The 57671-nt window shown below is 70.2% G+C and carries 52 protein-coding genes and 1 other annotated feature (1 of these 53 running past the window's edge); of the genes, 19 read left to right on the forward strand and 33 right to left on the reverse strand.

Annotated features, from left to right (window positions below):
- Positions 1-30 precede the first annotated feature (30 nt).
- The 6 genes from CJ226_RS04180 to dnaB form a co-directional block, all read right to left on the reverse strand.
- A protein-coding gene (locus CJ226_RS04180; protein ID WP_257996511.1) for an IS3 family transposase occupies positions 31-1331 on the reverse strand; the annotation gives its coding sequence in 2 pieces (ribosomal slippage) (positions 31-1040 and positions 1040-1331; 1302 coding nt in all).
- Positions 901-1053 (reverse strand) — a sequence feature (AL1L pseudoknot). (Overlaps the previous gene by 153 nt.)
- An 88-nt stretch (positions 1332-1419) precedes the next feature.
- On the reverse strand, positions 1420-1941 hold the full coding sequence (locus tag CJ226_RS04185; protein WP_052323164.1) for a Mov34/MPN/PAD-1 family protein: 522 nt from the start codon (positions 1939-1941) through the stop codon (positions 1420-1422).
- Complete coding sequence (locus CJ226_RS04190; protein ID WP_005054595.1) at positions 1938-3227, reverse strand: ThiF family adenylyltransferase; 1290 nt, start codon at positions 3225-3227, stop codon at positions 1938-1940. The genes CJ226_RS04185 and CJ226_RS04190 overlap by 4 nt, the downstream gene beginning before the upstream one ends.
- Before the next feature lie 13 nt (positions 3228-3240).
- Positions 3241-3747 carry a hypothetical protein gene (locus tag CJ226_RS04195; RefSeq protein WP_005054597.1) on the reverse strand — a complete coding sequence of 169 codons (507 nt, stop codon included), beginning with the start codon at positions 3745-3747 and terminating at the stop codon, positions 3241-3243.
- 2 nt (positions 3748-3749) lie between these two features.
- Positions 3750-4706 carry a hypothetical protein gene (locus CJ226_RS04200; RefSeq protein ID WP_005054599.1) on the reverse strand — a complete coding sequence of 319 codons (957 nt, stop codon included), beginning with the start codon at positions 4704-4706 and terminating at the stop codon, positions 3750-3752.
- Between the two features lie 201 nt (positions 4707-4907).
- Positions 4908-6284, reverse strand: coding sequence for a replicative DNA helicase (dnaB, locus tag CJ226_RS04205; RefSeq protein ID WP_102208426.1), 1377 nt, complete (start codon positions 6282-6284; stop codon positions 4908-4910).
- Between the two features lie 516 nt (positions 6285-6800).
- Here dnaB and CJ226_RS04210 point away from each other — a divergent pair.
- Both CJ226_RS04210 and CJ226_RS18000 read left to right on the forward strand, forming a co-directional pair.
- Positions 6801-7865: a hypothetical protein gene (locus CJ226_RS04210; RefSeq protein ID WP_102208427.1), complete on the forward strand. Its 1065-nt coding sequence runs from the start codon at positions 6801-6803 to the stop codon at positions 7863-7865.
- Between the two features lie 102 nt (positions 7866-7967).
- Complete coding sequence (locus tag CJ226_RS18000) at positions 7968-9812, forward strand: hypothetical protein (RefSeq protein ID WP_180964529.1); 1845 nt, start codon at positions 7968-7970, stop codon at positions 9810-9812.
- A gap of 206 nt (positions 9813-10018) precedes the next feature.
- Here the strand turns inward: CJ226_RS18000 and CJ226_RS04220 are convergent, their stop codons facing one another.
- The 6 genes from CJ226_RS04220 to rpsF form a co-directional block, all read right to left on the reverse strand.
- Positions 10019-10384 (reverse strand): cupin domain-containing protein, encoded by a 366-nt coding sequence (locus tag CJ226_RS04220; protein ID WP_102208428.1) that lies wholly within the window; start codon positions 10382-10384, stop codon positions 10019-10021.
- Positions 10385-10400: 16 nt separating this feature from the next.
- Positions 10401-12536 carry a CapA family protein gene (locus CJ226_RS04225; RefSeq protein ID WP_180964530.1) on the reverse strand — a complete coding sequence of 712 codons (2136 nt, stop codon included), beginning with the start codon at positions 12534-12536 and terminating at the stop codon, positions 10401-10403.
- A 141-nt stretch (positions 12537-12677) separates the two neighbouring features.
- Positions 12678-13130: a 50S ribosomal protein L9 gene (gene rplI / locus CJ226_RS04230; protein ID WP_025102814.1), complete on the reverse strand. Its 453-nt coding sequence runs from the start codon at positions 13128-13130 to the stop codon at positions 12678-12680.
- Positions 13131-13141: 11 nt separating this feature from the next.
- Complete coding sequence (gene rpsR, locus CJ226_RS04235; protein ID WP_017203799.1) at positions 13142-13396, reverse strand: 30S ribosomal protein S18; 255 nt, start codon at positions 13394-13396, stop codon at positions 13142-13144.
- Positions 13397-13467: 71 nt separating this feature from the next.
- A complete protein-coding gene (locus tag CJ226_RS04240; RefSeq protein ID WP_062637790.1) occupies positions 13468-13968 on the reverse strand; it encodes a single-stranded DNA-binding protein in 501 nt (166 codons plus the stop codon).
- Positions 13969-13973: 5 nt separating this feature from the next.
- Positions 13974-14342: a 30S ribosomal protein S6 gene (gene rpsF, locus CJ226_RS04245; RefSeq protein WP_021201450.1), complete on the reverse strand. Its 369-nt coding sequence runs from the start codon at positions 14340-14342 to the stop codon at positions 13974-13976.
- Between the two features lie 224 nt (positions 14343-14566).
- Between rpsF and CJ226_RS04250 the strand changes: the two genes are divergently transcribed.
- Positions 14567-15271, forward strand: a complete 705-nt coding sequence (locus CJ226_RS04250; RefSeq protein ID WP_102208745.1) for a hypothetical protein — start codon at positions 14567-14569, stop codon at positions 15269-15271.
- A gap of 59 nt (positions 15272-15330) precedes the next feature.
- On the opposite strand, the gene CJ226_RS04255 is transcribed toward CJ226_RS04250, so the two are convergent.
- Genes CJ226_RS04255 through CJ226_RS04275 form a run of 5 tightly spaced genes read right to left on the reverse strand, consistent with a single transcriptional unit; the run spans position 15331 to position 20538 of the window.
- Entirely contained in the window at positions 15331-16170 is an 840-nt protein-coding gene (locus CJ226_RS04255) for an ABC transporter ATP-binding protein (protein WP_062637788.1), read from the reverse strand.
- Positions 16163-16978 (reverse strand): ABC transporter ATP-binding protein, encoded by an 816-nt coding sequence (locus tag CJ226_RS04260; RefSeq protein ID WP_102208430.1) that lies wholly within the window; start codon positions 16976-16978, stop codon positions 16163-16165. The genes CJ226_RS04255 and CJ226_RS04260 overlap by 8 nt, the downstream gene beginning before the upstream one ends.
- Entirely contained in the window at positions 16975-17886 is a 912-nt protein-coding gene (locus tag CJ226_RS04265) for an ABC transporter permease (RefSeq protein ID WP_062637785.1), read from the reverse strand. Before CJ226_RS04265 ends, CJ226_RS04260 begins: the two co-directional genes overlap by 4 nt.
- Complete coding sequence (locus CJ226_RS04270; protein WP_058631931.1) at positions 17883-18944, reverse strand: ABC transporter permease; 1062 nt, start codon at positions 18942-18944, stop codon at positions 17883-17885. The genes CJ226_RS04265 and CJ226_RS04270 overlap by 4 nt, the downstream gene beginning before the upstream one ends.
- A gap of 10 nt (positions 18945-18954) precedes the next feature.
- The gene (locus CJ226_RS04275; RefSeq protein WP_102208431.1) at positions 18955-20538 is read right to left on the reverse strand and encodes an ABC transporter substrate-binding protein; all 1584 of its coding nucleotides are present in this window, start codon (positions 20536-20538) and stop codon (positions 18955-18957) included.
- Positions 20539-20689: 151 nt separating this feature from the next.
- On the opposite strand from CJ226_RS04275, the gene CJ226_RS04280 reads away from it, so the two are divergent.
- Positions 20690-21277, forward strand: a complete 588-nt coding sequence (locus tag CJ226_RS04280) for an Lrp/AsnC family transcriptional regulator (protein ID WP_234024180.1) — start codon at positions 20690-20692, stop codon at positions 21275-21277.
- Position 21278: 1 nt separating this feature from the next.
- Here the strand turns inward: CJ226_RS04280 and CJ226_RS04285 are convergent, their stop codons facing one another.
- On the reverse strand, positions 21279-21638 hold the full coding sequence (locus CJ226_RS04285) for a hypothetical protein (protein ID WP_231729533.1): 360 nt from the start codon (positions 21636-21638) through the stop codon (positions 21279-21281).
- A 65-nt stretch (positions 21639-21703) separates the two neighbouring features.
- Between CJ226_RS04285 and CJ226_RS04290 the strand changes: the two genes are divergently transcribed.
- Positions 21704-22609: a hypothetical protein gene (locus tag CJ226_RS04290; RefSeq protein ID WP_102208432.1), complete on the forward strand. Its 906-nt coding sequence runs from the start codon at positions 21704-21706 to the stop codon at positions 22607-22609.
- Entirely contained in the window at positions 22606-23694 is a 1089-nt protein-coding gene (locus CJ226_RS04295; protein WP_102208433.1) for a hypothetical protein, read from the forward strand. Before CJ226_RS04290 ends, CJ226_RS04295 begins: the two co-directional genes overlap by 4 nt.
- Before the next feature lie 224 nt (positions 23695-23918).
- Here the strand turns inward: CJ226_RS04295 and CJ226_RS04300 are convergent, their stop codons facing one another.
- Positions 23919-25232, reverse strand: a complete 1314-nt coding sequence (locus tag CJ226_RS04300; RefSeq protein ID WP_102208434.1) for a glycosyltransferase — start codon at positions 25230-25232, stop codon at positions 23919-23921.
- A 63-nt stretch (positions 25233-25295) separates the two neighbouring features.
- Here CJ226_RS04300 and CJ226_RS04305 point away from each other — a divergent pair, with 63 nt between their 5' ends.
- Entirely contained in the window at positions 25296-25934 is a 639-nt protein-coding gene (locus CJ226_RS04305) for a TetR/AcrR family transcriptional regulator (protein ID WP_102208435.1), read from the forward strand.
- Between the two features lie 4 nt (positions 25935-25938).
- Here CJ226_RS04305 and CJ226_RS04310 read toward each other — a convergent pair whose 3' ends face one another.
- A complete protein-coding gene (locus CJ226_RS04310) occupies positions 25939-26685 on the reverse strand; it encodes a 3-hydroxybutyrate dehydrogenase (protein ID WP_062637774.1) in 747 nt (248 codons plus the stop codon).
- Positions 26682-28067, reverse strand: coding sequence for an MFS transporter (locus CJ226_RS04315; protein ID WP_102208436.1), 1386 nt, complete (start codon positions 28065-28067; stop codon positions 26682-26684). The genes CJ226_RS04310 and CJ226_RS04315 overlap by 4 nt, the downstream gene beginning before the upstream one ends.
- A 103-nt stretch (positions 28068-28170) precedes the next feature.
- Here CJ226_RS04315 and CJ226_RS04320 point away from each other — a divergent pair, with 103 nt between their 5' ends.
- A complete protein-coding gene (locus tag CJ226_RS04320) occupies positions 28171-29082 on the forward strand; it encodes a LysR family transcriptional regulator (protein ID WP_060922063.1) in 912 nt (303 codons plus the stop codon).
- A gap of 7 nt (positions 29083-29089) precedes the next feature.
- Here the strand turns inward: CJ226_RS04320 and CJ226_RS04325 are convergent, their stop codons facing one another.
- Positions 29090-29494, reverse strand: coding sequence for an arsenate reductase ArsC (locus CJ226_RS04325; RefSeq protein WP_102208437.1), 405 nt, complete (start codon positions 29492-29494; stop codon positions 29090-29092).
- Positions 29495-29510: 16 nt separating this feature from the next.
- Entirely contained in the window at positions 29511-30809 is a 1299-nt protein-coding gene (locus CJ226_RS04330) for an FAD-dependent oxidoreductase (protein ID WP_102208438.1), read from the reverse strand.
- Between the two features lie 83 nt (positions 30810-30892).
- Between CJ226_RS04330 and CJ226_RS04335 the strand changes: the two genes are divergently transcribed.
- A complete protein-coding gene (locus CJ226_RS04335) occupies positions 30893-31234 on the forward strand; it encodes a helix-turn-helix transcriptional regulator (RefSeq protein ID WP_231868297.1) in 342 nt (113 codons plus the stop codon).
- Between the two features lie 66 nt (positions 31235-31300).
- On the opposite strand, the gene CJ226_RS04340 is transcribed toward CJ226_RS04335, so the two are convergent.
- The 5 genes from CJ226_RS04340 to CJ226_RS04360 all read right to left on the reverse strand — a co-directional run bounded on the left by CJ226_RS04340 (position 31301) and on the right by CJ226_RS04360 (position 36429).
- Complete coding sequence (locus tag CJ226_RS04340) at positions 31301-31969, reverse strand: hypothetical protein (RefSeq protein WP_102208439.1); 669 nt, start codon at positions 31967-31969, stop codon at positions 31301-31303.
- Between the two features lie 305 nt (positions 31970-32274).
- Entirely contained in the window at positions 32275-32664 is a 390-nt protein-coding gene (locus tag CJ226_RS04345; protein ID WP_062637763.1) for a DUF779 domain-containing protein, read from the reverse strand.
- A 72-nt stretch (positions 32665-32736) separates the two neighbouring features.
- Positions 32737-34287: an aldehyde dehydrogenase family protein gene (locus CJ226_RS04350; RefSeq protein WP_062637761.1), complete on the reverse strand. Its 1551-nt coding sequence runs from the start codon at positions 34285-34287 to the stop codon at positions 32737-32739.
- A 170-nt stretch (positions 34288-34457) separates the two neighbouring features.
- The gene (locus CJ226_RS04355) at positions 34458-35780 is read right to left on the reverse strand and encodes a GAF domain-containing protein (protein WP_102208440.1); all 1323 of its coding nucleotides are present in this window, start codon (positions 35778-35780) and stop codon (positions 34458-34460) included.
- Between the two features lie 82 nt (positions 35781-35862).
- Positions 35863-36429, reverse strand: a complete 567-nt coding sequence (locus tag CJ226_RS04360; protein ID WP_102208441.1) for a TetR/AcrR family transcriptional regulator — start codon at positions 36427-36429, stop codon at positions 35863-35865.
- Between the two features lie 70 nt (positions 36430-36499).
- Here CJ226_RS04360 and CJ226_RS04365 point away from each other — a divergent pair, with 70 nt between their 5' ends.
- From CJ226_RS04365 to treZ, 5 genes are all read left to right on the forward strand, one after another.
- Positions 36500-37069, forward strand: coding sequence for a dihydrofolate reductase family protein (locus tag CJ226_RS04365; protein WP_102208442.1), 570 nt, complete (start codon positions 36500-36502; stop codon positions 37067-37069).
- A gap of 105 nt (positions 37070-37174) precedes the next feature.
- A complete protein-coding gene (locus CJ226_RS04370; protein WP_025102837.1) occupies positions 37175-37459 on the forward strand; it encodes a hypothetical protein in 285 nt (94 codons plus the stop codon).
- Entirely contained in the window at positions 37456-39630 is a 2175-nt protein-coding gene (gene glgX, locus CJ226_RS04375; RefSeq protein ID WP_102208443.1) for a glycogen debranching protein GlgX, read from the forward strand. Before CJ226_RS04370 ends, glgX begins: the two co-directional genes overlap by 4 nt.
- Positions 39627-41975 (forward strand): malto-oligosyltrehalose synthase, encoded by a 2349-nt coding sequence (treY, locus tag CJ226_RS04380; RefSeq protein WP_102208444.1) that lies wholly within the window; start codon positions 39627-39629, stop codon positions 41973-41975. Before glgX ends, treY begins: the two co-directional genes overlap by 4 nt.
- The gene (gene treZ, locus CJ226_RS04385) at positions 41972-43714 is read left to right on the forward strand and encodes a malto-oligosyltrehalose trehalohydrolase (RefSeq protein ID WP_102208445.1); all 1743 of its coding nucleotides are present in this window, start codon (positions 41972-41974) and stop codon (positions 43712-43714) included. Before treY ends, treZ begins: the two co-directional genes overlap by 4 nt.
- An 88-nt stretch (positions 43715-43802) precedes the next feature.
- Here treZ and CJ226_RS04390 read toward each other — a convergent pair whose 3' ends face one another.
- A complete protein-coding gene (locus CJ226_RS04390) occupies positions 43803-45230 on the reverse strand; it encodes a CCA tRNA nucleotidyltransferase (RefSeq protein ID WP_102208446.1) in 1428 nt (475 codons plus the stop codon).
- 244 nt (positions 45231-45474) lie between these two features.
- On the opposite strand from CJ226_RS04390, the gene CJ226_RS04395 reads away from it, so the two are divergent.
- Together CJ226_RS04395 and CJ226_RS04400 are read left to right on the forward strand one after the other, a co-directional pair.
- Positions 45475-48033 carry a metallophosphoesterase family protein gene (locus tag CJ226_RS04395; protein ID WP_102208447.1) on the forward strand — a complete coding sequence of 853 codons (2559 nt, stop codon included), beginning with the start codon at positions 45475-45477 and terminating at the stop codon, positions 48031-48033.
- Between the two features lie 124 nt (positions 48034-48157).
- A complete protein-coding gene (locus tag CJ226_RS04400) occupies positions 48158-48802 on the forward strand; it encodes a hypothetical protein (protein WP_102208448.1) in 645 nt (214 codons plus the stop codon).
- Between the two features lie 126 nt (positions 48803-48928).
- Here CJ226_RS04400 and CJ226_RS04405 read toward each other — a convergent pair whose 3' ends face one another.
- Positions 48929-49738, reverse strand: coding sequence for a PrsW family glutamic-type intramembrane protease (locus CJ226_RS04405; RefSeq protein WP_180964531.1), 810 nt, complete (start codon positions 49736-49738; stop codon positions 48929-48931).
- 122 nt (positions 49739-49860) lie between these two features.
- Here CJ226_RS04405 and CJ226_RS04410 point away from each other — a divergent pair, with 122 nt between their 5' ends.
- Entirely contained in the window at positions 49861-51624 is a 1764-nt protein-coding gene (locus tag CJ226_RS04410; protein WP_102208450.1) for an alkaline phosphatase family protein, read from the forward strand.
- An 82-nt stretch (positions 51625-51706) separates the two neighbouring features.
- Here CJ226_RS04410 and CJ226_RS04415 read toward each other — a convergent pair whose 3' ends face one another.
- From CJ226_RS04415 to CJ226_RS04425, 3 genes are all read right to left on the reverse strand, one after another.
- Positions 51707-52357: a dihydrofolate reductase family protein gene (locus CJ226_RS04415; protein ID WP_102208451.1), complete on the reverse strand. Its 651-nt coding sequence runs from the start codon at positions 52355-52357 to the stop codon at positions 51707-51709.
- Positions 52358-52454: 97 nt separating this feature from the next.
- Positions 52455-53513 (reverse strand): LLM class flavin-dependent oxidoreductase, encoded by a 1059-nt coding sequence (locus tag CJ226_RS04420; RefSeq protein ID WP_102208452.1) that lies wholly within the window; start codon positions 53511-53513, stop codon positions 52455-52457.
- A 28-nt stretch (positions 53514-53541) separates the two neighbouring features.
- A complete protein-coding gene (locus CJ226_RS04425; RefSeq protein WP_180964532.1) occupies positions 53542-55050 on the reverse strand; it encodes a methyltransferase in 1509 nt (502 codons plus the stop codon).
- A gap of 96 nt (positions 55051-55146) precedes the next feature.
- Here CJ226_RS04425 and CJ226_RS04430 point away from each other — a divergent pair, with 96 nt between their 5' ends.
- Both CJ226_RS04430 and murJ read left to right on the forward strand, forming a co-directional pair.
- A complete protein-coding gene (locus CJ226_RS04430) occupies positions 55147-57342 on the forward strand; it encodes a DUF6049 family protein (RefSeq protein ID WP_102208453.1) in 2196 nt (731 codons plus the stop codon).
- A protein-coding gene (murJ, locus tag CJ226_RS04435) for a murein biosynthesis integral membrane protein MurJ (protein WP_102208454.1) crosses the window boundary here: on the forward strand, positions 57335-57671 show its 5' portion. 1280 nt of this gene lie beyond the right edge of the window; 337 of the gene's 1617 nt are visible here — the first part of the coding sequence; its start codon is at positions 57335-57337; its stop codon lies off the right edge, out of view. Before CJ226_RS04430 ends, murJ begins: the two co-directional genes overlap by 8 nt.

Raw genomic sequence — 57671 nt, forward strand, 5'->3', positions numbered from 1 at the left:
TGAAGCGCCCCGGGTTTCGTGGAGGCTCGGTTATCTGGGACCGGCTCCGACGGGAACCTGTTCTCCAACGTAGCTGACGGGCTCGTGGGATGCCCAGTGGGCGGCCTCGAACTCGGCGGGCGGGATGTGTCCGATCTCGCCGTGCAGGCGTCGGTGGTTGTACCAGTCGACGTATTCGGCGACCGCGATCTCGACGTCGCGGATCGACGCCCACCCGCCCTTGGGGCGCATCATCGGGTTGCGGATGCACTCGGCCTTGAACAACGAGTTCAGCGCCTCGGCCATCGCGTTGTCGTAGCTGTCACCGACCGTTCCGACGGACGCGACGGCGTCGGCTTCGGCGAGGCGCTCGGTGTAGCGAATGGCTCGATACTGCACTCCGGCATCGCTGTGATGGATCAGCCCGGTGATGTCCTGCCCCGCTCTGCGGCGCTCCCAGAGACTTATGTCGAGCGCGTCGAGGGCGAGATCGGTGCGCAGCGACGTGGACACCTGCCAGCCGACGACACGGCGAGAGAACACGTCGAGGACGAACGCGGCGTAGGTCCACCCGGCGTGGGTACGGATGTAGGTCAGGTCCGCAACCCAGAGCTGGTTCGGTGCCGTCGCGGTGAACGCGCGCTTCACGAGGTCGGCGGGCCGGTCGGTCTCCGCGCCGTCCCCGAAGGTGGTCTTGCGGGTCTTGTCGCGCCGGATGCCCTGGATGCCCGCGGCGCGCATCAGCCGCTCGACGGTGCAGCGGGCGACCTCGACGCCTTCCCGGTTCAGGGCCGCATGGATCTTCCTGGCGCCGTAGACACCGAGGTTCGCCTTGTGGACCACCCGGATGTCCTCGGTCAGCTCCGCGTCCCTGACAGCCCGGGCAGACGGCGGCCGGCTCTTTGCGGCGTAGTAGGTGCTCGGGGCGATCTGGACGTCCGCGTCACGCAGGACCTGGCAGATCGGCTCGACCCCGAACCGGTCGCGGTGCTCGTCGATGTACTCGACGAGCACCGCGGTCGGCACCTCGGCTACTTCAGCTTGCGGTCGAGCTCCGCCGCGGCGAAAAACGCTGATGCCGTCTTCAGGATCTCGTTCGCCCGCCGCAACTCCCGCACCTCGGCCTCGAGCTCCTTGATCCGCTGCGCCTCCGCGGTCGTCACCCCGGGCACCTGCCCGGCGTCGATCTCGGCCTGCTTCACCCAGCCCCGCAGTGTCTCCGGGTTGATCCCGAGCTGCTCGCCGATGCGCTGGAGCGCACCGGCCTTCCGCGCGGGGTCCTGTCGTGCCTCGACCGCGAGCCGCGTCGCGCGCTCACGCAACTCGTCCGGGTACTTCTTCGGTGCTGCCATGACTCTCATCCTCCGTGAGTTGAGAGCCTCCACCGAACCCGGGGCGCTTCAAGCAATGATGTGGGCAGCGGCCGGTACTGGTGAAACCTCAACTTCGATGTTGGACTTCAGTGGCTTCGCCGGGTGGCATCTGGTTCCGCGAGCCCTGATCGGTTGCTGTGAGTGCGAGCGCGGCACGGTGGAGTTCGATGCCGTCTGGCGATTGCGCGAGCACCCATACGCTCAGGTGCGGGCGGGGATTCGGTGACCCAATAAGCGCGATGAATCGATGGAAGCGAAGTTCCAAGTCGACGAGGTGGGAGATGTAGGTGTTGAGATCCAGCGGGCTGGGTTCTGGCGGACCGTTGGGATGGGTGTGCCATTCTCCGATCCATTGTGAGCGGTCGACCTTGTGGGCGCGGTCCGCGGCGAGTTGGGTGTATTCGAGGTCACGGAGGAAGTAGCCGGGTTGGTGGACGGCGTTCGGACCGGGTGCGGAGGCGGATGTAATGACGAGGGCGTTTTCGTGTCCGAAGAGTGCACCGCCGGTTTCGAGCGTGGGGTCGCTTCTCGCGATGATCGTTCTGATCGATGTGAGCGCACCCTGGGTGATACCGACGGTCCAGCTCACGGGTGGCGATGGCATGCGGGGCAGTCCGGGTAAGGGGGCGTCGCGGAGGACCAGTGCGGGTGGAGTGCTCGTCGCGCATCGAAGGGGGCGGCGTAGCCGGGTGATGGGCGGAGGGCGATGACGAGGTTGTCATCGGTGAGGGTCTGATCGACTTCACCGGCGTTTTGCAAGAGAGTCGCGACGGCGACTTTCGCTGCGATGCTCCCAACGAGGTGAAGGTCTCCACCTATTGCGGTCATCGGGTTGTGTCGGGTGCCGTCCCCGTAGCCTCGGTCCAGGCTCGGTTCGGGATCGATCATTCCGTTGTCGCGCATGTATCGACGCTGACAGTCGAGGCATCCGACCTCGGGCAGTGCACGGATGCGCAGAATCTCTCCGTATCTGCCGTCGGCGAGGACGCAGGCGAACACAATCGGTTTGCCCGCACGGCGTGCAAGGTAGTTTGCGACGCGTCGGGGTTCGACTCCGTCGACGGTGCAGATGATGATGTCGGCGGCGTCAATCAGGGGTCGGGTGATGTTGGCGTTGGCGGTGAGGTCGATGGGCCATGGGCTGATGTTGCTTTCCGGCCACTGCCTGTTCAGGGATGCCTTTAATCCATCCACTTTGGACATTCCAACGCTCGCGGCAGCGAGGACGTGCCGGGGAACGTTGTGGAAGAGGATCTTGTCAGGATCGACCAGGTCGATGTGGCCAACTCCGTAGCTTGCGAGTGCTTCGGCTGCGGCTCCTCCGATGCTGCCGGCGCCTAGCAGGAGCGCCCGCGAGGTCGAGAGGAGGCTGGTTGGCCAGAGGCTTCCAAGGGCGGTCACATGCTGGGTTCCGTCCTGGATGTCCAAAGAAATGGGGCGGACGGTGTCGTTCGAGATCGTCCACGCCGACCAGGCCGGAAGCCGTTCCCCATCGCGGATCTCCGGAGGGTCGGGACAGAAGGTCACGGCGATGTGCCATTGGCCGGGAAGCGGTGCGATCGCCTGCGGGACGAGGGTCTGGAAGGCGTCGAAGGGCATTGTCGCGTGTTGGTGGGTGAGAAGGTACGCGCAAAACGCGGCGTCCGCCGGCACTCGGTACCAGTGGCCGACGCGATTGAAGTCGGCGACCGTGAGGAAGTGGTCGGGATCCTCCGTGAGATGGACGAGGTCCGAGTCTTCGTTCGAGAGGGCGACGACTATGGCGGCCTTGTCCGGTGCGGACAGACGGCAGGTGAGATTGCCCCACGCGTACGACTTGTCGATGACCTCCATCGCTTCGGTGGGCAACAGCACCAGCCAGTTCTCGCCACTCATGCGCTGTGCTCGGTCACGCTGTCTCTTCCGCGGTCGCGGTGATCAAGTGATCGAGTTGCTCGTCGGTGACGATGCCGTTGACTGTCATGTTCGGGATCTTGCCGCGCTGAAACAGGGCGAACTCGATCATCCATCCCGACGCTTTCAGGATCAGATCGCTGGTCCGCGAGAAGAGGTCCCACTGGTCGGCATCACGGAGCAGGCAGAGGCCGCCATTGGGGAGCACGTGGTACTGGGTGAAGCTTCGCAGGGTGACGTCGGGCTGCGGTTCCAAAGGGTAGAGGATTGGTGGGACCGCGGGGAAGCCGTGCCCGTACGCGACCCGCGCGCGCAGCGGCTGGTCGACGAGGTTTGACAGCCCGGCTGGTTCGGGTCGTGTGAATGGCCATACCGGGAGTGCGCCGCTGAAGTGACCGGCACCTTCGGGCGTCCACTCGAGGGCGGGGGCCACCGAACCGATGTCGTCGATCTCCTGCGCGAGACGACCCGGGTCATCCTCCCACCAGCTGCGGAGGATCAAGGTCAGCCCTGCGGGGAATCGCGAACCGGACGCGGCCCAGTCTCTCCCGCTCCACCGGGAGGCAGTACGAGCGGGAACGCAGTCCCGAAGACGGACTGCCAGTGACGTGTCGCGGCCGGCTGATCATTGGAGGCGACGGCCCGAAGCGCCGCGACGGCGTCAGCTGCTGCATCCTCTAGGGACCTGCGCAGACCGGCCACGTCCAGACTCGGCTGGATCAACCCGGAGAGCTCCGCGGGATCTTCAACGCGCAAGGAGTGCGTCGAGGCGTTGACGAAGAAGTTCTTCAACGCCTCGGGTCGGTTGTTGCTCACCGACAGGCAGTCCAACGCGAGAACCTCCATCACGAGCGACTTGACCGTGCCGGTCACATCTTCATGCTGACGCGACCAGTACTTGAGGACCCGGACCAGCGGGCGAAACAACGACCAGTCCTGCTGCCGCCGTGCGACCTCGTTGATGAGGTACTCAGGGTCTGCGAGCGACCAGCGCTCCTCCTTCTTGAACGGGATCAGGATCCCGTCCGGACGTCGCAACGCTGGCATCACATCGACAGTGAACGCGTTGTCCTGCTCCGGCGGATCGACGAAACACTTCGCGGCGCGATTGCGGTCGGCGGTGCGGATCAGGCGCACCAGCTGCGCGCGCGATCCGTGGGACACGGAGAGGAGATCGTTCACCAGATCATGGCAACGCTCGATCGCCTCTTCGGCAGAGCCCCCGTCCTCGCCCCAGTCCGGGTGCTCGTCCTGATCGAACTCGACCACGAGATCCACATCATGCACCGGCTGCAGCTGGGTGCTGCGGGCGAGCGAACCCGACCCCCACACCACCTTCACATCCGGCGCGGTCAGCAACGCGGACGTGAAGGTGTCGCGACGGTCACGGGCAATCTGCACGACCTTCACATCCGCGTCGACAACCGACTGCAGGGTAGCGAAAGACTCGAGAACCGTCATGGAGCACCTCTCCCCAGCGGCCCGGGTGCGGGCGCTGATTCAGCGTACGGCCGACCTCGGACATCTTGCGGAAGAGTCGCCGTCTCTCGTCCCGCATACTCGGCGCCCTCACGTCCGACTACATGCAGCGTTCTCAGGAACATGGCGGATCCGCCATTTGTCCGCCACTTCATCTGAGAATCCGCCATCTTCGCCGAGAACCTACAAGTTGAAGTCGCCGCCCGGTGCCATGTCGGCGAACCGGGAATAGTGCCCCTGGAAGGCGACGGTGATCGTCGCGGTCGGACCGTTACGGTGCTTGGCCACGATGAGGTCGGCTTCGCCGGGACGGACGTCCTTGTCGTAGACCGAGTCGCGGTGCAGCAGGATGACCATGTCGGCGTCCTGCTCGATCGATCCGGACTCTCGCAGGTCGCTGATCGCGGGCTTCTTGTCCTGGCGCTGCTCGGGACCACGGTTCAGCTGCGACAGTGCGATGACCGGCACCTGCAGCTCCTTGGCGATGAGCTTGAGGCTTCGAGAGAACTCCGAGACCTCCTGCTGACGGGACTCGACGCGCTTACCCGACGTCATGAGCTGGAGGTAGTCGATGATGACCATGCGCAGACCGGCACGCTGCTTCAGCCGTCGGCACTTCGCCCGGATCTCGACGAGCGTCATGTTCGGGCTGTCGTCGATGTAGAGCGGGGCGTCGTTGATGCGGCCGCGGGTGGCGGCGACCGTCGTCCAGTCCCGCGGGTCGAGCGTTCCCTTGCGCATGTTCTGCAGCGGGATCGCCCCCTCGGCGCTGAGCAGACGCATCGCGATCTCGCTCTTGCCCATCTCGAGGGAGAAGAAGATCGAGGGGAAGTCGTGCCCGATCGAGGCCGCACGGGCGAAGTCGAGGGCGAGCGTGGACTTTCCCATCGCGGGTCGCGCGGCGACGACGATCATCTGCCCGCCGTGCAGGCCGTTGGTGAGCTCGTCGAGCTCGCGGAAGCCGGTGGGGATGCCGGTCATGGAACCGTCGCGGCCGTTGGCCGCCTCGATCTCCTCGACCGCGGCGTCGACCGCGACCGTGAGCGGCACGTAGTCCTCGGCCGTCTCCGAGCCGGTCACCGAATAGATCTCGGCCTGCGCGTTGTTGACGATGTCGGTCGCGTCGCCCTGGCCGTCGTAGCCGAGCTGGACGATGCGCGTCCCGGCGTCGACGAGGCGGCGGAGGATCGCGCGCTCGGAGACGATGCCGGCGTAGTAGCCGGCGTTGGCCGCGGTCGGGACGATCGACGTGAGCGTGTGCAGGTAGTCGGCGCCGCCGGCCTTGCTGAGCTCCCCCGTCTTGATCAGCTCGTCGGTGACGGCGACGACGTCGGTCGGCTCACCGTGGGAGTAGAGCGAGAGGATCGCCTCGAAGATGAGCTCGTGCTTGGGGATGTAGAAGTCGGCGCCCTTGAGCGTCTCGATCACGTCGGCGACCGCGTCCTTCGACAGGAGCATGCCGCCCAGGGCGCTCTGCTCGGCGAGGAGGTCGTGCGGAGGGGTGCGCTCGGGCGGACGCTGCCCTCCCAGGCGCTCCTCGGAGATGTCGGCGATCGACACTGTGTTCCCTTCGATGCGACGGTTCTGAGGCGGGCCCCGCGCGCGCATCCGCGGATGCCGGTGCGGGGGACCGCGGCCGCGCGGCGGCCATCCCCAGACAAGCAGGTGCCCCCGACATTCGGTCGCTCGACCACGCTATGAGCGGTCTCCACACGGTGCAACACGGCCTGTGGATAACCATGTGGACAGCGTGCGGACAATCTCGGAGTGTCTGTGCAGAACAGGTGTGGATAACCCGGTGGACGGTGTGAACACCGGACTTTTTTCATCGCCCTGAACAGGGTTTTACCGTTTCCCCACCCTGTGGATGAAAACGAGTTTAAATTGCGCGTTGAAGGTTTCCCCTCCGGAGGGGGCATGTGTAGAACCTGGGGAAAGTCAAGCCGGAAATCCGCCGGGCGCGTCACGATCTGACACGAGAAGAATCGGATGTAAACGCCCCTGGACAGACAGAGGGTCCGCGAGTATTCTGCCTCCCATCGACACACCCGTGGACCTTCGGAGGGGGAGGACGACGTGGACGCTCGGACCACCCGACGCGGCGTACCCCACGCCGTCCTCTGGGGTGGAATCGGCGCGCTCGCCTGGGCAGCCCTGACCGTCCTCACCGGCGGCGGCTCCGCGCACGCGGACGAGCAGCCGAAGGGTCCGCTCGACAGCCTCACCTCGGTCGTATCCGAGACCGTCACCGCCGTGACGAAGCCGGTCGTGAACGACGTCGTGGCTCCGGTGGTGAACCAGGTGGCGACTCCGGTGGTCCAGGAGGTCGTCGCGTCCGTGGTGCGCGAGGTCGTGGCTCCGGTCGTGACCCACACCGTCGCTCCCGTGCAGGAGGCCGCTCCCGCCGTCGTCGAGACGGTGACCGAGACGGTGACGCAGGTCCCGGTCGTCGGAGACGCCGCGGCCCCGGTGCTCGAGGCGGTCGCTGAGACCACCGAGACGGTCGTCGAGCCCGTGACCGACGTGCTCGGCTCTGCACCGGTCTCACAGATCACGGCGCCCGTGCTCGACCTCGTCGGCGGCCTTCCGCTGGTCGGCGGCATCGTCGTCGACTCCGGCGCCATCGACCTGGTCGAGAACGTCGTCGGCATCGTGGATGGCACGACCGGCCTGATCGGCGGCGTCGTCGAAGAGACCGTTCCGCCGGTCGTCGAGGTGCTCACGCCACACGAGCCGGCCGCACCGCAGACCCCGGAGGGCTCCGTCCCCGCGGGTGTGACCACGGCGCGCGACGAGATCGCCGCGCTTCCCGAGCCTGCGCCCGCGCCGTCGGCCTCCCCAAGCACGGGCCAGCACTCTGCGCTCCGTACCGTGGCTTCCTTTGCAGGCCCGGTCTCCGCGCCCGACTCCTCGGAAGCCGGCGCCGGTGACGCTGCTCCGGTGCCGCTCGGTGCTCCTCCGGCCGCTCCGGCCGCCCCCGCCTCTTCCTCCGCCACCTCGGCCGGCGGTTCCACCAGCGCCCCCGCTCGCCTCAGCGAGATCGGCGCCACCCCGCTCCGTGCTGGGGAGCGGGCAGCCGGCGCACGGGACGACGCCCTTCCGGGCGCCCCCGTCGCCGACACCGACGTCTCTCCCGACTGACGGACTGTCGCGTCATCCCACCCGGATGACAGATGCCGTGCTGCGCGCGCACTTCCTCGCGTGCATCCCATCAGACAGACCAGTCACGTCAGGAGAACCATCATGCGTACCTACGCGAAGCGCGTCCTCTGGGGCACGCTTATCGCCGGCGGGATCACCCTGCTCGGCGCGACAGCCGCCAATGCGGCCGAGACATCCGGAGACGACGGCTTGCTCTCCGGCACCCAGGCCGTAGCGCCCATCACCGCCCCGATCACGGTCGTCGACAACGCGATCTCCGTGCTCGGCGATGCGGCATCCACGGCGCCTGCTCCGGCACCGGCTCCCGCTCCCGCCCCGGCTCCCGCCCCCGCTCCGCAGACGAGCGGCGCGGAGGGCACGGCATCCGGCACCCAAGCCGTGGTGACGGTGAACCTTCCCGTCACGGTGACGGACAATGCCATCAGTCTCACCGAAGACTCCACGACCAGCACCCCGGCCGCCGCTCCTCCCCAGAGCGCGGCTCCCCAGGCCCCTGACGCGGCCGGGGTGCTTTCCCTCGACACGGACGGCCTGGATGGTGTGCTCTCGGGCACCCAGGCTCTCGTGGCGGTCAACGCCCCGGTGACCGTGTCCGACAACGCCATCTCGCTGCTCGGTGACTCCGAGTCGGCCGCCGAGGGAGAGAGCGCCGCAGCACCGGCGCCTGCCCCCGCGACCGGGTCGAGCACCTCGGGCGAGGACGGCACCGCGAGCGGCACCCAGGTCGTCGCCCCGGTGACGGCCCCGGTCACCGTCGGCGGCAACGCCATCTCGCTCCTCGGCGACAGCGAGGCCTCCGGCACCACCGGCGGCACTGCGACCCCGACCGCACCCGCGACCGGGTCGAGCACCTCGGGCGAGGACGGCACCGCGAGCGGCACCCAGGTCGTCGCCCCGGTGACGGCCCCGGTCACCGTCGGCGGCAACGCCATCTCGGTCCTCGGCGACAGCGAGGCCACCGGCACTACCACCGGCGGCACCGCGGCCCCGACCGCACCCGCGGCCGGAGGCAGCACCACCGGCGGAGACGACAGCACCCTCGGCGGCACCCAGGTGGTCGCACCCGTGACCGCCCCCATCGGCGTCACCGGCAACGCCATCTCCGTCACCGACGACGCCACCGTCACCGGCACCACCGGCGCCACGTCCCCGACCGCACCGGCGGCCGGAGGCAGCACCACCGGCGGCGACGACAGCATCCTCGGCGGCACCCAGGTGGTCGCACCCGTGACCGCCCCCATCGGCGTCACCGGCAACGCCATCTCCGTCACCGACGACGCCACCGTCACCGGCACCACCGGCGGCACGACGTCCCCGACCGCACCGGCGGCCGGCGGCAGCACCACCGGCGGCGACGACAGCACCCTCGGCGGCACCCAGGTGGTCGCACCCGTGACCGCCCCCATCGGCGTCACCGGCAACGCCATCTCCGTCACCGACGACGCCACCGTCACCGGCACCACCGGCGGCACCACGTCCCCGACCGCACCCGCGACCGGAGGCAGCACCACCGACGGCGACGACAGCATCCTCGGCGGGACTCAGCTGGAGCTCCCCGTGACGCTTCCCATCACGATCGGCGGGAACGCGATCTCCGTCGTCGGCGAGAGCACGGTGACCGATCCCGGCACGAACCCCGGAACGGACCCGGGCACGGATCCGGGCACTGATCCCGGAACGGACCCGGTCACCGACCCCGGAACCGACCCGGGCACCGACCCCGGCACCGACCCCGGAGTGAACCCGGGAACGACGCCGAGCACCGGAGCTGGCATCACCAGCATGCCGTGGGCTGCGGGTGCCGCCGCGACGGGTGAGGCCACCGGCCTCGCGATGACCGGTGGCGCCTCGGCCCCGTGGCTGTGGGCCCTCGCCGCTCTCCTGCTGCTGGGAGGTGCGGGCCTGCTGCGCCGTCGCACGGCGTAGGCGCTGAGCCCCGGCGGTGGCGATGTCCTCGGGGGAGGAGACTCGCCCCCGCCGGTGCGCGGCAGCGTCCGCACGTGCGGTGCAGCCCTCGCTGCGCTTCCTCTGCCGAGCGTGACCGCCGCGCAAACGGCGGATGCCCCGTGGTCCCCCCACCGCGGGGCATCCGTGCGCCCGTTCTGCGGACGCACGGGACGCGATGCGGGGGCTTAGCCGAGCTCCTGGAGCTCCGCCGTCATGTCGCCGCCTGCGTCTCCGGTGTTGACCGTGCCCTTCGGCTCGAAGAGGATCGCGTGCACTTCTTCCCCGGCTTTCGGGCAGTGCTCGACGCCCCGGGGCACCACGAACACGTCGTTCGGGTTCAGGATGACGTCGCGGTCGCGGAGCTGGATCGTCAGGCGTCCGCTCACCACGAAGAACAGCTCGTCGGTCTCGGGATGCGTGTGCCAGACGAACTCGCCCTGCAGCTTCACGACCTTGACGTCGTAGTCGTTGACGCTCGTCAGCCGGTGCGGCTGCCAGTGCTCGTGGATGGTGGACAGGGCCTCGTGCACGTTGCGAACGTCGTCCGTCATGGCCAGCAGCCTATCCTCACGGCGGGGCGATCAACCCGTCGGCGTCGACGACAGCGGCACTGCCCGGGAAGTCCCGCTGGCCGCGCTCGTCCATCAGGGCGCCGGCCCGACCGGTCGGATCGGGCTCCGGGGCGCCGCCGTCGGCCCCCAAGCGGATCGAGCGGACCTGTCCGCCGAGAAACGTTCCGTCGGCACGGAGACGGACCGACAGGTAGGCGCCGAAGCGGGTCTCCTCCTCGGCCCCGAAGACGCCCCCGCCCGCGAAGTTGCCCAGGCTGTAGGCGATGAGGCGGCCGCGGTAGAACTCCGCACCCCGGACGACGTGCGGACCGTGCCCGACCACCAGATCGGCGCCGGCGTCGACGGCTGCGTGGGCGAACGCCTGCGGATCACCCCGGTTCTCCCCGAAGCTGTGCTCGGTCCCCCCGGTGACCGCGTCGGCCTCCGGTCCCTCGGCGCCCATGTGCGCGTGGACGACGACGAGGTCGGCCTGCTCCGCCGCCGCACGCACGACCTGACCGACGTGACGGAGGTCGGTGACCCGGTTGAATCCCCCATACGGCGCGAAGCCGACCAGGGCCACGGTGGTCTCCCCCACCCTCGTCACGACGACCTCGTTCCGGTCCCCGACGGCGTCCATGCCCTCCGCGCGCAGAACGGTCCTCGTCTCGTCGACGCCCTCCCGGCCGAAGTCGTGACTGTGGTTGTTCGCCTGATTGAGCACGTCGAAGCCGCGCAGCGCCGCAGCGGCATCCGGCTCGCTGCGGAACGCGAGGCAGTGGTCGCTCCCGCCGCACTTGTCGACGCCGGTGTCCGCCGCGATCACCTGCTCCAGGTTGCCGGTGACGATGTCCTCGGTGAACCAGGGGCGTACCTCGTCGAAGGTCGATCGCCCGCGATCCGCCGGGATTCCGTGCGACGCGTCGTACAGCAGGATGTCCCCGACGGCGCCGATGCTCACCTCTCCCGCGCGGGCTCCGTCCCGGTCGGCGATCGCGGCCGGCCGAGCGGGGATCGCCGCTGCCGCGCTCACGGCGAAGCCGACCCCCAGCAGTGCCAGCACCGCGACCGGGGTCCGCCAGGGGACTCTGCGAGGCGCGCGGTCGACCGCGGCCCGCCGACGAGGCAGATCCCACAGCCAGGTGAGTCCGTCGCGAGCGGTGAGCCGATCGAGGCCGATGCACGCGGCGACGAGACCCGCCGTGAGCACGATCGGGAGCAGGAGGGCCGCGATCAGCTGCACCGCCTGCCCCGCGTCGGAGAGCACGCCCACGAGCGCGGCGTCGGCGAGCGCGAGCAGCGGCATGTGCAGGAGGTAGATCGGCAGGGTCCGGACGCCGAGCGCCTGCAGGCCCCGCCCGACCAGAGGGAGGCCCGCGAGGATCGGGGCGACCGCGAGTCCCATCGCCACCCCGAGGACGGACACGGCCGGCCACACCCCGGGAACGGTCTCCGTGCCCGTCACGCGCATGACGGCGTAGGCGGCGAGGTATCCGAGGATCAGGGCCCCGGCGAGTGCGGGTCGCGGCCGAGCGGTGAAGCGACGGATGCGCGGCGCGAGGTACGCGCCTCCGAGGAAGAAGAAGAGGTTGTAGAGGAGCGATCCGCGGTTGCTCACCACGTCGACCAGTCCGGCGGCCACCGCCACCGAGAGCATGCCGGAGCCCACCAGCAGGACGCCGCGCGGCAGCCGGTGCAGGCCCTTCGCGACGACGAAGTACAACGCGAGCGCGTAGAGGTACCAGGTGTTCGGCGGGCTGATCGTCACCCCCTCCACGAACGCGGAGACGCTCCGCGGCACGAACGTCGGGAAGTCCGGGAATGCCCACATCGCGGCGGCGTGGATGAGGCTCCACAGCAGGTACAGGTAGAGGAAGCGGACGACGCGGGGACGGAACACGACGGCCCACGGTCGGGCCAGCGCCGCGGAGGCGAAGTACCCGGACAGGAACAGGAACAACGGCATGAGGAACGGCCAGATGAGGTCGCTCGCGAGACCCCAGGCTCCAGGGAGGGGGATACCGAGCCGCCAGTCGACCTGCAGGTAGGTCTTCAGCACGACGTGCCAGAACACCACGAGGACGATCAGCAGCCCCTTCGCGGCATCGCCCCAGGGCGCTCTGGATGTCGGGAAGGGGGGTGGTGTCACCATGGAATCGAGCCAACAGCACAGCATGTTGCGTCGGCGTATGAGAAATGTCGCCTGATCCTCACCTCGTCCCGATGCAGAACGCCCCCTGTCCCGGAGGACAGGGGGCGTTCCGTTCGACAGGCGTGCGCCCGTCGGGTGCCTTTACTTGGCGGCGACGACCTGCAGCGTGATGACGGCAGTGACGTCCTCGTGCAGACGCACGGTCGCCTCGTGCTCACCGGTCGCCTTGATGGGCGAGGGGATGTGCACCTTGCGCTTGTCGATCGAGCCGAGGCCCGCAGCCGTGACGGCCTCTGCGACGTCGGCGGTCTTCACCGAGCCGAACAGACGGCCTTCCTTGCCGGCCTTCACCGCGAGACGCACCTTGGTGCCCTCGAGGGTGTTCTTCAGGGCCACAGCCTCGTCGCGGTCGTGGATCGCGCGTGCCTGACGCGCGGCCTGGATCGACGCGACCTGCTTTTCGCCACCACGGGTCCACGCCGTAGCGAAGCCCTGGGGGATGAGGTAGTTGCGGGCGTACCCGTTCTTGACCTCGACCACGTCACCGGCGCTACCCAGCCCGGCGACCTCGTTCGTGAGAATCAGCTTTGCCATCTCAGTACCCCTTACCGGCCGGCGCCAGCGTAGGGCAGGAGCGCCATCTCGCGCGCGTTCTTGATCGCGGTGGCGATCAGACGCTGCTCCTGCACCGACACACCGGTGATGCGACGGGCGCGGATCTTGCCGCGCTCCGAGACGAACTTGCGGAGGGTGGCGACATCCTTGTAATCGATGACGCCGACCCGGATGGACTTCGCGGGAGCGGCGTTCTTCGCGCCCTTCCGCGGCTTGCGGCGGTCGCCGCTCGACTTTCCAGCCATTGCTTTTCCTTAGTGATGAGCGGGGTGCGGCCCTTCGACAAGCTCAGGGACCCACCCGTGAAGAAGTGTTTTCAGAAGGGGGTGTCGTCGCCGAAGCTGCCCGGAGTGCTCCAAGCGTCGGCGCTGGTCGACGAGCCGGGCGTGGACCACGGCTCCTCCGACACCTGCTGCTGCGCGGGACGGGACTGTCCTCCGCCGCCACCGCCCGAGGCCGCACGGGTGACCTGCGCGGTCGCGTACCGGAGCGAGGGGCCGATCTCGTCGACCTCCAGCTCGATCGCGGTGCGCTGGTTGCCCTCGCGGTCCTGGTAGGAACGCTGGCGCAGACGACCCTGCGCGATCACGCGCATGCCCTTGGTGAGCGAGCCCGCCACGTGCTCGGCGAACTCACGCCACACCGAGGCGCGGAGGAACAGCGCTTCGCCGTCCTTCCACTCGTTCGCGGCACGGTCGAAGTTGCGAGGCGTCGATGCGATGGTGAAGTTCGCCACCGGCAGCCCGTTCTGCGTGTAGCGCAGCTCGGGGTCGGCGGTGAGGTTGCCCACCACGGTGATGACGGTTTCGCCGGCCATGAGACTTAGGCCTTCGCAGCCTTGGCGGCCTTGCGGGCAGCCTTCTCTTCGGAGCGCTTGGCCTCGGAAGCGATCATCGCCTGAGCCTCTTCGGCGCGGAGCACCTTGGTGCGCATGATCTGCTCGTTCAGCTTGAGCTGACGGTCGAGCTCCTGCGTGGCGGCGCTGGTCGCGGTGAAGTTGACGACGGCGTAGATGCCCTCGGTCTTCTTCTGGATCTCGTAGGCGAGACGGCGCTTGCCCCAGATGTCGACGTTCTCGATAGAGCCACCATCGTTGGTGATGACCTTCAGGAACTTGTCGAGCGTCGGGGCGACCTGGCGCTCGTCGATCTCGGGGGTCAGAATGACCATGAGTTCGTACTGGTGCGTCACTTACCCACCTCCTTCGGACTAGAACGGCTCTCGGGACTTTCCCGGGAGCAGGAGGGTGTGTGCACGTGCCCACCTCAAGCGACCGAGTGGACGCCGGAAGGCAGACAACCTCAACAGTCTAGCGGAGTTTCCTCGGAGCTGCCTCCCGCGGATCCGCCCGGTCCTTGGCATGCTGGAGGGCGTGCCTGGTGACGGTCATCGGCACGGACCTGGAGGGGGGCGCCATGCGCGTCAACAAGTGGGGGGTCGGCGTCGTGCTCGCCGCCGCCGTCATGCTCACCGGATGCTCGGCGGGAGCGTCGGACAAGCCGGCAGAGCCGAAGCCGAGCGCTGCCGCATCGCAGGAGGCCCAAGCGCCGTCCAGCGACTGCCCCGAACTCGCCGACGGTGCCACCGTCGACGGCTCCGCCCTCGGCGCCTGCATCGCCGAGGCCATGACCGACACCGCCGGCTATGCCGCCAAGACCGTCGTGATGGGCATGGAGTCCACCACGCGCTTCAACCCGTCCGAGAAGGCACTGGAGTCGCTCTCGCCGATGGGCTCGGTCGTCGCGATCGGCGACGAGGTCTGGGTGAAGTCGCCGTCGAGCGACTGGCAGGCCGCCGACCCGTCGTCGAGCGACCCGATCATCGCGGGGCTCAGCGCCACCGCGAAGGACGTCACCGCGATGGACCCGGCCGCGACGGCGAAGACCATCACGGGCGAGTTCACCGTGACCGGCACCGGCGAGCGCCTCGGCCAGAAGGTCTACCTCCTGAGCGGCACCGTCGAGCAGGCGGGCACGCCGGTCGAGGTCGTGTTCGAGGTCACCGAGGACTACGTCAACCTCGCCTCCACCAGCTCGGCGACCATCGAGGGCCAGTCGGTCGACGTCGCGCTCGAGATCACGGAGTGGGACGTGAAGCAGGACATCGTCGCGCCGCTCTGATCGGACGAGACACACGGAAGGGCCGGAGCGCACGCTCCGGCCCTTCGCCGTATCCGGCGTCAGTAGGCGACGGGAGGAACCTCGGCCCAGACCGCGCGGTCGTCGGCGGAGGGCGCATCGGGGATGCGGCCCATCCCGTCGGGCTCCGGGATCGCGGCGAGCAGCGCCTGCGTGTAGGGGTGCCGCGGCGCCGCCCACAGCTCATCGGTCGGCCCGGATTCGAGCACCCTCCCGCCGAACATCACGAACGTGCGGTCGGCGATGCGGCGCACGACGGCGAGGTCGTGGGAGATGAAGAGCATCCCCGCGCCGGACTCGGCCACGAGATCGCGCATCAGTCCCGCGACACTCGTCTGGGTGGACGCGTCGAGGGCGGAGATGGGTTCGTCGGCCACGAGCAGCGAGGGCCGCGCGGCGAGCGCTCGGGCGATCGCGATGCGCTGCTTCTGTCCGCCGGAGAACTGATGCGGGAAGCGGGTGCGCACCTGGGCGGGCAGTCCCACCCGCTCCAGCCACTCCTCCACGGTGGAACCGGCGGCACCGCGCGCACGGGCGGTCGCGATGCCGTCGGAGATCTGGTCGCCGATCCGCCGGCGCGGGTTCAGCGAGGTCGCCGGGTCCTGGAAGACCATCTGGATGCCGGTGAGCGCCGTCTCACGACGGCGGATCCCCAGCGGCGCGACGGGGGCGCCGCGGAACGACACGGTCCCGGCGGCGGTCTTCTCGATGCCGACGACGGCGCGGGCCAGGCTCGACTTGCCGCTGCCGGACTCGCCCACGAGGGCGACCGTCTCCCCCGCCGCGACACTCAGCGAGACGCCGTTGACCGCGATCACGGGCGGGGTGCCCGGGTACCGCACCACCACGTCGCGGGCGTCGAGGACGCTGACCTCACTCATCCGCGGCCTCCTCGGGGCTCTCGTCCATGCGCGACCCCGGCAGGGCCGCGAGCAGCATGCGGGTGTACTCGTGCTGCGGGGCGCGGAACAGCGTCTCCCGATCGGCGAGCTCGACGATGCGGCCGTCCTTCATGACGGCGACCGTGTCGGCGATCGCGCTCATCACGCCCAGGTCGTGGGTCACGAGCAGCACGGCGAGGTTCCGCTCGGTCGCGAGGTCGCGCAGGAGCTTCAGGATGCCGGCCTGCACCGTCACGTCGAGGGCGGTCGTCGGCTCGTCCGCGAGCAGCACCTCCGGGTCGCACGCGAGGGCGCACGCGATCGCGATGCGCTGCCGCTGTCCGCCGGAGAACTGATGGGGATACCGCTTCAGGACCTCGGCCGGGTTCGGCACCTGCACGGTCTGGAGCAGCTCCACCGCGCGCTCGCGCGCGGCGGCGCCCTTGAGCCCGAGGTGCACGCGCATGTGATCGGTGAGCTGGCGGCCGACCGGCAGCTGCGGATGCAGCGAGGCCGACGGGTCCTGGAAGACCATCGCGATGCGCTTCCCGCGGACGCGGTTGAGCCCCCGGCGGTTGCGACCGACGAGCTCCTCCCCCGCGAGCAGGATCGAGCCGCCGGTCTTCGCCTGTCGCGGCAGGAGGCCGAGCACCGCCAGGGAGGTGAGCGTCTTGCCGGAGCCCGACTCCCCCGCGAGGCCGTGGATGCGCCCGGGTTCGAGCTCCAGGGACACGCCCTTCACCAGCGGACGGCCGATGTCGATCGTGAGGTCGCGGATGCTCAGCGTCGCCGTGCTCTGCGCGGTCATGCGGGCACCCCCGTCGCGGAGGCGGTGTGCTCCGCCTGCTTCTCGTGTGTGATCTCGGCGGTCGGGTCGAGCACGTCGCGCATCGCGTCGCCGAGGAAGTTGAACGCGAGCACCACGGTGAGGATCGCGAGTCCCGGGAAGACTCCGAGCCACCAGGCGTCGAAGTTCTGCATCGCACCGGAGATCATCGACCCCCACTCCGCCGTCGGCGGCTGCGCACCGAGACCGAGGAAGGAGAGCCCCGAGAGGAGCAGGATCGCCGCGCCGATGTCGAGCGTCGCGAGCACGAGGACCGGGCCGGCGATGTTCGGCAGGATGTCGACGAAGAGGGTGCGCAGCGGCGAGTGGCCGAGCAGGCGGCCGGCGATCACATAGTTCTGCCCGCGGAGACCGAGCACGATGCTGCGGGTGACGCGGGCGTACTGCGGCCACGAGACCACGATCGCGGCGATGACGGCGTTGAACAGCGAGGGGCCGAGCGAGGCCGCGACCACCATGGCGAGGATCACCGTCGGGAAGGCCATGAAGAGGTCGGTGACGCGCATGAGCGTCTCGTCGACGGCGCGCCCGAAGTACCCGGCGACCGCGCCGACGAGGGTGCCGATGATGAGGGCGGCGATCACGAGCATGAGCGCGAGCGGCAGACTCACCGTCGCGCCGGTCATCAACCGGGAGAAGATGTCGCGGCCGTTGCCGTCGGTACCGAGGATCGTGTCGATGCCCGGCGGCTGCAGGCGCGGCAGCACCTGCGCGTTCGGCGGGTAGGGCACCCACCACTGCGCGGTGAAGGCGACGATGATCCAGGCACCGGCGATGACGGTGCCGATGATGCCGAGCGGGGTGCGCCAGGCACGCGGCCAGCGGAAGCGGGAGCGTCCGGCGGGGGTCGCTGCGGCGATGCGGCTCATGCGATCCTCACTCTCGGGTCGAGCACGCCGTAGAGCAGGTCCACGATGAAGTTGATCAGGAGGTAGATGACGCCGACCACGAGACCGACGCCCATGATGCCGGGAAGGTCGAGGTTCGCGGCGGAGTTGTAGGCGTACGTGCCCAGCCCCGGCCAGGCGAACACCGACTCGACGAGCACCGTTCCGGAGAGCAGGGCCCCGAACGCGACACCCACCACGGTGAGGATCGGCAGCGAGGCGCCACGGAGCACGTAGTCGAGGATGACGCGCATCGCCGGCAGGCCCTTGGCACGGGCCGCGCGCACGTAGTCGCTGCCGAGGACCTCGAGCACCGATGTGCGGATGAAGCGGGTGAGCAGTCCGATGGTCACGAGCGAGAGCACCATGACCGGCAGTGCGAGGTGCGCGAGGGCGTCGAAGAAGCCGACCGCGTCGCCGTTGAGCAGGTAGTCGACCGTGTAGAGCCCGGTCACGCGCGGCGGCGGGGTGATCGACGGCGAGATGCGTCCGGAACCCGGGGCGATCCGCAGCTCCAGGAAGAACACGTAGAAGCTGACCAGAGCGAGCCAGAAGGTCGGGACGCTGAGCCCGACGAGCGTGACGACGCGGATCACCTGGTCGGTGACGAGGCCGCGGCGGTAGGCGGCCAGGGTGCCCAGCACGATGCTGACCGCGAGGCTGACGATGATCGCGCCGATCGCGATCTCGATCGTCGCGGGCACGGCGGTGGCGAGGTCGCTGGTGACCGGGCGTCCGGTCACCAGCGACGTGCCGAGGTCCCCGCGCAGCAGGTTCCCCATATAGATGAAGTACTGCACGAACAGTGGCTGGTCGAGTCCGTTCGCCTTGATGAACGCCTCGCGCGTCGCGGGGTTCTGCGACGCGCCCTCACCGAGCGCGGCCGAGACCGGGTCTCCCGGCACCAGGTTGGTGAGCGCGAACGTGACGATCGTCACGCCCACCAACAGGAGCAGAGAGGTCCCGGCCCGCCGCAGCAGGTATCCGACGAGAGGCGAGCGGCGCCGCTGCGCCTGCCTCTGCACGGCCACTGTCGTCATGGCGATCCGCTCAGCCGGCCGGCTGGATCTCGGCGATGTCCATCTCCCACACGGAGTTGTACACGGCGCCGGACACGCTGGAGGCGGAGGAGATGTTGCGACCGGGGACGATCAGCGGCACGAACGGGCCCTCGGCCTGCATGGCCTCGGCGAACTCGGTGAAGGCCTCGGTGCGCTGCTCGGCGTCGGTCGCGACGGCCGCACCGGCGGCGATGCCCGCGATCTCCGGGTTGGCCTCGGCCGCCCAGCCGGCGCGGAGGCCGACCTTCAGACCCGGGGCGAAGGGGAGGAAGTTCGCCGAGTCGGCGTAGTCCGGACCCCAGAACCACAGGCCGAAGCCCTCGGTGCCGTTGACGTACGCGTCGAGCTCGGTCGCGAACGGTGCCGGAGCCAGGTCGACGGCGATGCCGGCGTCCTCGAGCTGCGCCTGGATGCGCTCCGCGAGCGGGGTGAACTCCACGCCGCCGACCGGGTAGTCGTTCGGGAACTGGAGCGTGACGGTCTGACCGGTGTACCCGGCCTCCTCCAGCGCGGCCTTCGCCTTGTCGAGGTCCTGCTCCACGCCGCTGTCGAGGGCGCCTTCGAACCCGGGCGGGATGACGCCGGTCGCCTGGACCGCACCGGCACCGGCGAGCTCGAGCAGCGCGTCGTAGTCGAGCGCGTAGCGGATGGCCTCCGCGATCTTCACGTTCGCGAGGTCACCGCCGGCTTCGCCCTGGTCGAGCAGCAGGAAGATGGTCTGGCCGGACGGGACCGAGTCGACGCTGATGTCGTCGCCGAGACCGGCGACCTGGTCGCCGTTGAGGTCCATCGCGACCATCGAGTCGCCGCCCTTGAGGTTGGCGAGCTGGGTCGCGCTCTCCGAGACGTTGCGCACGACGACGCGGCTGTAGGCCGACTCCTCGTCGCCGTTGTACTCGTCGTTGCGCGTGAGGACGACCTGCGAGCTGAGGTCGAGCGTATCCAGCACGAACGGGCCGGATCCGGCGGACTCGCCGTCGAGGAAGCCCTGGGCGCTGTCGGAGCCGTCGGTGCTTCCGCCGTTCTCCATGACGACGTCGGCGTTGACGATGCCGAGCGCCGGGTTCGCGAGGATCGCGGGGAGCTGCAGCAGCGGGGCCTCCGAGGTGAACCGGATGGTCTTGTCGTCGACCTCCTCGATCGTGAGGCCGCCGAGCAGGAAGTTCGGCTTGGCGTCTTCCATGCCCTGGATGCGCTGCAGCGAGAACACGACGTCCTTCGCCTCGATGGGCGAGCCGTCGGAGAACACGCGGTCGCCCTCGAGCGTGAACGTGAACTCGGTCGCCTCGTCGTTCTGTTCCCACGACGCGAGGCCCGGGACCGGAGTGGAGACGTCGGAGCCCTCGAAGTCGACGAGGGTCTCGTACAGCGCCTTCGCGATCATGTTGCCGGTCGGGTCGTACGTGTGACCCGGGTCGGCCGTCTCGATCGAGAACGCGGTGTCGATGACGAGGGAGTCGGAGCCCTGGGACGACTCGGAGGTGTTCGCCGAGTTCCCTCCCGAGCAACCTGCGAGCGCCAGGAGCGCGACGGCTCCGAGCGCGATGACCGGCGTGATACGGCGTGACGACATCAGGGCCTCCAAGGGCGAGGAGTACATTCGGGTCCGGTCGCCACCGATGTGGACGACCGGGGATCAGATTCGCATCATATGCGACGATGTGTCCAGCAAGTGCGCGTCACACAGGCACGCATTGTCGAGAACCTCGGATGTGAGGAGCAATATGTCCAGCAAGGACGCGGATCCGTCGAAGCAATCTGGACGAAGTGCCGCCCCTTTGGATGAGACGGCGTACAGAATCCTCGATGTGCTGCGCGATAACGGTCGCGTCTCGATCGCCGCGCTGGCCGAGAAGGTGGGCATCTCGCGGGCCAGCGCGTACACGCGGGTCGAGTCGCTCGTGCACGACGGCGTCATCACCGGATTCAGCGCCCGCGTGGATCAGGCGAAGGCCGGGTTGTCGATCGGGGCCCTCGTCTTCGTGACCGTGATGCCGCAGGCCTGGGCCTCGTTCCGGGAGCGGATCATCGAGATGCCGGACGTCGAGTGGTGCGCGATCACGACCGGGGAGCACGACGCGATGCTGCTCATCCGCGCGGTCGACGTGAGCGGTGTGCACGAGTTCTCGACGGGAGTCATCGCGCAGCTTCCCGAGGTGCGGACGGTGGTCAGCGTCGTCGTGCTCGACGAGGTGATCCGGCGGCCCTACCTGCTGCCCGGAGACCTGCCCGAGCGGCAGACGGAGGTTCCGCTCGGGATGACGCGATGGACGCCCGCCTCGCCGGGGCGGGATGCGCTCCCGCCGCGCTGAGTCAGGCGGCCGGGATCTCCTCGACGACACTGAGCTGCGGGAGGCCGTGCATCTCGTAGTGCTCCACCAGGCGGATGCGGCCGTCGTCGGTGAGCTCCAGCTCGCTCTCGCCATCGCCGGTGACCACGGTGCCGTCGGCCTTGAGCACATGGACGAACGAGACCCAGATCGTGTCGCCGGTGCGGGTGCCGACGAACTTCCCGAAGGTGACCGTGTCGCCCTCGTAGCCGCCCCAGATCGCGCCGTCGCGTTCGAAGTACTCGAAGACGCTGGGGGCGTCGGGGTCGACGGCGGAGGTCGTGGACGAGACCATACGGAAGCGTCGGCCGTCGAGGGAGGGGAGGGTGGCGGTGGCAGTCACCTCTCGATTATGGGGGATCGACGGCCGCGGCTCGCGTCGTCGGACGCGGCCGGTACCGTGGTCGCATGGAGTGGATCGCAGACCCCGGCGTCGGCGCGTGGCTGCGGGAGACCCTCGACGACGGCCTGGGCAGCATGCACGCGGTCGTCCCCCGCGGCTTCCCCGCGTACGCCCGGATCTTCCATCCCGCCACGGTGCGGGAGAGTCCCACGGCGGCGGATTCCGACGTGCGCGTCAGCTGGGCGGACACCGCCGCCGCCTTCGGCACGACGATGCACGCAGAGGCGCAGTGGCACCGGATCGTGCGCACTCCCGTCGACGCCGACTGGCGGACCCGCATCGCTCCGGACGGCCGCGAGTTCACGGCGCCGATGGAGGGCGCGCTCGACAGCGACCTCGTGACGGTCCTGGCCGGGCACCTCGCCGCCCACACCGCGACACCGGACGACGGGGTCGTCGCGCTCTGGGAGGGATTCGGCGGTCTGGTCGGCTTCTTCGGAGACGGGCCGTCCCGTGTCTTCCTCACGTTCAGCGAAGACCCGGACCATCAGGCGATGCTCGACCGCAGCACGCACGACCCCTTCAACAACGTCTTCCGAAAGCCCACCTGGCAGGACGGCATCCTCTCGCGCGAGATCTCCGAAGGGCCCCGGCTGCAGCTCCCCGGGCGCGACTACGTGCTGTTCTCCGGGGGTGCCAGAGTCTTCGGGGACCCGGACTGGGTGCTCGGCGTGCCGTGGCGCGACTGGGTCGGCGAGGAACACGGCTTCCCGCCCGCCGCCCAGAGCCCGAACATCCTCTGGCCGCAGGACCGCGCCTGGGCGATGGTGTCGGAGATCGACTACGACTCCACGATCGTGGCGGGCTCGCCCGACCTCATCCGCGCGATCTGCACGGACGAACGTCTGGAGGCGAAGGCCTTGCGCGAGGGCGCCGACCTCACGTGGGACGCCGACGAGGTCAACCGATGACGTCTCCGCAGGCGTCGGCGTCGTTCGATGCGCGCCCCCTCACCGATCCGGTCGACCCGGCCGCCGTCCGCGCCTTCACGGCGGAGCTCCGGTCCCGGCGGACGACCGGCATGGCGGTGTCGTCGATCATCGCCGTCGTGGCCGTCGCGATCGCCGGGGTCGTGCTGCTCCCGATCCTCGCGTCCGTGGTGGTGGCGCTGGCAGCGGGCAGCGGCTCCCCCGCCGCGGCGGCGATCCCCCTCGTGCTCCTCCTGCTGGTGGCCGCGGGGGTGGGCGTACTCATCTGGATGGGCGTCCGCAACGCGCGCACCGCCCGGTATCGCCTGCACCGGTTCGCCCAGGCCAACGGCATGACGTACGAGCCGCGCGTGGACGATCCGCCGCTCCCCGGGATGATCTTCCATCTCGGCCGCTCGCGCCTGGCCACCGACTTGGTCCGCGGCATGAATCCACGGTTCGTGGAGTTCGGCAACTACCAGTACACGGTGCAGTCCGGGAAGAACTCGACGACGTATCGCTGGGGCTATGTGGCCGTGAAGCTGGATGTGCCCCTGCCGAACATCGTGCTCGACGCGAAGGGCAACAACGGCTTCGGCTCCAACCTGCCGGCCTCGTTCCAGCGGGCACAGCGCCTGTCGCTCGAGGGCGACTTCGACCAGCACTTCACCCTGTACTGCCCTGAGGGCTACGAGCAGGACGCGCTCTACCTCTTCACGCCCGACATCATGGCGCGCTTCATCGACAACGCCGCGCAGCTCGACGTCGAGATCGTCGACGACTGGCTGTTCCTCTACACGCCCCGCCGCGCGTCCACGCTCGACCCGGCGACCTGGGCGTGGCTGTTCGGGACGGTGGGGGCGCTCTTGACCAAGCTCGACCAGTGGGCGCGGTGGCGCGACGACCGCCTCGCCGCCGCTGCGACGCCCGGGGGCCACGCGCTCCCGTTCGCTGCGCCGGCCGGGATGATCACCCCACCGCCGGGGGTCGCGCCGCAGGGTCGGCGCCTCAAGCGCACGGGCACTTGGGTGCCGATCGTCGTGGTGATCGGATTCGCGGTCTTCTGGATGCTCAGCCGCTGGAACTGACGACGAACCCGATGTGGGGGTGGGTGCCGTTCTGGGGAACCGACGCCCACCCCATCCCCCCTCGGGATCGAAAGGAATTCGACGTTCCCTCCGCATTGACGGTTCGACCGTCCCGCCCGTGGTCAGCTGGGGACTGACGCTGCGTGGCGATACCGGGATGGTATACCGGCAGACGTTGCACCCGGTTGCGTTCATGCGCGGGAATGCACTTTCCCGCGCGACGCTCAGCGGTGCATCGAGCTGTCGGCTGCGGCCCCCCTCGCGGTCTCCGCGGCCAGGACCGCGTCGAGCGTCTGCCAGGCGTCCGCAGCGCGCATCGCCTCTCCGACCTGCCGAGCGCGGTCGCGGAACGTCGGCTCGGCCAACACCCGACGCACGGCCTCGGCGACCTGTCCCGGCTTCGGCGCGTTCGTCCGCAGATTGATGCCCGCGCCGGTCCACCCGACCCGGGCGGAGACCTCGACCTTGTCCTCCGTCTGCCCCGCGACCACCAGCGGGACGCCCTGGGCCAGGGCCTGCTGCACCCCGCCGAAGCCGCCGTTCGTGACGAACACGTCGACCTCCGGCAGCAGCCGGTCGTAGGGCAGATACTCGGCGACGCGGACGTTGGCCGGCAGCTCCGCCGGGAGCGCGTCGACAGGACGGCCGCCGGTGGAGACGACCACGAGGGCGTCCGTCGCGGCAAGCCCGGCGATCGTGGGAAGCACGAGCTGACCGAAGTCGGCGTTGGCGATGGTGCCCTGACTGACATGGATCACGGGCCGCCGTCCGTCCAGGTCGGACCACCACTCGGGCAGCGGCACGGTCGACGCCGCCGCGGGCAGGGGTCCGGCGAAGTGCACGGACGCCGGGAGGTCGGAGCGCGGGTACTCGAACGCCGGCACCGAGAACTGCACATACGCGTCGGCGCGGCCCGCCCAGTCGAGCACGAATCCGCCGAGACCGCGGCCGACCGCCTCGCGCGCCATGGCGTCGGCCTCCTTCTGCACGCCGCCGAAGATGACGTGCTCCGCCACGGTGCGGAGGAAGGCGTTGCGCACCCGACCGAACGGCCCGCGCATCGGCGTGACTCCGAGCCCGAACGGGGCCGTGTCGACGCTGCGGGCGCCGAGCGGGAAGATCCCGAGGACCACGACCGGGGGCCGTTCGGCCTTCGGCAGCCGCTGCAGCAGCGCCGCACCGACGAACAGCGGTTCGGTGAGGACCACGTCGACGCGGTTCCGCGCCAGCTCGACGCGCACCGCCTCGAGCTGAGCCCGGCCCGGGCGGATGAAGAGAGTGCTCATGTCGAAGCGGAGGGCGGCCACCCCGGTGAGACCTTCGCGCTCGGGAAACGCGCTGTTCGCGTCGTCGAGGTCGACGTCGGCCTCCGCCGGCAGCGGACGGAACCGCGCGCCCGCCGCGGTCACCTGCTCCTCGTAGCGGGTGCTCGTGAGGAAGAGGACCTCGTGCCCATCGGCGACCAGGTGCCTGGCGACCTGCAACAGCGGGAGCACATGCCCGTGGGCGGGAGTGCAGGTGAGGAGGTAACGGGACATGGCGGCTCTCTCGATAGGGTCGGTTGTACCGTTGAAGTATTCATCACCCTGTGAGGAAAGTCAATGACGTCGAGTGCACGCCCGTACCGCTCCGCCCTGCGGACCCGACAGGCGGAGGAGACCCGCGCGCGCATCGTCGCGGCGGCCGCCCGCCTGTTCGCCGCGCAGGGGTACCAGGCGACGACGATCTCCGCGATCGCCAAGGAAGCCGGGGTCTCCGCGGAGACGGTGAAGACCACGGCGGCGAAGGCGGAGTTGCTCATCGCCGCCTTCGAGGTCACCTTCTCCGGCTCGGAGGCCGCCGAGACCCTCGCCGACACCGAGGCCGGCTCCGGGCTGACGACCCTTCCCGACGACGTCTTCCTCGATGCGGTCATCACGCAGATCGCCGCCGCGAACGAGCGGGGGCATGCGCTCTGGACGGTCCTCCTGGGCGCGGCGCTCTCCGACCCGGTCGTCGACGCCACCCTCCAGCGCATCCTCGCGAACCGGGCGGCAGACTACCGGGGGTTCGCGGCGGAACTTCAGCGCCGGGGCATCGTCGACTCGGGCCGCGACGGCGATGCTCTCGCCGACGTGCTGTCGTTCCTGCTCTCGCCGGAGAGCCACCAGCAGCTCGTCGTGCAGTCCGGCTGGTCGCCCGAGCGTTATCGCTCCTGGCTGCGGAGCGCTGTGCTCGCCGCGGCCTCTCCGTCGGTATGACGGCTCACCGCGCGGACCAGCCGCCGTCCATCGTGTAGCTCGCGCCGGTCACCATCCCGGCGGCGTCGGCGGCGAGCCAGACGGCAAGGCCGGCGACCTCCTCCGGCTCCACGAGGCGTTTGATCGCGGCTTCGGTGAGGAGCACCTTCTCCAGGACCTCGTTCTCCGGGATGCCGTGCACCCGCGCTTGGTCGGCGATCTGGCGCTCCACCAGCGGCGTCCGCACGTAGCCCGGATTGATGCAGTTGCTCGTGACGCCGTGCGCGGCACCCTCCAGCGCCGTCACCTTCGACAGGCCCTCGAGGCCGTGCTTGGCCGCCACATAGGCCGCCTTGAACGGCGAGGCGCGGAGACCGTGGACGCTCGACATGTTGATGATCCGCCCGAAGCCCCGCTCGTACATCCCCGGCAGCACGGCGCGGGTCAGCAGGAACGGCGCCTCCAGCATCAGCTGCAGCAGGAGCGAGAAGCGGGCCGGGTCGAAGTCCTCGATCGGGCTGACGTGCTGCACGCCCGCGTTGTTGACGAGGATGTCGGTGTCGAGGCGGAGTGCGGCCAGTGCATCGCGGTCGGTGAGGTCCACCTGCCACGCCTGCCCGCCGATCTCGTCGGCGAGGGCTTCGGCCGCGTCACCGTCGATGTCGGCGATCGTCACGCGGGCGCCCGCCTGCGCGAAGGCTCTCGCGCAGGCGGCACCGATCCCGCTCGCTCCCCCGGTGACGAGAGCACGACGTCCGTGCAGATCCGTCATGCGGCACTCGCAGCCGCGGTGCGGGCGTTCGTGCGGGCGGCATCCGCGTCGTCGATGGCCTGCAGGGACACGCCCTTCGTCTCCCGCAGCGAGAGCACCGCGATCGCCGTGACGATGCAGGCGAACACGATGTAGAGCGCGATCGGGAGCCAGGAGCCGAAGTCCCGGAGCCACTGGATCGCGAGGATCGGCGCCAGCGACCCGGCGAGGATCGCCGTGACCTGCGACCCCAGCGAGACGCCGGAGTACCGCATCCGCGTCGGGAACAGTTCGGCCATGACCGCCGGCTGCGGCGCGTACATGAACGCGTGGAAGCAGAGACCGATGGTGACCGCGAGCACGATGAGCACGGGGTTCAGGGTGTCGAACATCGGGAAGGCGAAGAAGGCCCAGGTCGCGCTGAGGATCGCGCCGGTCAGGTACACGGGCTTGCGGCCCCAGCGGTCGGCGAGCCGCCCCGCCTGCGGGATGATCGCGAAGTGCACGACGTGCGCGATGAGCAGAGCGAGCAGCAGCTGACTGGTGTCGTACTCGTGGACGGTCTTCAGGTAGACGATCGTGAAGCTGACGACGATGTAGTAGACGATGTTCTCGGCGAAACGGAGGCCCATCGCCTGCACGATCCCGATCGGATACCGGCGCAGCACCTCGACGACGCCGTAGGAGGTGGCCTTCTCCGCCTCGACCTGCGCCTTCGCCTCCAGGAAGATCGGAGCCTCCTCGACGTTGCGGCGGATGTAGTAGCCGACGAGCACGATCACCGCGGAGAGCCAGAAGGCGATGCGCCAGCCCCACTCGAGGAACGCCGCCGAGCTCATCGCCCACGAGCTCACGAGGAGCACGAGCGTGGCGAGCAGGTTGCCGACGGGAACCGCGGCCTGCGGCCAGCTCGACCAGAACGCGCGCGACCGGTCGGGGCTCTGCTCCGCGACCAGGAGGACGGCCCCGCCCCACTCGCCGCCGACAGCGAAGCCCTGGATGAAGCGCAGCGCGACGAGCATCGCGGGCGCCCAGTAGCCGATGCTCTGGAAGCCGGGGAGGCACCCCATGAGGAAGGTCGCGGCGCCGACGATGATGATCGTGGCCTGCAGCGTGGGCTTGCGGCCGAAACGGTCGCCGATCTGACCGAACACGATGCCGCCGAGCGGCCGCGCGATGAAGCCGACCGCATACGTCACGAAAGCGGCGATGATGCCGTCGAGCGGCGATCCGGTGGCCGGGAAGAAGTAGGTTCCGAAAACGAGGCTGGCGGCGGTCGCATAGAGGAAGAACTCGTACCACTCGACGACGGTGCCGGCCATGGAGGCGGCGACGACGCGCTTGAGCTTCGAGGAGGACGGGGCGGCGGCGCGGTGACCGGAGGCGCGGGTGGGGGCGGTCATTTCTCTCCTTCGGTGTCGACGGTGACACATCCGTTCCAGTGTCGGCACGGGCCGGACTTGCAGCAATGCCCAGTGGCGCGCAGCGGCTGTGCATAATTGCAGCATGGATGCGGCGAAGAGGCCTCGTGCCGACGATCTGCTCGTGCTGCTCGCGGTCGCCCGCACCGGCCGGTACACGAGCGCCGCCGCCCACCTCGGTCTCGATCACACGACGGTGGCGCGCCGCATCGCCGCCCTGGAGGACGCACTCGGCGGACGGGTCGTCGCGCAATCCGCGTCCGGGTGGGAACTCACCGACCTCGGGCGCACCGCCGCCGAGACCGGTGGACGCATCGAGGCCGCGCTGTCCCAGCTCGACTCCGCCCCCGGCGAGACTCCTGATCCGATCGCCGGCGTGGTGCGCATGTCCGCCACCGACGGTTTCAGCGCCTACATCGCCGCCCCCGCGATCGCAGAGCTGCGCCGAGCACACCCACGGCTGACGGTCGAGATCGTCGCGGCCACGCGGAGGGCCGCCGAGCACCGCGCCGGGCTCGACCTGGAGGTGGTCGTGGGCGCGCCCCAGACCCGCCGCGCGCAGGCCGTGAAGCTCGGCACGTACACCCTCGGCATGTACGCCTCGCGGGACTACCTCGACCGGACCGGCACCCCGGCATCGCGCGCCGAGGTGGAGCAGCACCGACTCGTGTACTTCGTCGACTCGATGCTTCAGGTGGATGCGCTCGACCTTCCGCGCCGGCTCGTTCCCGGCATGCAGGACGGCCTCACCTCGACCAACGTCTTCGTGCACGTCGAGGCCACCCGCGCGGGAGCCGGGATCGGCCTGCTCCCCTGCTTCGCGGCCGACCGGCACCCGGATCTTGTGCGCCTGCTGCCCGAGGTCTTCGCCGAGAAGCTCCCGTACTACATGGTCGCGCGGCCCGAGTCGCTGCGGCTCCCCGCGGTCGCGGCGCTCGCCGAGGCCCTGCGTGCCCGCACGCGTGCCGCGAAGGCGATGCTCGACGGGGCCGGCTGAGCGCCGGTCAGAGCAGCTCGGACACGAGGGTTTCGATGCGGTGGCGGATGTCGTCGCGGATCGGCCGGACGGCGTCGATCCCCTGACCGGCGGGGTCGTCGAGCACCCAATCCTCGTAGCGCTTGCCAGGGAAGAACGGGCACGCGTCACCGCAGCCCATCGTGATCACGACGTCGGACGCCTGCACGGCCTCGGTCGTGAGCACCTTCGGCTCCTCGGCCGTGATGTCGATGCCGAGCTCCCCCATCGCCGCCACCGCGACGGGGTTGATCTCGGCAGCAGGCATCGACCCGGCGGAGCGCACCTCGATGCGGTCGCCGGCGAGGTGCCGGAGGAAGCCGGCGGCCATCTGCGAGCGCCCCGCGTTGTGGACGCAGACGAAGAGGACGGAGGGGCGGTGCGGTGCGTTCATGGTCTCTCCAGGATGCTCAGCCGACGGGGACGGGCGGGGGCCCGATCTGCAGCGTAGTGGGCGCCGCACAACAGCCGCCTCCGCCATCGAAACTCCCGGCTCCCCCGCAGACACCCGTGTCCGGCAACACGAGTTCGTTGCGCGCCGCCGCCTCGTGATCGCCCGCGAGGTGGGCCGCGACGCTGCGCACCTGCTCGAACCCGGTCAGGGCCAGGAACGTCGGGGCGCGTCCGTAGGACTTCGCGCCGACGATGAAAAGCCCCGGCTCCGGATGCGCGAGCTGCCGGGCGCCCGTCGCCGCCACCGAACCGCACGAGTGGATGTTCGGGTCGATCTCGGAGGCGATGCCCGTCACGGCGTCCAACGAGGGGTCGAGGTCGACCCGGACCTCGCGCAGGATGCTCGTGTCCGGACGGAAGCCGGTGAGCGCGAAGACATGGCCGACGCCGGACACCTCCCGGCCATCCTCCGCGATCACGGACAGGGTGCCCGAGTCGGAACGGAGTTCAGCGACGCGGAAGCCGGTGACCACCTCGACGACCCCCGAGTCGACGACCGCGCGCGCACGGGTGCCGAGAGCCGCGCGCTCCGGCAGTTCGTCCGCTGCCCCGCCGCCGAACACGTTGGCCGCACTCCCTCGCCGCAGCAGCCACGTCACGCGGGTTCCGGGTTCACGACGCGCCCGTTCGCTGAGGCGGAGCACGGCGTGCGTCGCCGAGTGTCCGGCACCGACGACCACCACGTGCGTGCCGGCGAAGGCGGAGACGCCATCCGGGATCCGATACGTGATGAGGTCGCGTGCGGCGGTCTCGCCGAGCGCCGGGAAGCCATCGGCCCCCGCGGGGTTCGGGAGGCTCCAGGTGCCGCTCGCATCGATGACCGCCCGCGCCAGCACCATGCCCTCGGCACCGGCGCTGTCGCGCGTATGCACGACGAACGGCTGGTCCCGCCGCCCGGCGTCCACGACCTTGTCACGCCCCCGCCGGGACACTCCGGTCACCGTCATCCCCGCACGGACCTTGTTCCCCAGGGCATCCGCGAGGGGCAGGAGGTACTCCCGCAGCCACTCCTCCGCGCGGGGATAGCCGCTGGTCGGTGCGGTCCATCCGGTCGGTTCGAGAAGGCGGCGTGCGGCGGCATCGGTGAGCTCCGGCCAGGAGGAGAACATCCGCACGTGGCCCCACTCGTGGACAGCGGTTCCGGCATGCTCGCCTTGTTCCAGCACGAGCGCATCGAGACCGCGTTCCGTCAGGTGTGCCGCAGCAGCCAGACCCTGCGGGCCGGCGCCGATGATGACCACGGGTAGGCCGGTCACAAGCTCTCCTCATATCGATGTGTATCAATACGACGAGCATGGCGCACCTATCGATGATTGTCAATACGTGCCACACTGGGAGGGTGACCCTTCCCGCGACCATCGATCAGAGCGTCTGCTGCACGCCTCGCGTCACCACGACGCTGGCCCCAGAAGACGCCGAGAGCCTCGCTCGCGTCTTCAAAGCCCTGGGCGACCCCACCCGCGTGATGCTGCTGTCTCTCATCTCCGGCAGCGACGGCGGAGAAGCCTGCATCTGCGATCTCACCGAACCCGTCGGCCTGTCCCAGGGCACTGTCTCCCACCACATGAAGGTGCTCGCCGATGCGGGGCTGGTCATTCGCGAGCAGCGGGGCCGATGGGCCTACTTCTCGCTGAACGGCGAGGCCCTGGGCGCCGCCGCCGACGCCTTGCGGTCGCGCTGACCGCCTTCGAATCGCGCAATTGTCTGCACCTCGGGCCGAAACGGGACCAGTCGGGCGATTCGAAACTCAGTACCCGTGCTCGACGGCGAATGACCGCAGGACACCGTCCGTGCCGTCGCCGCCGAGGAAGGTCGAGGTCTGCAGCGTCACCGTCTCCGTGAATCCGTCGGGGCCGGGCACGGTGATCTCCAGCGGATACGTACCGCCGAACGCGGGGATCCGCAGCACCTCATCGCCATCCGCGAGAGACCGGGCCGCGAGGAACGCGGCGCTGACGTCCACGCCGTGGATGCGATACACCGTGTCGGCCGGGAGGAGCTCGACGCCGCTCGCGTCCAGCCCGAAGTCGTCCTCGGAGGTCACGATGGCGTAGTCGTCCGCACCCCGTTCGTTCGCGCTGGTCCGTCGGAGCTCGACCGTGTCGGTGTGCTCGGCGCCCGCCATCTCGTAGGTGACGGTCGCAGTGCCGCTCTTCCCGTCCTCCGACGCCGTCACGTCATCGACGAAGAGGATCTTTGGCCGGTCGACCTGCGTGTAGACGCCGCTCCTAGTGAGCAGCAGAGCGAGCGGCTGCTCAAAAGCCACCGCCGGGTAGAGGTTCTCGGCTGCGCCGTCCTCGTCCCCGGCGGCGAGGAGCGCGAAGACGAAATCGACGGAGGATCGCACGCCGTCCTCTGCCGAGAAGAGCTCGACATCGGTCGGCGCGGGCGTCGGAGACGGCGGGGCGGCAGGCATGCAACCGCCCAACGCCAGAGCCAGAACCACGGCAGGGGCCAGGACGATCGGCAGACGTCTCTTCCGAGATCGGGACGGGCTCATGTGCACCTCGGATCGGACTCGGCGTCGTGGTCGGCCTTCCGCGGCAAGGCTCCCCGAGCCTACGGAAGGGCATCGGCGACGATCAACACCGCGCCCATCGCTCCCCGGCGAACGCGCGGGCGAGGCGTCTCAGGCCAGGCTGAGGCCCGCCAGCTCCGCGGGATCGCTTGATTGGCTGCATATCCGGCCGAAATGGGACCAATCAGGCGATTCGAAGGCCCTCAGGCCAGGCCGAGGCCCGCCAGCTCCGCGGGGTCGAGCATCCGCGACCGGATGAGGAAGCGCATCCCCGTCGGACCTTCGACGCTGAACCCGGCGCCGCGACCAGGCACGACATCGATCGTCAGGTGCGTGAACTTCCAGTACTCGAACTGCGAGGCCGACATGAAGACCTCGACCGGATCGTCGAGCCCGACGTCGAGCGCGCCGAGGAGCACGTCGCCGGGGCCGGTGAGGAACATCCCCACCGGGTAGCACATGGGCGCGGAGCCGTCGCAGCAGCCGCCGGACTGGTGGAACATGAGCGGCCCGTGCTGCGCGGTGAGCTCGCGGACGAGCGCGGCGGCGGGGGCGGTCACCGCGACGCGCGCGGGCGGGGCGGCGTCGGCCATGGGGGACTCCTTCCGGGATGCCGGGTGCCGGACGGGGCGGCGAGCGCCGTCCGACACCCGGGCGGGGGCGGATCAGAAGAAGCCCATCGGGCCTTCCGCGTACGAGACGAGGAGGTTCTTCGTCTGCTGGTAGTGGTCGAGCATCATCTTGTGGTTCTCGCGGCCGACGCCCGACTGCTTGTACCCGCCGAACGCGGCATGCGCCGGGTACTGGTGGTAGGTGTTCGTCCACACGCGACCCGCCTCGATCGCCCTGCCCGCGCGGTACGCGGTGTCGCCGCTGCGACTCCACACCCCGGCGCCCAGGCCGTACAGGGTGTCGTTCGCGATCGAGATCGCGTCGTCGAAGTCGTCGAAGCTCGTGACCGAGAGCACCGGACCGAAGATCTCCTCCTGGAAGATCCGCATGTCGTTCGTCCCCTCGAACACGGTCGGCTGCACGTAGAAGCCCTCGCTGAGGTCGCCGCCGAGGTCGGCGCGCTCGCCTCCCGTGAGCAATCGGGCCCCGCCCTGCTTCCCGATGTCGATGTAGCTGAGGATCTTCTCCAGCTGATCGTTCGAGGCCTGCGCGCCGATCATGGTCGCGGGGTCGAGCGGATTGCCCTGCACGACCTTCTTCACGCGCTCCAGGCCGTCGGCGAGGAACCCGTCGTAGATCGAGCGCTGGATGAGGGCGCGTGACGGGCAGGTGCAGACCTCGCCCTGGTTGAGCGCGAACATCGTGAAGCCCTCGAGCGCCTTGTCGTAGAACGGGTCGTTCGTGGAGCGGGCCACGTCCTCGAAGAACACGTTCGGGCTCTTGCCGCCGAGTTCCAGGGTGACGGGGATCAGATTCTGCGAGGCGTACTGCATGATGAGGCGCCCGGTCGTGGTCTCCCCGGTGAAGGCGACCTTGCGGATGCGCTTGTGCTGGGCGAGCGGGGCGCCGGCCTCGATGCCGAAACCGTTCACGATGTTGACGACTCCGGCCGGCAGCAGGTCGCCGATGATGTCGAACAGGAACAGGATCGATGCGGGCGTCTGCTCCGCGGGCTTGATGACGATGCAGTTGCCCGCGGCGAGCGCCGGCGCCAGCTTCCACACGGCCATGAGGATCGGGAAGTTCCAGGGGATGATCTGGCCGACGACGCCGAGCGGTTCGTGGAAGTGGTACGCGACGGTGTTCTCGTCGAGCTGGCTGATGCCGCCCTCCTGCGCGCGGAGCACCCCGGCGAAGTAGCGGAAGTGGTCGATCGCGAGCGGGATGTCGGCGGCGAGGGTCTCCCGCACGGGCTTGCCGTTCTCCCAGGTCTCGGCGACCGCGATCTCCTCCAGGTGCTGCTCCATCCGGTCGGCGATGCGGTTCAGGATCACGGAGCGCTCCGCGGGGCTGGTCTTGCCCCAGGCGGTGAAGGCCTTCCAGGCGACGTCGACGGCGCGGTCGATGTCCTCCACGGTGCCGCGGCCGACCTCGGTGAAGGGCTTGCCGTTGACGGGACTGATGTTCTCGAAGTACTGGCCCTTGGCGGGTTCGACGAACTCGCCGCCGATGTAGTGGCCGTAGCGGGGCCGATAGTTCGCGACCGCTCCGGGCTGCCCGGGGGCCGCGTAGGCGAGGGACACGTCTTCTTCGACGATGGTCATGGGGGTCTCCTTCGACGGGGGCGCCGCGGCGTCGATGCCGCGGTGTTCCCTCGACGCTAGGCCGCTCCCCGTTGCACTCCCGGTGCGCAACGTTGCAGCCGGTTGCACCCGTTCGAATCGCGCACTGTGCTGCATCCGCGGCCGAAATGGAGCCAATCGGGCGATTCGAATCAGGTGAGGCGCTCGATCCGGGTCACGAGGCCGGCACGACGCGGCGAGCGCGCCGGCAGCATCTCCAACGCGAGCCGCAGCACCTCCCCGTCCTCGCTCCCCTCGGGAGTGTCCGCGTAGGCGAGCAGCACGTCCAGACTCGCGCCCGACAGCATCACCTCCCGCAGCGCCGCCCGGACCGAGTCACGGAACTCCTCCACGCCGGGCGAGGCCGACTCCGGCAGCACCGGCCCCCGATACGCCGTCAGAGCGACCCGGTGCGCCCCGCGATCCAGGAGGGAGAGCACGTCGTGGGCGTCGGTCTCCAGCGGCACCGGAAGACGATACGGGCGGGACTCCGGCACGAGGTTGGGAGCCGCCCGCTCCAGGACCTTCCGCAGACGCACCATCTCCGGCCGCAGGGTGTCCGGCGAGACGCCGGGGCCGTAGACGAGCTCGGCGAGCCGGTCGGCGGAGAGCCCCTGACGGTGCACGGCCAGCATCAGGAGGATGGCCGCGTGCCGGGCGCTGAGCTCGGTGACCGCCTCCTCGTGCGCCGACACGGTCTCCAGCCGGGCGCGGTCGCGTCCGAGCACGTGCAGTCGCGCGCGGGCGAGGGGTTCCGGCGGCGTCCTGCCGGGCAGTCGTCGAGCCGGAGGCTCCGCCCGTCTCTGCAGCCGGGCCACGAGGAGCTCGGACTCGACCGCTCGCGCCGTGGCGTCGACGAGCAGTCGTGCCTGCGGAGTCACCACCTCCGGCCCCCCGGTGATGTCGATCACGCCCAGGACCCGCTGCGTCTCCGGGTCGCGTACGGGGGCCGCGGTGCACGACCACGGGTGTACCAGCCGGTTGTAGTGCTCGGCCCCGCGGATCTGCACCGATCGTTCCAGGGCGAGCGCGGTGCCGGGAGCGCTCGTGCCGACGACGTCCTCCGCCCAGTTCGCGCCGGCGACGAACCCCATGCCCTCGGTGAGGGACCGCAGCTGCGCGTCCCCCTCGATCCACAGCAGGCGCCCGGCCTGGTCCCCGACGGCGATCACGACCCCCGAGTCCTCGGAATCGCCGGGAAGCAGCAGCGCCCGGATCATCTCCATCGCGGAGGCGAGCGGATGGGCCAGGCGATAGGCGTCGAGCTCGTCCTCGTGCAGATCGAGCGGCGGCAGTCCCTCCGGCCCGACGCGGCGACGCCAGGACCTCTCCCACGACTCGCGCACGAGCGGACGCACTTCTCGGAGGCGGTGATCGTCGAGATTGCCGGCGATGAGCTCCTCGTGCGCACGCTCGACGAGGAGGCGAGACGCCGTCGGCGACGCCTCCCGCGGATCGTGCCACGTCGCAGACACGCGTTCTCCGTTCCTGGAGCCGGGAGCGTGCCCTCAGTGTACGAGCAGGATCGACCGGGCGGAACAGCAGCCGGGGCGGCGGTCAGGGCAGCAGCCCGGCCACGAGATCGTCGATCACGTCGTCGGTCGAGGTCTCCGGGTCGATCGGGGTGGTGAGCCGGTCGAGCAGCAGACCGTCGATCGCGTAGTGGAACAGGGCGATCTCCCGTCGGCCCCCGGGGAGACCCGCCCGGGTGTTGAAGGCGACGTCCGCATCGAAGCCGGCCCGTTGCCAGGCGCCGAGCACGGCGGCGAGCTCGGGACGGCGTGCACTCTCGAGCCGCAGTTCGAAGAGGGCGAGGGTCACGTCGCGATCAGCGGTGAGGCGGCGCACGATGTCCCGGATGTAGTCGGCGAAGAGCTCCCGGCTCGGCGTGATCTCGGCCCTCCGCTCCAGGTCCTCGGGCGTCGGAGCCAGGCGTTCCCCGATGCGGTCGACGAGACCCTCGATCAGCGCCTCCCTGCTGCGGAAGTAGTTCGACGTCGTGCCCGCGGGGACCTCCGCCTCGGCGTCGACCGCGCGGTGTGTGAGCCCCCGGGATCCCTCGCGGGCGAGCACCGCCAGCCCCGCATCCGCGATCTGCCGTCGTCGCGGCTCGTTCCTCGCCATGCCGCCACCCTAGCGCAATCACTACGACTGTTGTACTCTCAACCGCAACAGATGTAGTGATTGGAGACCGATGCGAGAGCTCGTGTACTACGCCGCGGTGACCCTGGACGGGTTCATCGCCGGTCCGGACGGGGAGTTCGACGCCTTCCTCGTCGAGGGCGACCACATGGACGGCATCCATGCCCGCTTCGCCGACACCCTGCCGACCGTGGCCGCCGAAGCCCTCGGCATCCCGCAGCGCAACGATGTGTTCGACACCGTGTTGATGGGCAGGAACACCTACGAGGTGGGCGGGCTCGCGAGCCCGTACCGGCACCTGCGGCAGATCGTCTTCAGCCGCACCCGCACCGCCGAGGCCGAGAACCTCGAGGTGACGGCCGAGGACCCGGTGGACGTCGTGCGGCGCCTCAAGTGCGAGGAAGGCGGCGCGATCTGGCTGTGCGGCGGCGGCTCTCTCGCGGCGACGCTGGCCGACGAGATCGACCGGCTCATCCTGAAACGGCAGCCGCTGCTCTTCGGATCCGGGATCCCGCTCTTCGGCGACCGCCCCTACCGTCCCGAACGGTTCGAGGCCGTGGAGACGACCCCCTATGAATCGGGCGTCGTGGTGACGGAGTACGTGCGAGAGTGCGGCGAGTGATCCCGTCGTCATCGGGTGCATAGCCGGTCGACGCCCGGTTGGCAATACCGTTCTCGAATCCGTTCCCGGTTCCTATCGTGGTCCCATCACGAGTCAGGAGGCGCCATGAACGTCCACACCCCCACCAGCACTGGCTCCTCGCAGCGCGCCGACGCGGCCCACCCCGCCGCGATCGAGCCGGCCTGCGAGCGGATCGACTTCGACCGGTACGTCGTCGCGCACGACGCTCCCGTCGGGTACATCGAGGTCGTGCCGCCGCTCTATGTCTGCTACCTCGGACACCCGTATCCTCGGGCTGTGGAGATCGCTCAGGTGTACGACTACGACCATGCCGTCAGCATCGTCAGTGCCATGGCCGCGGGTTCGCGCGACCACGCCCTCGCCGGATGAGCCGCGAGGTCTGGCCCGGGTCCGCCTACCCGCTGGGGGCCACCTTCGACGGGCAGGGCACCAACTTCGCCCTCTTCAGCGAGGGAGCGGAGCGCGTGGAGCTCTGCCTCTTCGACGCGGACGGCACGGAGACGCGCGTGCCCCTCACGGAGGTGGACGCCTTCGTCTGGCACGGCTACCTGCCCACGGTCCAGCCCGGGCAGCACTACGGCTATCGGGTGCACGGCCCCTACGACCCGGCCCAGGGACAGCGGTTCAACCCGAACAAGCTGCTCCTCGACCCGTACGCGAAGGCCGTCGCCGGCGAGATCGACTGGGGTCAGTCCCTGTTCGGCTACGACTTCGGCGACCCGGATTCCCGCAACGACGACGATTCCGCGGCCGCGATGGCGAAGGGCGTCGTCGTCAGCCCGTTCTTCGAGTGGGGCGGCGACCGGCCGCTGAAGACGCCGTACGCCGAGACCGTCATCTACGAGGCCCATGTGAAGGGGCTCACCCAGCGGCACCCCGAGGTGCCGGAGGAGTTGCGGGGGACCTACGCCGGCATCGCGCACCCGGCGGTCGTCGAGCACCTCCAGCGCCTCGGCGTCACCGCCCTGGAGCTGATGCCCGTGCACCAGTTCGTCAACGACTCGGTGCTGCAGGACAAGGGCCTGTCGAACTACTGGGGCTACAACACCCTCGGGTTCTTCGCCCCCCACAACGTGTACGCCGCCGGTGGCCAGGACGGTCAGCAGGTGCAGGAGTTCCGTGCCATGGTGCGCGCGCTCCACGAGGCCGGCATCGAGGTCATCCTCGACGTCGTCTACAACCACACCGCGGAGGGCAACCACCTCGGTCCGACGCTCTCGATGCGCGGGATCGACAACGAGGCGTACTACCGGCTCGAAGAGGACAAGCGGTACTACACGGACTACACCGGCACGGGCAACAGCCTGAACGCGGGCAACCCGCACGCCCTGCAGCTGCTCATGGACTCGCTGCGGTACTGGGTGACCGAGATGCACGTCGACGGCTTCCGCTTCGACCTCGCGGCGACCCTCGCCCGCGAGTTCTACGACGTCGACCGCCTCGCGGCGTTCTTCGAGCTCGTGCAGCAGGATCCGATCGTCTCCCAGGTGAAGCTCATCGCCGAGCCGTGGGACATCGGACCCGGCGGCTATCAGGTGGGCAACTTCCCGCCGCAGTGGACGGAGTGGAACGGCAAGTACCGCGACACCGTGCGCGACTTCTGGCGCGGGGAGCCGCAGGCCCTCGGCGAGTTCGCCTCGCGCCTCACCGGCTCCGCCGACCTGTACGAGCACTCCGGCCGACGACCCGTCGCCTCCATCAACTTCGTGACCGCGCACGACGGCTTCACGCTGCGCGACCTCGTCTCCTACAACGAGAAGCACAACGAGGACAACGGCGAGGACAACAACGACGGCGAATCCCACAACCGCTCCGACAACATGGGCGCGGAGGGGCCGACCGAAGACATCGACATCAATCGCCGCCGCGCGCGTCAGCAGCGGAACTTCCTCGCGACGCTGCTGCTCTCGCAGGGCGTGCCGATGATCTCCCACGGCGACGAGCTCGGCCGCACGCAGCACGGCAACAACAACGGCTATGCGCAGGACAACGAGCTCACCTGGATCGACTGGGAGGCGGCCGACCTGCCGCTCGTGGAGTTCACGGCGGCGGTCGCCCGGCTCCGGCACGACCATCCGACCTTCCGCCGCAGTCGCTTCTTCGACGGACGCCCGGTCGCGGACGAGGACGGCGAGCGCATCCCCGACGTCGTGTGGCTGCGACCGGACGGCGCCCGCATGACCCCGGAGGACTGGGACTCCGGCTTCGGCCGGTCTGTCGGCATGTTCCTCAACGGCCGCGGGATCCGCGAGAACGACCGGCGAGGGCGACCCGTGGAGGACGTGAACTTCCTCGTCTACTTCAACAGCGGGGACGAGCCCGTCGACCTCGCCCTGCCGGACGATCGCCACGGCGCGGAATGGCTCGTCGCGGTGGACACCGCCGGCGAGCTGGGCGACCGGAACCTCCGCGCCCGCGACACCGTGCCGCTCGAGGGCAAGGCCATGCTCGTGCTGCAGGAGATCGACGGCGAGCCGGTCGACACCGACGACTCCGTCGACGCCTCGCTCCGCGCGCAGAGCGAGCAGGTCGCCTCATGACCGACAGGCCGCTGTCGACCTATCGCCTCCAGATCAGCGGCAGCTTCCCCCTCGAAGCGGCGGCCGATGTGGTCGGCTACCTCGCCGAGCTCGGCGCGTCCTGGACGTATCTGTCGCCGCTGCTGGCGGCGACGCCGGGTTCGAACCACGGCTACGACGTGGTCGACCACGCGCGAATCGATCCGGACCGAGGGGGCGAGGACGGTCTCGTCCGGTTCGCCTCGGCGGCGCGCACGGCCGGCCTCGGCATCCTCGCCGACATCGTGCCCAACCATGTGGGCGTCGCCGTGCCGCGGCAGAACCCGTGGTGGTGGGAGGTGCTGCGACTCGGCCGGAAGACCCGTCATGCCGCCGCCTTCGACATCGACTGGGACGCCGGCGACGGACGCCTCCTGCTCCCGCTGCTGGGCTCGAGCCCGGAGGAGGTCGTCGCGAACGGCGAGCTCGACGTCGACACCACCCCGGCCGCCGATGCGCCGGACGGGGTGCTGCGCTACTTCGAGCACGAGCTCCCGCTCGCCCCGGGTACCGCGGCGCTGGCCGACGACCTCCCGGCACTCCTGGCGGCCCAGAACTACGAGCTGCGATTCTGGGAGGACCAGAACACCGATCTCACGTATCGCCGATTCTTCGCGGTCTCCGAACTCGCCGGCATCCGGGTGGAGCGCCCCGACGTCTTCGCGGAGTCGCATCGGGAGATCCTCCGCTGGCTCCGGACCGGACTCGCGGACGGGCTGCGGGTGGATCATCCGGACGGCCTCGTCGACCCCGGTGCGTATCTGGAGCAGCTCGCCGACGCGACCGGGCGCGCGTACACGCTCGTGGAGAAGATCCTGGAGCCCGGCGAGGCCCTCCCGGCCTGGTGGCGCACCGACGGCACGACCGGGTACGACGCGCTGGCCGAGCTCGACCGGCTGTTCGTCGACGCGGAGGGTGTTGCGGCGCTGGACCGGCTGGACGCCCGGCTCCGCGCGGAGACCGGCCTCCCGGACGCGCTCCCCTGGCACGACCTCATCCACGACACGAAGCGGATGATCGCCGACACGCTCCTGGCGGCGGAGGTGCGCCGCCTGGTCCGCACTCTCCCCCACGGGATCGTGCACGCCGACGACGCCCTCGCCGAGCTCCTCGCCTGCTTTCCCGTGTATCGCTCCTATCTCCCCGAAGGCCGCGAGCACCTGTGCGCCGCCTTCGCGGAGGCCCGGCGTCGACGCCCCGACCTCTCCGCCGCCTTCGCGGCGCTCGAGCCGCTCCTGATCGACCCCTCGCTCGAGGTCGCGCAGCGGTTCCCGCAGGTGAGCGGCGCCGTGATGGCGAAGGGCGTGGAGGACACCGCGTTCTACCGGTTCACCCGCCTCGGGACGCTGACCGAGGTCGGCGCCGATCCGTCGATCCCCGCCCTGTCGGTCGAGGAGTTTCACGACGCGCAGCGGGCACGACTGGCCGCCTGGCCGCACTCGATGACGACGCTCTCCACTCACGACACGAAGCGCTCGGAAGACGTGCGGGCGCGCCTGTCGGTGCTCTCGGAGATCCCGGAGCGGTGGGGCGAGGTGCTGGCGGAGCTGCGCGCCGTCGCGACCACCGGACACGGTCCCCTCGACGCGCTGATCTGGCAGGCCGCCGTCGGAGCCTGGCCGCTGCCCTCCGACCGGCTCCTCGCCTATGCCACCAAGGCCGCGCGCGAGGCCGCCGAGCGGACCACCTGGCAGCATCCGGACGCGGCCTTCGAGGAGGGTCTGGCCGCGATCGCGCGATCCGTGGAGGGCGACGCCGCGCCGATCCTCGACCGGTTCGTGGCGGAGATCGTCGATGCGGGCCGTTCCAACTCCCTCTCCGCCAAACTGCTGCAGCTCACCGGTCCCGGCGTGCCGGACGTCTACCAGGGCACCGAGCTGTGGGACCTCTCGCTCGTCGACCCCGACAACCGTCGACCCGTGGACTTCGCTCTGCGCGCCCGGATGCTGCGGGAGCTCGACGCGGACCACGCCCGCGGTGTGCTCCCGCCGATCGACGACTCCGGTGCCGCGAAGCTGCTGGTGACCTCGCGGGCCCTGCGACTGCGGCGGGACAACCCGGAGCTGTTCCGCTTCTACCGGCCGGCCGTCGTCGAGGGCGCGGCCGCCGACCACGCCGTCGCCGTGCACCGCGGCGGCGCGACCGCCGTGGCCACGCGGCTGCCGGTGACGCTGGCGCGCCGCGGCGGCTGGGGCGACACCGTCCTGATGCGGCCCGAGCTGCCGGGGACCGATCTCCTCACCGGTCGGCGGATCCCGCCCGGACCGGTGCGGCTGGCGGAACTGCTCGACACGTATCCCGTCGCCCTGATCGAGCTGGCCCGATGATCTCGGTGTGGGCGCCGAAGGCGCGTCGTGTGCGGGTGCGACGCCTCGACGCCGCGGGCACGATCGTGGAGGAGCGCGAGCTCACGGCGACCGCTGAGGGGCACTGGACCGCTGACCTCGCCCTCGCAGACGGCGAGCGCTACGGGTTCCTGCTCGACGACGGCGACGACCTGCGTCCGGACCCTCGCTCACGGCGGCAACCGGACGGTGTGCACGGCGCCTCGGCGGCATTCGACCCCGCGGCCTTCGCCTGGACCGACGCCTCCTGGACCGGACGGCAGCTCGCGGGCGGGCTGATCTACGAGCTGCACCTCGGCACCTTCACGCCGGAGGGCACGCTGGACGCGGCGATCGGCCGCCTGGCGCATCTCGTCGACCTCGGCGTCACCCACGTCGAGCTGCTGCCCGTCAACGCCTTCAACGGCGCCTGGAACTGGGGATACGACGGCGTGCTCTGGTACGCGGTGCAGGAAGAGTACGGCGGTCCTGCGGCCTACCAGCGCTTCGTCGACGCCGCCCACGCACACGGGCTCGCCGTCGTGCAGGACGTGGTCTACAACCACCTCGGTCCGAGCGGGAACTACCTCCCCCTCTTCGGTCCGTACCTGCGCGAGGGCGAGAGCAACACGTGGGGCGACTCGGTGAACCTCGACGAGGACGCGGTGCGGGAGTACATCCTCGACAACGCCCTGATGTGGCTGCGCGACTTCCACGTCGACGGACTCCGCCTCGACGCCGTGCACGCCCTCCACGACCGGCGGCCCGTGCACCTGCTGCGAGAGCTCTCCGAACGGGTGGACGCCCTCTCCGCGCAGCAGAATCGGCCGCTGACCCTCATCGCGGAGTCGGACCTCAACGACCCGACGCTCATCCTGCCGCGGGAAGCCGGGGGCTACGGGCTCACGGCGCAGTGGTCGGACGACTGGCATCATGCCGTGCACGTCGCGCTCACCGGGGAGACCGCCGGGTACTACGCCGACTTCGCCGCGGCCGAGGCGGTGGCCAAGGTGACGGAGGGCGGGTTCTTCCACGACGGCACCTTCTCTTCCTTCCGCGACCGTCCGCACGGGTCCCCGATCCCGGCCGAGGTGCCGAGCTGGCGGCTGGTGACCTTCGCGCAGGACCACGACCAGATCGGGAACCGCGCGGCCGGGGATCGGCTCTCCGCCACGCTGTCCCCCGATCGGCTCGCGGTGGCCGCCGTCCTCACGCTGACGGCCCCGGGCACCCCGATGCTCTTCATGGGCGAGGAGTGGGGCGCGACGACACCGTGGCAGTTCTTCACCGCCCACCCCGAGCCCGAACTCGGCCGCGCGGTCGCCGAGGGTCGCACGGCGGAGTTCGCCCGCATGGGCTGGGATCCGGACGCGGTCCCCGACCCGCAGGATCCCGACACCTTCCGCCGTTCGCACCTCGACTGGGCGGAGGCCGAGGCGCCGGTGCACGCCCGGCTCCTGGCGCTGTACCGCGACCTCGCCCGACTGCGGCGAGCGCGACCGGAGCTCACCGACCCGGACTCCGCGCACGCGGCGGTCGAGGTCCGGGAGACGGACGGCCGCCCCGAGCACCGCGTCTACCGCATCGATCGCGGAGGAGTGTCCGTGCTCGTGAACCTCTCCCCCACCCCCGCAACGTTCGCGGTACCCCCCACGTCGCAGCTCCTCCTCGCCACCGCCGCCCTGACGAGCACCCCCTCGTCCCTGACTCTCCCCCCGGACGCCGCGGCGATCATCAACTGAGGTTGACCCACCCCTCTGCGGTCCTCCCGGCCCTCTGCGTGCGTCCGCAAGGGGCCGGGGTGCGCGGAAGGGGGTGGGTCGGCAGGAGTCAGCCGCGCGAAGCCCACCACTCGCGGAGACGCTGCTCCGCGACGTCCTCGCCCAGCACGCCCTCGTCGAGGCGCAGATCGAGGAGGAACCGGTACGCCTCGCCGACCTCCCGGCCCGGAGAGATGCCGAGGACCTCCTGGATGCGGTTGCCGTCGAGCTCCGGACGGATCGCGTCGAGCTCCTCCTGCTCGCGAAGAGCCGCGATCCGGGACTCGATGTCGTCGTAGGCGGCGGCGAGCCGAGCGGCCTTGCGCTTGTTCCGCGTGGTGACGTCGGCGCGCGTGAGGATGTGCAGCCGCTCCAGCAGGTCCCCGGCATCGCGGACGTAGCGGCGCACGGCGGCATCCGTCCACGCCCCCTCCGCATAGCCGAAGAACCGCAGATGCAGCTCGATCAGGGTCGCGACGGCATCCGTGGTCGCCGAGTCGAAACGCAGGGCCTGCAGCCGCTTGCGTGCCATCCGTGCGCCGACGACGTCGTGGTGGTGGAAGGTCACCGCGCCACCCGGCTCGAGCTTGCGCGTGCGGGGCTTGCCGATGTCGTGGAGCAGAGCCGCGATCCGCAGCGGCACATCCGCCGGGGCCCCGGGGTTCCTGGCGTGCTCGAGCGCGATGGCCTGACGGAGCACCGTGAGCGAGTGCTCGTAGACGTCCTTGTGGTGGTGGTGCTCGTCGACCTCGAGCTTGAGGGCGCTGACCTCGGGGAGGAACTCCTCGATGAGTCCGGTCTCCACCAGCACCCGGATGCCGCGGACGGGGTCGGCGGTCTGCATGAGGCGCACGAGCTCGGACTGCACGCGCTCCGGGCTCACGATCGTCAGGGTCTCGCGGAGCTCGGTGATCGCCCGCTCCGTGTCCTCCTCCACCGTGAAGCCGAGTTGCGCGCTGAAGCGGGCGGCGCGCAGCATCCGGAGCGGGTCGTCGCCGAACGACACCCGGGGATCCGTCGGCGTCCGCAGCACGCCCGCCACGAGGTCCTCGACCCCGCCGGTCGGGTCGACGAGCTTCACCGCGGGCACCTGGAGGGCCATCGCGTTGACCGTGAAGTCGCGGCGGAGGAGGTCGCCGTCGATCGAGTCGCCGAACTCCACGGTGGGCTTGCGCGTCACGCCGTCGTAGCTGTCGGCGCGATAGGTCGTGATCTCGACCTGCTCGCCCCGCACCCGGGCGCCGATGGTCCCGAAGGCCCGGCCGATGTCCCAGTGCGCGGAGGCCACCGGCTTCACGATCGCGAGGATCTCGTCCGGCGAGGCGCTCGTCGTGAAGTCGAGGTCGTGCGTCTCGCGGCCGAGCAGCGCATCGCGCACCGGGCCGCCGACGACGGCGAGCTCGAAACCGGCTTCGTCGAAGGCCTCCGCGAGAGTGCGGACGACGGGATTCTCGGCGAGCGCGCCGAGACGGGCGAGGCCGTCGGCCATGTTGAGCATGGGTTCCAGCGTACCGGCCCGCTTTCCACCCCTCCCGGACCGGGCACGACTTCGGAGCTTCCGGCCGACGCGCCGGCTCCGAGCCGGTACCCCCGGCGTGTCTCGGGCGATCTCCGAAGCTGTGCCCGCCCGCGACCGCGTTCACCTCCCCGTCGCCTCGATGTCAGACCGCGGTCATCCGGCTCCGCTGGGCTGGGGGCGCCCCGTGCGGCTGAGCACGGACACCCACCCACGAAGGACTGACATGACCTCCCCCACCCCTGCGGTGCGGTGGCGGCGTCGCGGACTGACGTCCGTCGCGCTGCTCGCCGTGCTCGGCGGCGCCGTCGTCGCCCCCGCGGCCCTCGCCGCCCCCGATCCCGAGGTACCCACCGGATCGCTCGTCACCGGCGACACCCCCTGGCACTACCTCGACGACGGCTCCGACCCGTCCCCCGCCCCGGCCGCGCTGCGCGACTGGACCCTGCCGGCCTACGACGACAGCGCGTGGAAGACCGCACCGGGCTCGTTCGGCGCCAAGGGCGGGAAGCTCGCCCCCGTCGGCCCGCAGACGCCGAAGACGCTCCTCAACCACTACCTCGACGGCACCGCGGCCCCGACCGTGCCCACCTACTTCTTCCGGACGACGTTCGAACTCGAAGCCGGCGTCGCCGAGCAGGTCGCCGCTCTGCAGAGCACCATCACCTACGACGACGCCATCATCGTCTGGATCAACGGCGAGGAAGTCGCGCGCTACGTCGACGGCCGCATCACCGACACCACCAACGTCGAGTACGCCGGCGACTCCAACGGTGACCCGCTGACCAGCACGTTCAGCGCCGAGGGCGACCTGCTCCGTGACGGCACGAACACGATCGCCGTGTCGCTGTTCCAGGACCGCGCGTCCAGCTCCGACATCTACTTCGACATGTCGTCGCTCACCCTCGTGAAGGCCTCCGACCCCGGCACGCCCGTGGTCGCCCCGCCGACCCGCGTCATCCTCACCCCGACCGAGAAGCCGGAGGTGTCGCAGTCGTTCTCCTGGCTCGCCGGCGACGCCTCGCACACGGTCGGCCAGGTCGAGATCGGCCTCGCGACCGGTGGTGCCACCCGCACGGTCGACGCGTACGACGCCGGTGTCGTGAACGGCAACCCGAACAAGCACTTCTCGGCCACCGTCACCGACCTCACCCCCGCCACGGCGTACCGCTACCGGGTGGGTCTCCCCGGGAGCTGGAGCGACTGGTACGAGTTCCGCACCGCCGACCCGAAGGCGAGCGACTTCCAGTTCATCTACTACGGCGACGCCCAGATCGGTCTCGACACCACCTGGCCGAGCGTCGTGAAGCAGGCCGAGGCACACGCTCCGCGCTCGATCGGTTCCGTGCACGCCGGCGACCTCATCAACACCTCCAGCAACGAGAACGAGTGGCTGAACTGGTTCCAGGGCATGAAGGACTCGGCGGTCCGCACCAACGTCATGGCCGCCCCCGGCAACCACGAGTACTCCGGCGACAAGCTGCTCACGGCGTGGAAGGCCGCGTTCGAGTACCCGCACAACAACCCGTCGACGAGCTCGATCGGCGAGCTGGCGGACCTCGCGAAGGGCGACTCCGAGGTGGCGCAGCAGTACCGCGCGTTCTTCGACCACTGGAGCTCGTTCGCCGCCGAGACCGCGTACTACACCGACTACCAGGGCGTCCGTTTCATCACCCTGAACGCGACCCGCGACACGACGTTCCTCACCCCGGCCGGGCTCCCGTCCTGCACGGGCGCGGACTGCCCGTCGTCCCAGATCGGCACCCTGTGGACGCGCTTCCAGGCCGCCTGGCTCGACCTGCTGCTGCAGAACAGCCCGTCGAAGTGGAACGTCGTCACATTCCACCAGCCGGTCTTCTCGGCCTCGGCCGGTCGTGACGAGCCGGTGCTCCGCGCGGAGTGGCTGCCCGTCTTCCAGCGCAACGACATCGATCTCGTGCTCATGGGCCACGACCACACGTACGCCCGCGGCTACGTGAACACGGATGCGACCGAGACTCCTGGCCTCACCACCGGCCCGGTCTACGTCGTGTCGAACTCCGGCGCGAAGCACTACGACCTGGAGACCCCGGAGAAGAACGTCTGGACCAACAACGGCGCCACGCAGGTGCTGCGCGGTCAGGGCGTGACGACGTACCAGGTGATCGACGTCTCGAAGAACCAGCTCGTCTATCGGTCGTACCTCGCCGAGAAGCAGCCGGACGCCACGACCGACCTCCCCGTCGGCGCCGTCTACGACACGTTCACGGTGAACAAGTCCGACGCCGGTGAGAAGTGGGTCACCGAGGCCGGTGTCACCCCGCCGGTCACCGAGGAGCCGGAGCCCGAGAAGCCGGCGACGGTCGAGCTGGGCGCGTCCTCGGTCACGGCCGGCGGCACGCTCACGGTGTCGGGAAGCGGCTTCGCGGCCGGCGCCGATCTCGCCCTCGAGCTGCGATCCGACCCGGTCGCGCTCGGTACGGTCACGGCCGCGGCCGACGGCACGTTCTCGCGCACCGTCACCATTCCCGCGGCCACCCCGGCGGGGACGCACACGCTCGCCGTGATCCTCCCCGACGGCACCGAGGTGACGGCCTCCCTCACCGTGACCGCAGCGGCCGGTGGCGGAGCGGTCGTCCCCGGTGAGAGCGGCTCGGGTGGCGCAACCGATGGGGACCTCGCGACGACCGGTGCCGACAGCATGCCGTTCGTCATCGGGGCCGTCGTGCTGCTCGCCGCCGGCCTCGGCCTGTTCGCCCTGCGTCGCCGCCGTACGACTACGGTGGAGACGGTCGAGGCGGAATAGTCCGCCAGCGGGCGTCGTCCGGGGTTCTCTCCGGGCGGCGCCCACTCTTCGCCCGCGGATGCCCCATCGATAACGGTTCGGACTCCGTCCGCTGGCCGATCCGCGTTCACACTAGGCTCAAGCCATGCCGCACCGCTCTCGGCTCGTGATCGTTTCGATCGCAGCTGCACTCCTGGGCTTCGCCCTCACCGCCTGCGCGCCCGAGACCACGGAGGGCGGTGCACCGTCACCGTCGCCGTCGCCGTCGCCCATCGCCTCTTCCCCCGCGACCCCCGCAGACCGTGTCGTGGAGATCTCGGTTGACGGCCTCTCGATCGATGGCGGCCCCGTACTCGCATACGACGACGCCGACGACGCCCTCGCGGCCCTCACCGATGCGTTCGGATCGGCGCCGACGGAGGCGCCCGTGGAGGGCCCGTACGGCGCCGTATACGCCGGGTACGACTGGCCGGGGACGAAGGCCACGGTACGCGACACCCGTATCGACCTGGTGGTGTCGGCAGACGCGCCGGGAGTGATCGTCCGGACTCCGGAGGGTATCGGCATCGGCTCGACGCGCGCTGAGGCGATGGACGCAGGGGCCGTGGACGGGTGGGATGAGGACGGTGACGGCGTCGCCGACTACCTGAGCATCGGCGTGCGGGAAGTCTCCGGCACCTCCTCGCTCGTGAAGCCCGGTGAGGTCGGTGTGGAGTATGTCGACCTCAAGATGACCGGCGATATCGTGAGCCGCCTCAGCACCGGTGGCAACGACTACAGCGACATCTGAAGCACCCGCGACGCCGCCGCGCGTCCGGGCACAGCTTCGGGGCCGGGGCTCGACTCGCCGTCGTTCAGCCGCCCATGGCGGCGTGTCGGCCGCGATCTCCGAAGCTGTGCCCCCTGACCAGGCGGCTCAGGTCCGGCGACGAGTCAGGACGAGACGGAGGGTCACGGCGAGGAACGTCGACACCAGGATCCAGCCGAAGGCCGTGCCCAGGGACGTGAAGAACGAGACCTGATCGGTGGCGCCGGCCACGTTCCCGTAGTTGATCGCGCCGTGCGCCCCGATCGCCACCAGGAGCCCGGCGAGCGCGAGGAGCGGGCGCGACCAGGCACGTCGGGCGTCGAGAGCGAGACCGAGCGCCGCCCCGGTCCAGATGGTGAGCGCGGCGTGGGTGGGCAACGTCAGGGTGCGGACGATCCACGTCGCGATGCCGGAACCGAGATCGTTCGCCGCGATGTCCGCCGCGATCGCGGAGGCGTCCTCCACCGCTGCGAAACCGACGCCGACCAGGGCCCCGACCATCGCGCCGAAGAGCACGCCGCGCAGCCCGATCCGCCGTGCGAGCAGAAGGATGAGCAGCACCCCGAGGCCCTTCCCCACCTCCTCCACGACGGGCGTCAGCACCCACATCGTGGGGATCGCCTCCCGGAGGATGCCCTGATCGTCCACGTACATCGCCTGCTCGGCAGACCACGCGCCGATCCCGGTGGCGAGGAGCACGGCCGCGCCGGCGCCCCAGGCCACGGCGAGCAGCGAGGACGTCCACGACCGCGCACCCCGCGGAGCGATCCAGCGGGCGACGAACGTCGTCACGGCTGCCGCGGGCAGAACGGCGGCGAGACACAGGAGGAAGACGGGACCGGTTTCGATCGCGAACAGCACGATCGCGAGTGCCAGCGGGAGGAGGAAGACGGCGAGCACCACGGGGCGGCGAGTCACGAACGAAACGGTTTCGGAGGGGACGACCGCGGAATGCACTCCCCGATCCTTCCAGACCCGTTCCGCGACATTCCGGGGACACCGGAATGCTGCACGGGCCCGCGCGGTCATAGGATCGCGGCATGGTCGACGACGACGAACCCTCCGGCGCCTCTCCCCGCGACCCCTCTCGGCGCGGATTCCTCACCGTGGGCGGTGCCGCCCTGGCGGGAGCGGTGATCGGGGGCGCGGGAGGAGCGGCGATCGGAGCCTCCGTCGCCGGAGCCGGCGGCCGGGACGGTTTCGCCGATGACCCGGATCCGTTCGCCGCACTCACGCCCCGTTCGGAGCCCGGTTTCGATCACGTGGTCGTGGTGATGGGCGAGAACCGCTCCTTCGACAACCTCCTCGGCTACCTCTACACGGCCGACACGCTGCCGGCGGGCGAGACCTTCGAAGGTCTCGCGTTCGGCACCCACAGCAACACCGCCCCGGACGGCACGGTGGTCGAGGCGCACGTCTACCGGGGCGACACGGACCGCATCATGAGCCTCCCCGACCCGGACCCGGGTGAGGAGTACCCGCACGTCAACACGCAGATCTTCGGCACCGTCGATCCGAAGACCAACGCCGACCTGTTCGTCGACGAGATGACCACGCCCTTCAATGCCCCCACCCACGGGGAGAAGGCGACGATGTCCGGGTTCCTCGAGGACTACATCATCAACTTCCGTCGACTGCGCGACGGGAAGGAGCCGAGCCTGGACGAAGCGCGGCACATCATGGGCTCGTTCTCGCCGGAGATGCTCCCGGTGCTCTCCACCCTCGCCGCCGAGTTCGCCGTGTTCGACCACTGGTACGCGGGAGTGCCGTCCCAGACCTTCTGCAACCGCTCCTTCTTCCACGCCTCGACCTCGCACGGGTTCGTGACGAATCAGGGTGGCGGCGGTTACCGGAAGTGGCTCGACGCCCCGGCCACACCGACCGTGTTCAACCGCCTGGAAGACCGCAAGGTGAGCTGGCGGATCTACATCGACAAGCTCCAGCTGGTCTCCTTCACGGGGATGCTGCATGCGGCGGTGCTCGAGAAGTACTGGCGCACGGATCATTTCGGCACGATGGAGGACTTCTACGCCGACGCGAAGAACGGCACCCTTCCGGCTTACGCGTTCATCGAGCCCCGGATGGTCTACGACCACAACGACTTCCATCCGCCTTTCGGGAAGCCGCGGGAGAGCGTGGTCGACGGTGAGCCCGTGTTCGACAGCGCCATCTCCGATGTGCGGGCGGGCGACCGGCTCATCCATGACATCTACGAGGCCGTGCGCACGAGCGCGACGCCCGGCGGCTCGAACGCCGTGAACACCCTGCTGCTCATCACCTTCGACGAGCACGGCGGCTGTTACGACCACGTGCCGCCGCCCGCGGCCACGAAACCCACGAAGGACGCCGGCGCCGGGGAGATGGGCTTCACGTTCGACCGGCTCGGCTGTCGTGTCCCGGCGATCGCGGTGTCGGCGTACACGCGGCGCGGCACGATCATCCACGACGAGATGCACCACGGATCGGTCGCGGCCACGCTGTCGCGCCTGCACGGCCTGGAGCCGCTGAACGACCGCGATCAGTCGGCCAACACGCTGCTCAACGTCGTGAACCTCGACAAGCCGCGGCACCCGGCCGACTGGCCCGTGACCACACCCGCGTACACCCCGCCAAATCCCGAGGGCGGCACCCCGCAGCCGAACGAGGCGGATCACCTCAAGCCGCTCACGCCTCCCGCCCGCGGCCTGCTCGGGCTCCTCCTCGCCCGGTACGGCGCGCCGGGTGAGAAGGAACCGGAGACCTTCGCCGACGCGTACCGGCTCCTCCACGAGCACGGCGAGGAGCTGTTCGGCCCTCCGCTCTGACTCCGCACTTCCGCACGAGGTCGCAGAGCTTCCGGGAATCCCCCGCGACCCCGGTGCGACTCTGCGACCGCGCGCCGGTGCCTCAGCCCTCGCGGGAGAACGTGATGTGGGTCACCCCGGACTCCGCGACCTCGGACGTCACGCGATAGCCGGCCTCGAGGCCACGCAGGTCATCCCAGAGTCGGATGCCGCTGCCGGTGAGGATGGGGGTGATGCCGACATGCAGATCGTCGACGAGCCCCGCACGCAGGAACTCCCGGACCGTAGTCGCCCCGCCGCCGACGCGCACGTCACGCCCTCCGGCGACGGCCACGGCTTCCTGCAACGCCTCCTCCGGGGTCGCGGAGAGGAAGCGGAAGCTCGTGCCGTTCGCGAACTCGATCGGCGGGCGCGGCGTGTGCGTGAGGACGAACACCGGCACCTCGAACGGCGGCTCCTCGCCCCACCAGCCGCGCCACTCCGGGTCGTCCGGGTTCGCGTGGAGCCCGAACATCCCGGCACCCATGATCTCGGCGCCGATGCCCTGGAAGTACTGCGCCGCGTACTTCTCGTCCACCCCGGTGGTGCCCGCGCCGCTCGTGTCGTGGAAGACGCGCTCCTGGAAGGTGCGGGTCGCCGTGTAGGCCGCAGTGAGTCGTCCCCAGTCCTCGCCGAAGGGGTTCGCGGGGGTCTGGTCGGTCGTCGTGGCGAAGCCATCGAGGGTGATGTTGAGGTCGACGCGCACGCGGGTCATGGTGCCTCCGAAGCGGTGGGGACGGGCGCCGGTCGGCGCACCGTCCCCAGCGTCGGGCGTCCCGCGGCCGCTGTCAAGAGCCGGCCGCCGTGCCGGATCAGACCACCGGGTCGCCCTGGACCGGACCCTCCGTGTTGGGCTTCCACCCGAGGGCCGGCGCCACGTGCTCCGCGAACGCCTCGAGCACGTGGAGGTTGTACTCCGGTCCGAGCTGGTTCGGGATCGTCAGCATGAGGGTGTCCGCGGCCATGACGGCCTCGTCCTGTCGGAGCTGCTCGATGAGCACATCAGGCTCCGCGGCGTAGGTCTTGCCGAACGTGGAGCGGAACCCGTCGATGATGCCGATCTGGTCGGCGTTCTCCTCGCTGCGCAGCCCGAAATAGGCGCGGTCCCTATCCGACACGAGCGGGAACACGCTGCGGCTGACCGAGACCCGCGGCGACCTGGTGTGACCGGCCTCGCGGTAGGCGGAGCGGAACAGCTCGATCTGCTCGCGCTGCAGCTCGTGGAACGGCTGCCCCGTGGCCTCGGTCACGAGCGTCGAGCTCATCATGTTGAGTCCCTGGCGTCCGGTCTCCTCGGCCGTGGCGCGCGAACCCGAACCCCACCAGATGTGGTCGCGCAGCGTGGGCGACTGCGGCTCGATCGCGAGGTACTGTCCCGCGCCCACCATGCGGGGGTCGCCGGGGGCGAGTCGCTCGCCGTCGATGGCCCGCAGGAAGATCTCGAACTTCTCCCGTGCGAGCACGCTGCCGCGCTCCTGATCCTCCTCGTCGCGGAAGCCGAAGGTCTCGTAGCCGCGCAGCGCCGTCTCGGGTGACCCACGGCTCACGCCGAGCGCGATGCGCCCGTCCGCGATGAGGTCGAGTGCGGCCGCCTCCTCCGCGAACTGGAACGGGTTCTCGTAGCGCATGTCGATCACGCCGGTGCCGACCTCGATCCGCTCGGTGCGCGCAGCCATGGCCGTCAGCAGCGGCATCGGGGACGCCGCCTGACGGGCCCAGTGGTGCACGCGGACGTAGGCGCCGTTGACGCCGAGCTCGTCCGCGCCCTCCGCGATCTCGATGGTCTGCTTCAGCATGTCGCCCGCGGTGCGGGTCGCCGAGCCGGGCACGTCGGCGTAGTGACCGAACGAGAGGAATCCGAAAGCCTTCATGGTGTATTCGAACGCATGGAAGCCGGGACTATTCCCCCGGGAGGAGGAAGCCGTCGAGCACGAGTCCCCGGATGCGCGGCTCGAGCTCCGCCCACAGCTGCGGGAAGGGCACCTCGAAGAGGTCGGCGAGGGCGGGGGCGATCTGCAGCACCTGGAGCTCCCCGTCGCAGGCGCCGACGAACCCGGCGAGCGCGGGATCCACCGCGACGGTCCGCGCGAATCCGCCGCCCTGACGCAACTCGATCACGCTCGGGTCGTCGTTGCCGGGAAGCAGGTGTCGCGCCTCCGTGACGTCGGGGGCCACGACGAGCGTGTCGGGCAGTCCCTCGGCGAGCGCATCGTGAGCCGCGAGGCCGAGAGCGAGCGCCGCCCCCACGTTCGCCACGGGCTGCGAGACCCGCTCCGACCGCCGCAGCGGCTCCCCCTGCCCCCGGCGGAGCAGCACGTAGCCGAAGCCGATCGCGGTCACATTTCGCGCCGCGAAGTCGTCGAGCCACGCGGTGAGCAGCGGAGTGAACGCGGCGTCGCGTGGCGTGATGCCGCCGTCCCTGATCCAGAGCTCGGCGTACGCGAGGGGCGACAGCTCCTCCCGCTCCACCACCCACAGGTCGAGGTCGGCGGGCACCCACGCGTCCAGCCGGGCGAGGCCCGTGATCCCCGTGCGGGACTCCCAGTTGCCGAGAAGCTGGGCGATGCCGCCGGGGGTGAGATGGGCCGGTGCCGTGCGCACGAACTGCTCGACCAGCGCGTCGCCGACGAGACCGCCGTCGCGGTACTCGTAGGCGGGGACGCCCTCGGTTCGGGGGGTGATCACGAACGGCGGGTTCGAGACGATGAGATCGAACGCCTCCCCGGCGACCGGCTCGAACATGCTCCCGTGGCGGAACTCGATGTTCGTGACCCCGTTGAGCTGCGCGTTCAGCGCGGCATAGGCGAGAGCACGGCGGGAGACATCGGTGGCGACGACCCGGCCAGCCCGCCGCGCCACGAGGAGCGCCTGGATGCCGCACCCCGTGCCGAGGTCGAGCGCACGATCCACCGCGAGCGGCACGACGGTCTCGGCGAGCGTGCGCGAGGCCCCGCCCACACCGAGCACGTGATCGGCGGGCAGCGGGCCGTCGAGGGCGACCTCGTCCAGATCGCTCGCGATCCACCACTCCCCGACCCCGTCCTCGTCGACGAACGACTGCGGGCGCAGCAGCGCGATCGGCGTCACGGAGTCGGGGTCGATCCTCGCCAGCCCCAGGGCCTCCAGACCGTCCACGCCGAGGGTGGGCAGGGCGCGCTCCACCGCTGCACGGGGCTGCGGAAGCCCGAGCACCAGGAGACGTCCGAGGGTCGCGAGCACGCCCTCGTCCCCGGCGATCGCCCGCAGGATGGGTTCGCGCAGGCCGCGGGCGAGGGCATCGTCCGCCTCCTCTCCCCAGAGGCGACGCAGGGGCTCGGATCGGAGGTCGGCGGCGTCGAGATCCGCGGCGAACGCGGCACTGCGGAGCGGGTCGGGATGAGGGGCGGGGGTGTCGGACACGGCCGTCACTCTACGCGTCTTCAGGGTTCTCCTCCCTCCGGCCTCCTAGAATCGCAAGGTCAGTACTCACGATCCGCCTCCTCCCGGCGTTCGAGGAAGACCTTCATGACCGCGATCACTCCCGAGACGGGCCTCCGCGCGCGCGTGCGCCGGCTCGCGGCGTTCGTGGTCGCCGCCGGCGTCTGCGCCCTGGGCGTCGGCGAACCGGCGATGGCGGCGGACGAGCCCCCCGCGGCCGACGAGCAGCGGGTGGACCTGCACGTCACGGCGGGCCTGCGCGGCACCGTCGCACCGGGCACCTCGACCTCGGCCGTCGTCACGATCGACAACGAGACCGCATCGGAGCTCTCCGCGGGCCGTGTCGAGGTCGAGCTCGGCACCACGCCGCTCAGCGACGATGCCGCTGTCACGGACTGGCTGGAGGAGGGTCGTGCCGCCGGTTCGTTCCTGCCTCTCGGCGACGAGACCACGAAGACGGCCGAGGCCGGCGGCTCCGCGACGACCACGGTGTTCGTGCCGCAGGAGACCCTCACGCCCCTCGCGCCCGGAGTGTACCCGCTGCGGGCGGCTCTGAGCGATGCCCGCACGAAGGACACCTCAGGAGGGCGCACCACCACGTGGGATGCGAGTGCGACGACCGTCCTCGTCGTCACCTCCACGCCGACCAGTCCGATCGGAGTCCTCGTCCCGATCACCGCCACCCCGGCCGGCGGCGCCCTGCTGAGCGCGGAGGAGCTCACTGAGCTCACCGCACCGGACGGCGACCTCACCGCGCAGCTCGACGGCGTGGCCGGGACGACGGCCGTGCTCGCTCTCGACCCCGCCATCCCCGCCGCCATCCGCGCCCTCGGGACGGCTGCCCCCTCGACGGCCACGGAATGGCTGGAGAGGCTCGATAAGCTCCCCAACGTCCGATTCGCCCTGCAGTTCGGCGACGCCGATCTCACCGTGCAGGCCCAGGCCGGTCTCCCGGACGCCCTGACTCCGCTCCCGCTGACCTCTCTGCTCGACCCCGCGGCTTTCCCGCAGCAGCGCGCCGTGACCCCGACGACCACGCCGGGCGCCCCCACCACGCCGTCTCCCTCATCGTCGGACGAGCCCGCTCTCCCGACGGACCAGGAGCTGCAGGAGATCAGCGGTGCCCTCCCGGGGATCGTCTGGCCGGACACCGACCTCACGCAGAGCGACCTCGCGGCGTTCTCCGGCTACCTGGACGGGAGCGCGACCACGGTCGTGTCCTCGGAGGCGGTCGGTGGGCGCAGCGCGGCACATGCGAGTTCCGGCGGGCAGGACCTCCTCGTCACCGACGCCGCGACGTCGGCAGCCCTGTCGGCAGCCGCGGCGGAACCCGCCTCGACGCCCCGCCAAGGGCTCCTGGCGGAAGCGGCGGCGCGGCTGTTCCTCGCCGGAGCGCGGGCCCCTGGCGCTCCCCTTCTCGTCGGCCTGGAGCGCGATGAGAATCGCTCGGCCGAGGCTCTTCGCGACGCGATCTCGGCCGCGGACTCCATCGGCTTCGAGTTCTCAGCGGTCCGCGCAGCCCCAGCCGTTCCCGTGGCCGTGGCGGAGACAGCCGCAGCGACGCGGGCCCCCGACCTCGCGAACCTTCTCACCGACGAAGGCTCCCTCACCGCCTTCGCCACGATCCTCAGCGACCCGCTCGTGCTGCTGAGCCCCGAGCGCATCCGGATCCTGCGCACCATCGCAGTCGGCTCGTCCGACGCCGCCTTCGCGGAGAAGGTCGCGGATCACCGTGCCCGCACCACCGAGACGCTCGGAGCGGTGAGCATCCCCGACTCCAGCACGATCCAGCTGCTCACGGCCAACGCCGACCTGCCGATCGCGGTGCGCAACGACCTCCCCTGGCCCGTGTCCGTGCGGCTGTTCGCCTCGCCCAGCGATCCGCGCCTCGAGGTGGAACCCGTGATCGACGTCCAGGTGCAGGCGAGCTCGACGACCAGGGCGAAGGTCCCCGTCTCCGCCCGGGTGGGCAGCGGCGAACTCGATCTGCGTCTCGCGCTGACCAGTCCGACGGGCGTGCCGATCCAGTCGCAGCAGACCGTCCGCGTGGCGGTGCGAGCAGAGTGGGAGACCATCGGCCTCGTCATCTTCGGCGGCCTGGCGGTGCTGCTCATCGCTCTCGGGGTGGTCCGCACCGTGCGCCGGAAGCGTCGGGAGGCGATCGAGGAGCAGGCCGTGGAGGCCGCGGTCGAGGAACTGATCGAGGAGAAGGAGGCGGAGGCGGCCGTGCAGGAGCACCACGACGGTCCGGATGCCCCGCCCACGAAGGAGTCGAGTGAGTAGTCTCGGGCGCGCCAGCGCCATCATCGGCGCCGGCACCATGGTGTCGCGCGTGACCGGGCTGCTGCGCAGCATCGTCCTCGTGGCGGTGATCGGCTCGTTCAATTCGGGGCCGGCCGACGCGTTCGCCGCGGCGAACACTCTCCCGAACAGCGTCTTCTCCCTCATCTCCGTCGGCATCCTCACCGCGGTCATCGTGCCGCAGATCGTCAAGGCCACCGCAGATGCCGATGGGGGCAACACCTTCATCTCGAAGCTCTTCACCCTCGGCACGGTCGTGCTGGTGGCCGTCACGGCGATCGCCACGATCGCCGCCCCGTGGCTCGTGCAGA

The sequence above is a fragment of the Microbacterium sp. UMB0228 genome, from assembly GCF_002871415.1.
Classification (GTDB): Bacteria; Actinomycetota; Actinomycetes; order Actinomycetales; family Microbacteriaceae; genus Microbacterium.

Bases quoted from the DNA above. Each gene is read 5' to 3' on its own strand.
- CJ226_RS04400 (WP_102208448.1), top strand. From the start codon at position 48,158: ATGCCGCACCGCTCTCGGCTCGTGATCGTTTCGATCGCAGCTGCACTC.
- CJ226_RS04260 (WP_102208430.1), bottom strand. From the start codon at position 16,978: ATGACCGCGCAGAGCACGGCGACGCTGAGCATCCGCGACCTCACGATC.
- treZ (WP_102208445.1), top strand. From the start codon at position 41,972: ATGATCTCGGTGTGGGCGCCGAAGGCGCGTCGTGTGCGGGTGCGACGC.
- CJ226_RS18000 (WP_180964529.1), top strand. From the start codon at position 7,968: ATGCGTACCTACGCGAAGCGCGTCCTCTGGGGCACGCTTATCGCCGGC.
- CJ226_RS04265 (WP_062637785.1), bottom strand. From the start codon at position 17,886: ATGAGCCGCATCGCCGCAGCGACCCCCGCCGGACGCTCCCGCTTCCGC.
- CJ226_RS04325 (WP_102208437.1), bottom strand. From the start codon at position 29,494: ATGAACGCACCGCACCGCCCCTCCGTCCTCTTCGTCTGCGTCCACAAC.
- CJ226_RS04395 (WP_102208447.1), top strand. From the start codon at position 45,475: ATGACCTCCCCCACCCCTGCGGTGCGGTGGCGGCGTCGCGGACTGACG.
- rplI (WP_025102814.1), bottom strand. From the start codon at position 13,130: ATGGCAAAGCTGATTCTCACGAACGAGGTCGCCGGGCTGGGTAGCGCC.
- CJ226_RS04415 (WP_102208451.1), bottom strand. From the start codon at position 52,357: ATGACCCGCGTGCGCGTCGACCTCAACATCACCCTCGATGGCTTCGCC.
- CJ226_RS04410 (WP_102208450.1), top strand. From the start codon at position 49,861: ATGGTCGACGACGACGAACCCTCCGGCGCCTCTCCCCGCGACCCCTCT.
- CJ226_RS04345 (WP_062637763.1), bottom strand. From the start codon at position 32,664: ATGGCCGACGCCGCCCCGCCCGCGCGCGTCGCGGTGACCGCCCCCGCC.
- CJ226_RS04320 (WP_060922063.1), top strand. From the start codon at position 28,171: ATGGATGCGGCGAAGAGGCCTCGTGCCGACGATCTGCTCGTGCTGCTC.
- CJ226_RS04310 (WP_062637774.1), bottom strand. From the start codon at position 26,685: ATGACGGATCTGCACGGACGTCGTGCTCTCGTCACCGGGGGAGCGAGC.
- rpsR (WP_017203799.1), bottom strand. From the start codon at position 13,396: ATGGCTGGAAAGTCGAGCGGCGACCGCCGCAAGCCGCGGAAGGGCGCG.
- CJ226_RS04190 (WP_005054595.1), bottom strand. From the start codon at position 3,227: ATGAGTGGCGAGAACTGGCTGGTGCTGTTGCCCACCGAAGCGATGGAG.
- CJ226_RS04275 (WP_102208431.1), bottom strand. From the start codon at position 20,538: ATGTCGTCACGCCGTATCACGCCGGTCATCGCGCTCGGAGCCGTCGCG.
- CJ226_RS04295 (WP_102208433.1), top strand. From the start codon at position 22,606: ATGACGTCTCCGCAGGCGTCGGCGTCGTTCGATGCGCGCCCCCTCACC.
- glgX (WP_102208443.1), top strand. From the start codon at position 37,456: ATGAGCCGCGAGGTCTGGCCCGGGTCCGCCTACCCGCTGGGGGCCACC.
- CJ226_RS04250 (WP_102208745.1), top strand. From the start codon at position 14,567: ATGCGCGTCAACAAGTGGGGGGTCGGCGTCGTGCTCGCCGCCGCCGTC.
- CJ226_RS04430 (WP_102208453.1), top strand. From the start codon at position 55,147: ATGACCGCGATCACTCCCGAGACGGGCCTCCGCGCGCGCGTGCGCCGG.
- CJ226_RS04270 (WP_058631931.1), bottom strand. From the start codon at position 18,944: ATGACGACAGTGGCCGTGCAGAGGCAGGCGCAGCGGCGCCGCTCGCCT.
- CJ226_RS04240 (WP_062637790.1), bottom strand. From the start codon at position 13,968: ATGGCCGGCGAAACCGTCATCACCGTGGTGGGCAACCTCACCGCCGAC.
- CJ226_RS04360 (WP_102208441.1), bottom strand. From the start codon at position 36,429: ATGGCGAGGAACGAGCCGCGACGACGGCAGATCGCGGATGCGGGGCTG.
- CJ226_RS04390 (WP_102208446.1), bottom strand. From the start codon at position 45,230: ATGCTCAACATGGCCGACGGCCTCGCCCGTCTCGGCGCGCTCGCCGAG.
- CJ226_RS04340 (WP_102208439.1), bottom strand. From the start codon at position 31,969: ATGCCTGCCGCCCCGCCGTCTCCGACGCCCGCGCCGACCGATGTCGAG.
- CJ226_RS04350 (WP_062637761.1), bottom strand. From the start codon at position 34,287: ATGACCATCGTCGAAGAAGACGTGTCCCTCGCCTACGCGGCCCCCGGG.
- CJ226_RS04225 (WP_180964530.1), bottom strand. From the start codon at position 12,536: ATGGTGACACCACCCCCCTTCCCGACATCCAGAGCGCCCTGGGGCGAT.
- CJ226_RS04300 (WP_102208434.1), bottom strand. From the start codon at position 25,232: ATGTCCCGTTACCTCCTCACCTGCACTCCCGCCCACGGGCATGTGCTC.
- CJ226_RS04290 (WP_102208432.1), top strand. From the start codon at position 21,704: ATGGAGTGGATCGCAGACCCCGGCGTCGGCGCGTGGCTGCGGGAGACC.
- CJ226_RS04370 (WP_025102837.1), top strand. From the start codon at position 37,175: ATGAACGTCCACACCCCCACCAGCACTGGCTCCTCGCAGCGCGCCGAC.
- CJ226_RS04200 (WP_005054599.1), bottom strand. From the start codon at position 4,706: ATGACGGTTCTCGAGTCTTTCGCTACCCTGCAGTCGGTTGTCGACGCG.
- CJ226_RS04220 (WP_102208428.1), bottom strand. From the start codon at position 10,384: ATGACGGACGACGTTCGCAACGTGCACGAGGCCCTGTCCACCATCCAC.
- CJ226_RS04280 (WP_234024180.1), top strand. From the start codon at position 20,690: ATGTCCAGCAAGGACGCGGATCCGTCGAAGCAATCTGGACGAAGTGCC.
- treY (WP_102208444.1), top strand. From the start codon at position 39,627: ATGACCGACAGGCCGCTGTCGACCTATCGCCTCCAGATCAGCGGCAGC.
- CJ226_RS04305 (WP_102208435.1), top strand. From the start codon at position 25,296: ATGACGTCGAGTGCACGCCCGTACCGCTCCGCCCTGCGGACCCGACAG.
- CJ226_RS04420 (WP_102208452.1), bottom strand. From the start codon at position 53,513: ATGAAGGCTTTCGGATTCCTCTCGTTCGGTCACTACGCCGACGTGCCC.
- CJ226_RS04255 (WP_062637788.1), bottom strand. From the start codon at position 16,170: ATGAGTGAGGTCAGCGTCCTCGACGCCCGCGACGTGGTGGTGCGGTAC.
- CJ226_RS04365 (WP_102208442.1), top strand. From the start codon at position 36,500: ATGCGAGAGCTCGTGTACTACGCCGCGGTGACCCTGGACGGGTTCATC.
- CJ226_RS04315 (WP_102208436.1), bottom strand. From the start codon at position 28,067: ATGACCGCCCCCACCCGCGCCTCCGGTCACCGCGCCGCCGCCCCGTCC.